General features: G+C 41.0%; 32 protein-coding genes (2 of these 32 running past the window's edge). 19 read left to right on the forward strand and 13 right to left on the reverse strand.

Features of this window, described 5'->3' with window-relative positions:
- A protein-coding gene (locus tag ACO1XM_RS16940) for an SDR family oxidoreductase (RefSeq protein WP_486231156.1) crosses the window boundary here: on the forward strand, window positions 1-319 show its 3' end. Its footprint begins 548 nt before the window's first position; the window shows 319 of its 867 coding nt (coding positions 549-867); its start codon lies off the left edge, out of view; the stop codon is at window positions 317-319.
- Between the two features lie 156 nt (window positions 320-475).
- On the opposite strand, the gene ACO1XM_RS16945 is transcribed toward ACO1XM_RS16940, so the two are convergent.
- From ACO1XM_RS16945 to ACO1XM_RS16965, 5 genes are all read right to left on the reverse strand, one after another.
- Window positions 476-1,312 (reverse strand): hypothetical protein, encoded by an 837-nt coding sequence (locus ACO1XM_RS16945; protein WP_486231158.1) that lies wholly within the window; start codon window positions 1,310-1,312, stop codon window positions 476-478.
- Window positions 1,281-3,182 (reverse strand): cytochrome c peroxidase, encoded by a 1,902-nt coding sequence (locus ACO1XM_RS16950; protein WP_486231160.1) that lies wholly within the window; start codon window positions 3,180-3,182, stop codon window positions 1,281-1,283. Before ACO1XM_RS16950 ends, ACO1XM_RS16945 begins: the two co-directional genes overlap by 32 nt.
- Window positions 3,183-3,254: 72 nt before the next feature.
- A complete protein-coding gene (locus ACO1XM_RS16955; RefSeq protein WP_486231162.1) occupies window positions 3,255-4,757 on the reverse strand; it encodes a PhoX family protein in 1,503 nt (500 codons plus the stop codon).
- 295 nt (window positions 4,758-5,052) lie between these two features.
- Window positions 5,053-5,874 (reverse strand): DUF3667 domain-containing protein, encoded by an 822-nt coding sequence (locus tag ACO1XM_RS16960; RefSeq protein ID WP_486231164.1) that lies wholly within the window; start codon window positions 5,872-5,874, stop codon window positions 5,053-5,055.
- A complete protein-coding gene (locus tag ACO1XM_RS16965; RefSeq protein ID WP_486231166.1) occupies window positions 5,867-6,982 on the reverse strand; it encodes an o-succinylbenzoate synthase in 1,116 nt (371 codons plus the stop codon). The genes ACO1XM_RS16960 and ACO1XM_RS16965 overlap by 8 nt, the downstream gene beginning before the upstream one ends.
- 43 nt (window positions 6,983-7,025) lie before the next feature.
- Here ACO1XM_RS16965 and ACO1XM_RS16970 point away from each other — a divergent pair, with 43 nt between their 5' ends.
- Window positions 7,026-8,210, forward strand: a complete 1,185-nt coding sequence (locus ACO1XM_RS16970; RefSeq protein ID WP_486231168.1) for an S-adenosylmethionine:tRNA ribosyltransferase-isomerase — start codon at window positions 7,026-7,028, stop codon at window positions 8,208-8,210.
- Between the two features lie 44 nt (window positions 8,211-8,254).
- Here the strand turns inward: ACO1XM_RS16970 and ACO1XM_RS16975 are convergent, their stop codons facing one another.
- The 3 genes from ACO1XM_RS16975 to ACO1XM_RS16985 all read right to left on the reverse strand — a co-directional run bounded on the left by ACO1XM_RS16975 (window position 8,255) and on the right by ACO1XM_RS16985 (window position 11,766).
- A complete protein-coding gene (locus ACO1XM_RS16975; protein WP_486231170.1) occupies window positions 8,255-8,695 on the reverse strand; it encodes a carboxymuconolactone decarboxylase family protein in 441 nt (146 codons plus the stop codon).
- A 67-nt stretch (window positions 8,696-8,762) separates the two neighbouring features.
- Window positions 8,763-9,338, reverse strand: a complete 576-nt coding sequence (locus ACO1XM_RS16980) for a Crp/Fnr family transcriptional regulator (protein WP_486231172.1) — start codon at window positions 9,336-9,338, stop codon at window positions 8,763-8,765.
- Between the two features lie 106 nt (window positions 9,339-9,444).
- On the reverse strand, window positions 9,445-11,766 hold the full coding sequence (locus tag ACO1XM_RS16985; RefSeq protein ID WP_486231174.1) for an OmpA family protein: 2,322 nt from the start codon (window positions 11,764-11,766) through the stop codon (window positions 9,445-9,447).
- A gap of 158 nt (window positions 11,767-11,924) precedes the next feature.
- Here ACO1XM_RS16985 and ACO1XM_RS16990 point away from each other — a divergent pair, with 158 nt between their 5' ends.
- The 9 genes from ACO1XM_RS16990 (at window position 11,925) to ACO1XM_RS17030 (ending at window position 40,344) form a co-directional block, all read left to right on the forward strand.
- Entirely contained in the window at window positions 11,925-15,098 is a 3,174-nt protein-coding gene (locus ACO1XM_RS16990; protein WP_486231176.1) for a HEAT repeat domain-containing protein, read from the forward strand.
- A gap of 27 nt (window positions 15,099-15,125) precedes the next feature.
- Window positions 15,126-16,568 carry a DUF4062 domain-containing protein gene (locus tag ACO1XM_RS16995; RefSeq protein ID WP_486231177.1) on the forward strand — a complete coding sequence of 481 codons (1,443 nt, stop codon included), beginning with the start codon at window positions 15,126-15,128 and terminating at the stop codon, window positions 16,566-16,568.
- A 9-nt stretch (window positions 16,569-16,577) separates the two neighbouring features.
- Entirely contained in the window at window positions 16,578-19,733 is a 3,156-nt protein-coding gene (locus tag ACO1XM_RS17000; protein ID WP_486231179.1) for an nSTAND1 domain-containing NTPase, read from the forward strand.
- A 68-nt stretch (window positions 19,734-19,801) separates the two neighbouring features.
- Window positions 19,802-20,863, forward strand: coding sequence for an outer membrane beta-barrel protein (locus ACO1XM_RS17005; protein ID WP_486231181.1), 1,062 nt, complete (start codon window positions 19,802-19,804; stop codon window positions 20,861-20,863).
- Window positions 20,864-20,865: 2 nt separating this feature from the next.
- Complete coding sequence (locus ACO1XM_RS17010; RefSeq protein WP_486231183.1) at window positions 20,866-22,188, forward strand: hypothetical protein; 1,323 nt, start codon at window positions 20,866-20,868, stop codon at window positions 22,186-22,188.
- Between the two features lie 50 nt (window positions 22,189-22,238).
- Window positions 22,239-37,115 (forward strand): T9SS type A sorting domain-containing protein, encoded by a 14,877-nt coding sequence (locus tag ACO1XM_RS17015; protein ID WP_486231185.1) that lies wholly within the window; start codon window positions 22,239-22,241, stop codon window positions 37,113-37,115.
- 109 nt (window positions 37,116-37,224) lie between these two features.
- Window positions 37,225-38,634, forward strand: a complete 1,410-nt coding sequence (gene mnmE / locus ACO1XM_RS17020; RefSeq protein WP_486231187.1) for a tRNA uridine-5-carboxymethylaminomethyl(34) synthesis GTPase MnmE — start codon at window positions 37,225-37,227, stop codon at window positions 38,632-38,634.
- 95 nt (window positions 38,635-38,729) lie between these two features.
- A complete protein-coding gene (locus tag ACO1XM_RS17025) occupies window positions 38,730-39,065 on the forward strand; it encodes a hypothetical protein (protein ID WP_486231189.1) in 336 nt (111 codons plus the stop codon).
- Window positions 39,066-39,138: 73 nt separating this feature from the next.
- The gene (locus tag ACO1XM_RS17030; protein WP_486231191.1) at window positions 39,139-40,344 is read left to right on the forward strand and encodes a glycoside hydrolase family 1 protein; all 1,206 of its coding nucleotides are present in this window, start codon (window positions 39,139-39,141) and stop codon (window positions 40,342-40,344) included.
- A 111-nt stretch (window positions 40,345-40,455) separates the two neighbouring features.
- On the opposite strand, the gene ACO1XM_RS17035 is transcribed toward ACO1XM_RS17030, so the two are convergent.
- Both ACO1XM_RS17035 and ACO1XM_RS17040 read right to left on the reverse strand, forming a co-directional pair.
- Complete coding sequence (locus ACO1XM_RS17035) at window positions 40,456-42,180, reverse strand: ABC transporter ATP-binding protein (protein ID WP_486231193.1); 1,725 nt, start codon at window positions 42,178-42,180, stop codon at window positions 40,456-40,458.
- Between the two features lie 59 nt (window positions 42,181-42,239).
- A complete protein-coding gene (locus ACO1XM_RS17040; protein ID WP_486231195.1) occupies window positions 42,240-42,878 on the reverse strand; it encodes a rhomboid family intramembrane serine protease in 639 nt (212 codons plus the stop codon).
- A 289-nt stretch (window positions 42,879-43,167) separates the two neighbouring features.
- Here ACO1XM_RS17040 and ACO1XM_RS17045 point away from each other — a divergent pair, with 289 nt between their 5' ends.
- The 3 genes from ACO1XM_RS17045 to ACO1XM_RS17055 are packed head-to-tail and all read left to right on the forward strand — an operon-like array spanning window position 43,168 to window position 44,252.
- Complete coding sequence (locus ACO1XM_RS17045) at window positions 43,168-43,479, forward strand: hypothetical protein (protein WP_486231197.1); 312 nt, start codon at window positions 43,168-43,170, stop codon at window positions 43,477-43,479.
- A gap of 38 nt (window positions 43,480-43,517) precedes the next feature.
- Complete coding sequence (locus tag ACO1XM_RS17050) at window positions 43,518-44,015, forward strand: hypothetical protein (RefSeq protein ID WP_486231199.1); 498 nt, start codon at window positions 43,518-43,520, stop codon at window positions 44,013-44,015.
- Window positions 44,016-44,024: 9 nt separating this feature from the next.
- A complete protein-coding gene (locus tag ACO1XM_RS17055) occupies window positions 44,025-44,252 on the forward strand; it encodes a hypothetical protein (RefSeq protein WP_486231201.1) in 228 nt (75 codons plus the stop codon).
- Between the two features lie 262 nt (window positions 44,253-44,514).
- On the opposite strand, the gene ACO1XM_RS17060 is transcribed toward ACO1XM_RS17055, so the two are convergent.
- From ACO1XM_RS17060 to ACO1XM_RS17070, 3 genes are all read right to left on the reverse strand, one after another.
- Window positions 44,515-44,859, reverse strand: a complete 345-nt coding sequence (locus ACO1XM_RS17060) for a hypothetical protein (protein WP_486231203.1) — start codon at window positions 44,857-44,859, stop codon at window positions 44,515-44,517.
- Window positions 44,846-45,208: a hypothetical protein gene (locus ACO1XM_RS17065; RefSeq protein WP_486231204.1), complete on the reverse strand. Its 363-nt coding sequence runs from the start codon at window positions 45,206-45,208 to the stop codon at window positions 44,846-44,848. Before ACO1XM_RS17065 ends, ACO1XM_RS17060 begins: the two co-directional genes overlap by 14 nt.
- Window positions 45,209-45,344: 136 nt before the next feature.
- Entirely contained in the window at window positions 45,345-46,433 is a 1,089-nt protein-coding gene (locus ACO1XM_RS17070) for an AI-2E family transporter (protein WP_486231206.1), read from the reverse strand.
- A 277-nt stretch (window positions 46,434-46,710) separates the two neighbouring features.
- On the opposite strand from ACO1XM_RS17070, the gene ACO1XM_RS17075 reads away from it, so the two are divergent.
- The 5 genes from ACO1XM_RS17075 to ACO1XM_RS17095 all read left to right on the forward strand — a co-directional run.
- Window positions 46,711-48,219 (forward strand): OmpA family protein, encoded by a 1,509-nt coding sequence (locus tag ACO1XM_RS17075; protein ID WP_486231208.1) that lies wholly within the window; start codon window positions 46,711-46,713, stop codon window positions 48,217-48,219.
- A 207-nt stretch (window positions 48,220-48,426) separates the two neighbouring features.
- Complete coding sequence (locus tag ACO1XM_RS17080) at window positions 48,427-48,645, forward strand: hypothetical protein (RefSeq protein WP_486231211.1); 219 nt, start codon at window positions 48,427-48,429, stop codon at window positions 48,643-48,645.
- Window positions 48,646-48,772: 127 nt separating this feature from the next.
- Entirely contained in the window at window positions 48,773-49,426 is a 654-nt protein-coding gene (locus ACO1XM_RS17085) for a YiaD family glycine zipper/OmpA-like lipoprotein (protein ID WP_486231213.1), read from the forward strand.
- A gap of 11 nt (window positions 49,427-49,437) precedes the next feature.
- Window positions 49,438-49,860: a PRC-barrel domain-containing protein gene (locus ACO1XM_RS17090; RefSeq protein ID WP_486231215.1), complete on the forward strand. Its 423-nt coding sequence runs from the start codon at window positions 49,438-49,440 to the stop codon at window positions 49,858-49,860.
- 106 nt (window positions 49,861-49,966) lie between these two features.
- Window positions 49,967-57,671: the 5' portion of a GH36-type glycosyl hydrolase domain-containing protein gene (locus ACO1XM_RS17095; RefSeq protein WP_486231217.1), read on the forward strand. The gene runs 983 nt beyond the window's last position; 7,705 of the gene's 8,688 nt are visible here — the first part of the coding sequence; its start codon is at window positions 49,967-49,969; its stop codon lies beyond the right edge, outside the window.

Genomic DNA, 57,671 nt, shown 5'->3' on the forward strand with positions numbered 1-57,671 from the left:
CGATTATGCTGAACAGGTAGTGCGCTCATACCAGATTCTCTCTACAGAAAATAAAGAATATGTAATTCAGGGACCGGAGGCCTTCACTGCAGATGAGGCTGCAGCTGTATTTCAGAAAAACCACTTGAAAGAAAAATTAACTATATCGAAAGCACCAATAGCTTTGCTCAAATTCCTTGGCCACTTCTCACAAAAAATAAACTATGGTACTCACATTATAGAAGCACTTAATAACTATCCAGAAAAATTTGAAGCAGAACAAACCTGGCAGGAGTTGGGTAAACCCATTACTTCCCTGAAGAACTTTGCTCAACAATAGGGATTTTATTATGTTTTTTTGATCTCTGGCAATAATTAAATTCCAGGAAACTCTTTAATGAGACCAAGACGAGAAGTTATGGATTTACGTTAATCGCATAAATTAATCCATATTGAAATACATAAAACTGATAGTAGTAATTTAACACTACTTGTATCAATTCTCTGGTGCGCCATCATCAATCCAGCATACAATCAACCGAATTTGTTCTTCTGATAAAGTTGCATCAAAGGGCATTGATCTGTTAATTATACGTAACCTGATTTGATTTAAATTTTCCTTGATATTTTCAAAATCGATTAAATTGGTTCGTCCGGATTTATCATCATGGCAGCCAGATTTTGCACAAGACTTGCTAATAATTGGCCTAACATCAGCTTGCCAGTTTACGCCCGAGTTCAAGCGAGGAACTATTACATCCAGGGAAAATTGGCAGCTAACTGCATCACGCACATTTACTGTATAGCTTCCAAATTTCAGATTATCAAAAATTGAATCATTCGAGAAGGATTGGTTACTTAACTGAAATTGATATGGTGGTTTACCATTAAGTGCGCTTACCTTTATCGTTCCATTATTAACATTTGAAAGACATCCTGAGTCGGCCATGGTGATTGCATAAGCCGATAGATTACTTTCAGCAGCAGGTAAATAATGAATGGTGGTATCTGAGCAATTTCTTGCATCAAGTACAAGTATTATGTATTCCCCTGCTGAAAGGCCAATAAAAATAGTGTTTGCTTGCGGCTCTTTGTTCGCTAACGAAAATCTGTACGGTGATACACCCCCAACGCCTAAAACTTCAATGATACCCATTGAAGCGCTACAATCAATTGTATTTTGGCTCCTGACAACCTGGACAGATAAACTTCCATCACTGCAATCATTTAAATTCAAATCTATGGTGTCATACGTACAAGCTAAAAACATTAGATGTAAGACATACCAATAAATACGATATCTAATAACTGCCTCCGATTTTTCTCTCATCAAGTGTTTTATCCTTGAAGCCTGGTAAGTGATTAGGGACTGATGTTAATCCAACAGTATCCGTTAAAGCATGTAAGAAAGCAATCAATTGTTCCTTTTCTTTTACAGTCAAGTCGAGCGGCTCTGGCGGAAGTGTCTGGTTATCCAACTCAATACCAATACCTGCTCCACCCCCACGGTTATAAAAGTCAATAAGCTCCTCTAAGGTTGCGTAAACACCATTATGCATATATGGAGCTGTTAGCGCTGCATTTCTTACCGTTGGGGTTTTAAAAGCATTTCTATGCAGATCTCTTTTAAAGGTGTTAAACTTTCCAAGGTCATTATCTAGTTTAGCAAGAATGGTGTCTGGTTTAGCCGGCACGCCAATAATTTCAGATTCAGTCTCATTAAACGAAGGAGGTACAGACCCATTGAACAATGGCATAAAGTGACAGGTTGCACATTTTGCCTTACCCATAAACAGATTAAAACCTGCAATCTCACCAGCAGACAAGGCTTGCTTTTTACCCTCGAGAAATTGATCTACAGGAGAGTTGAGTCCTTTGACCGAGCGAACAAAACTGGCAAGAGCTACCTGAATATGCGATGCCGTTACCGCTTTATCATGGGTAACTTTAAAGGCTTGAACGAATAATTTTGTATATTCCTCGCTTTCACTAATTCTTTCAGATGCCGTACTGATCTGGCCATGCATCTCACTTGAATTAGAAATTACATCAACAACCTGATCCTCTAAAAAATGTACACGGGAGTCTGCAAACTGACTTTTTAGAAAACCTGCATTGATAATAGTTGGTGCGTTACGCTCAATACTACCTTCAAAATTAAAGGCAACGCTTTTTATCTTTCCATCCGTAAAAGCCATCTCTGGCTTGTGGCAAGACGCACAAGACCTCGCGTTATTACCAGAAAGAATCGGATCGAAAAAAAGTAGTTTTCCAAGTGCAATAACTGCACTGTCTTTTACAAAAGCATTGTTATGCGTTGGTGCAAACCATAATTCCTGTATGTTTTTGGCACTAGCAAAATTACTTTTCTCCATATCAAATGGCGAAAGCCATTTATTATTTTTGATTCCACAATTTTTCTGGTAGTTGTAAATATCTTCTGATAACGGATTTATATAATCTACAATAAAAGTTGAGCGATCAAATGAATTAAAATCCTTCTTTAGCTCAAGATATCCTATTGCTAAAGAAAATCTTCTCTTCAGTTTTTCCAGTTGATCTTTATCTGCTGATTTATGAGAAAAGTAGACCAAAGCCTTTTCTATACCTAAAAGTGATTCTTTGGCCTCATCAATAGATAATAAAGCCACTGGTGAATCAAATCCGGATATGCCCAGGCTTATAATTCTAAATAACTGTAAACGTAAGGCTTCAAAAACGTTCTGTTCAGTCCATGAGTTGGTTTTAAACTGTTCTTTTAACTTCTCAATAATCGATGTCAATGCCATTAACTCTTGAATCAGCTTGGCTGAAGTCTCTGCTTCAATTTTAGGAAACATTAATTCTTCAACAACCTGAAAACCTGTTGCCTCATTAATCTTATCATCATACTCTTCTGCTTCTGGCAAAGCAGCTCCATTAATAGCTTCGGCCACACCAGGGAAATGAAATTCTGCAATACCCTCTATACGCTTGTAATGTTTTCGTGCTTTAATAAAAAGTTTATGTGCTCTATCAATGTTTGTATATGGTGAGTCTGATTTTACGTGTTGTGTTAATGACACTATTGTTTTTCCTAATGAATCTGCTTCTTGCTCTATCCATTTGCCTAAAAGTATAACAGGTTCTTCTTTTGGCTGTTGACAAGATGAGATAAAAAAAACAATGAATACTGTTGAAGTGAAAAGTAGAAAACGAAACATTGAATTAAGATTAGCATTGAAAATAAAACTGCCCACCATAAACGTGGGCAGCTTTATAATTTCTAAATAAGACTATTTAGGAAGGCCTTTAATAACCACTATCTGGCTTCCTTGATTTTCAGTGGTTCTTAAAGAGCCCCCATCTACGCCTGCAAAAGCGGATGTTCTCCATGTATGTGGTTGAATACATAAAATAAAAGTATTCTCTTCGTCAATTACATCAGAGATATCGACTAAAGCACCATACTCCCAGTTACCCTTTGTTGAACTGGCCTGAAAAACTGAGCCGAAGGTCGCATCATCCCTGAAATGGTTAAGTTCAAATACTTTCTTAAGTGTTTTAGTATTTAAATCATATTGATAGATATATGCATCATGCGTTTCACCACCTTCTCCATACGTATTGGAATCCTCCTGGACATAGGCAAAATTTTGAGTGACCATTATATTGTCAGGATTCTGAAATTCATTTGCGATACCATTATCCACATCTCCGTCAAGTACTACCTCCAAGGTTCCGGCTAAGGGGTTTGACGCATTCATTACTAGCTTGTAAACTCTTCCATACTTTGTTCTGTCAGCGTTTCCATTCTGTCCGGTTACTGTGAAATATACTTCGCGTCCTGCTCCGTCTTTTCTGTAGTCTACGTCTTCAACTCGGCCAAATGCAATACTGCTAAGTGCTGCAGCTTCTGCATTTATTTGAGCACCGGTAAGATTTGTATGATCAGCGATTTGCACAAACTCTACTGGATAAGTGTTACCAACAGTCATTTGCTTTTCACGCATTTCGTTATCGCTTCTTTTAAGAACATATACAGAACCATTGTCCAGATCACCAACGGTATTAGAAAGATACATAGCAATCTGGCCACCTGCAGAACCTGAGTCATCATCTCCTATTATAATAGCTGTTTTTCCTGGATAGGCTGTTTTAGGGAGCGGCACAGCATTCTCTGCATTCCATCTGCCTAAACCTGCCAATTCGCGAGACATCGAAGCCATAGATTTATCTGCAAAGGGTGTAAGTGCATGGGTTCTTGACTCAGGATTACTTTCACCGCAAGTTAAATAGAGTGGTCCGAAGCCGTGCTCTTCAGGGGTAGCCAATGTGGAAGAACACAATCTCCACTTTCCGCCATCAGAATTCAAAATATATTCACCTGAAATTGGCTTAAAAGTCTCGTCCAATAAAATTCTTGATACAGCAAAATTATCTTCGTGGTTAACTAATAGAGCATAACCTCCATTTACTTTACGCAAGCCTGCACCGTCTGCAGAACCACCAAATGTGTATGATAAAGAATTAATTAGCTTATCTTCTGAACTGATTAGGCTATAGACCTGAAGTGACTCAAAGCCAGATAATTTCTTCAATAATGATGGAGTAACTGAGTGATCTTTTAAAGTTACTTTATTGATCAAATCCTCGCCATCCTCACCGTCTGTACCGTCAGTACCATCCACACCGTCTTTACCGTCTAAACCTGGGTCGCCTTGTGGTCCTTCGCATGCTGTAAAAAGCAGTAAACCCACCAAAAGGCAACCTGCTATTTGTGTAAATTTTAGTTTCATCTCTTTTTGGTATTAAGTTTTAACCAAAGCTAGGGCAGATCCTTTATTAAGAGTTTCTCTGCATATTAAGAGTGAATTAAAATTTCAGGTTGGAGACATTTACGGGATAACTTAAGCTTAATTCACTTAAAGAATATTAACCCAATTATAGTGGTTTATTATGTCATTATCAATAGATTATTAACAACACTTGGAATTGAAGTGTATTCCTGAAGAGCTCTACACAATCTACATTAAGTAATGTGAGTCCTAAAGTTTCATTAATCGAACAAGGAACCAAAGTCTAAAAAAGTTTCTATTTTTCTTGGTTACTTTGCTCAACTGTAGGTTTGTTATTGGCAGGTCTTATCTTTTCAAAAAGCTCTTTATCAGTAACCACCCTGTAGGTAAAAGCTCCTGCAATAACAAAAGTGAGAACTACATAAGATAAAATATGCACAATAATACCCCTCACAATAATTTTCCACTTGCTTAGGTGGCTATAGAAATTAACAAAGGCGTAAATCATAAATACTATTGAAATGAGTAACAAGTAAGAGGATTCCAACACAAATCCACTCATTTTATAGACAATTATCAAGACAATACTTACCCACATGAAGTGCCCAGTTACAAAAAACACCAATGCACCTGTTTCAACAAAATTATATTTACTTCTTTTAAAGAGTAGCCAGGTAAAAAACACTGTAAAGAGTGTGATAAAAAAAGAAACACTCCTCATATTATTAATTACCCATTGAGTAAGCTCTTTAACAACTTCCTGCATGCCTCCGCCCTGCGCCTCCACATCTGTAGGATTCGATTGCATCATAAATTTTACCAGATCAATATCTAGCATTGAAGCCAGCAATAAATAAACCGTAAGGGTAAGAAAAAAGTAACCTACAGGTCCATAATACTTAACTCGATTACCTATGATGTAATCCCGTGCTACCTGACCCGGGCGGATAGTCAAATCTTTTAACGTTCTGGGGAACATTCCGTCAAATCCATAAACACGTGCTGCAAAATCAGACCACATATTAACCATGTTAATTTTGTTAACAGGATTGCGCTGTCCACATGCCGGGCAATACGCAGTGCTTACTTCTTGATTGCAATTGATGCAATTAGCCATTGTTTTGTACAGTTATAAAATTTAAATTTTCAATATTCCATGCCTGATCTTGTATCAGGCTTATGTTTCCTTTTCTGACCAAAAGTGGTGATTCAATATTATTATCATACAACTGCCCTGTGCCTAAGCCTTGCGCAATCTGTACTGGATACTCAGCCGTAAGTTGGCAAATTGCATTCAAACCTATATTCGATTCCAATGCAGAAGTTATCCACCACCCTACTTTCTTTTCTTCAGCCAACCGAATCCATTCCCGGCAGGACTGGATACCTCCATGCAAACTTGGCTTTAAAATAATGTAAGGTACCTTGCACGCTTCAAGCAAAAGCTCTTTGTCCTCCACCGTGTTAACGCCAATCAGCTCCTCGTCCAAGGCAATAGGTATTGGGGATTGCTCACTGATTTCTCTCATCAGGTCTCTTTGACCGACTTTAATTGGCTGTTCTATTGAATGAATGCCAAACTTTGACAATTCTTTCAGTTTGTATAAGCAATCATCTGGTTTAAATGCTCCATTGGCATCCAACCTGATGGTTATGTCTTCCCGGTAATACTTCTTTCTGACATAGTGCAAAATGTCACACTCCTTTTCAAAGTTAAGACCGCCCACCTTCATCTTAATACAGTTGAAACCATCATAGACTTTAATAGCAATCTGCTGCAACATCAGATCCATGTCCGCCATCCAGATCAAACCGTTAATAGGCAGCTCCCTTCCTTTTTGAAAATCGTTATCAAATATGATTCGACTGCCTCCATTTTTCAGGTCAAGAAGGGCTGTTTCAAGGCCGAAAATGATGGAGGGGAATTGAGGAGAAATTACTTGTTCTATCAGCAATTGAATTTTATCCATTGTCAATTGACCATTGTCAATTGATAATTCCTGTAGGCTCTGCAGCGCTTCTCTTAATCGCTCCTCATACTCCGGCACATCATCCATACTCAGACCAGGTAAGGGAGCACATTCACCGACACCATAAACATCAGGACTGGACTCATCCCAAATCTTCACAAACCAGCTCTTGCGCTCGCGCATAGCGCCACGTGAGGTTCTGGCTTGAAAATTAAAGTGAAATACCTGGCTTGTATAAGCTGTTTGTAAGGCCATAAAGGTGTCAAGTTAACACGTAAGCACTTATTTTTGCAACGGTATGATTAATATTCAAGCGTATAGTTATGTTCTTCCCGAAGAACGCATTGCCAAATACCCCTTACCGGAAAGAGATCAATCGAAATTATTGATTTATAAGGATGGAGAGATTAGGCATGAGCGTTTTACATCCATAGTAAAAGAGATCCCAGCTGGGGCACTCATGGTTTTCAATAATACAAAGGTTATCCCGGCACGACTCCACTTTACCAAAGACACGGGAGCAGGCATTGAACTCTTTTTGCTTAACCCAATCATGCCATCAGCCTTGCTAATCGAAGCCATGCAAAGTAAAAAGCGTTGCCAATGGCATTGCACTATCGGTAATCTTAAACGTTGGCGTGAGGCGGTAAGCCTACAAAAGACAATCGCTTCCTATACACTCCATGCAACATTGCTTGACAGGGAAAATCAGGTAGTCGAATTCAGTTGGGATGGTGACCTGAGCTTTGCAGAGATCCTCAGTATTTCTGGAGAAACGCCACTACCCCCCTACCTGAAACGTGATGCAGAAATAGCAGACAAACAACGCTATCAGACTGTTTACTCAGTGCACGAAGGTGCGGTAGCAGCGCCCACGGCCGGCTTGCATTTTACAACAAGTACCTTACAGCAGCTTCAAGAGAAAGGTGTGAAGGAGCTTTACGTAACCCTGCATGTGAGTGCCGGAACCTTTCAACCGGTGAAAACCCAAAATGCTCTGGAACACAACATGCATCAGGAGCAGATTGTTGTTAATAAAGAAACCCTGATATCACTCATAAAGCACGAAGGCACCGTTATTCCGGTGGGAACCACTTCAATGCGTACCCTGGAAAGTTTATATTGGATAGGATTAAAACTAATCAACAAGCTCGAAAATCCCTTTTTTATTGATCAGAATTTCGCCTACCAAAACTTCGTAGATTTTCCCACTACCAGAGAAGCGATGAATGCCATTATTCATCACCTTGATGCAGAAGAAAGTGATATTTTACTGGCAAGTACTGCCATTTACATTCATCCTGGTTATTCATTTAAAGTATGCCATGGCTTAGTAACCAACTTTCACCAACCAGGTTCAACACTTATGCTATTGGTAGCTGCCTTCGTAGGTGATGATTGGAAAAGAATTTACAATGAAGCGTTAGCCAATGACTACCGCTTTTTAAGTTATGGCGACAGTTCCTTGCTCTGGAAAAAATAAGGGAGTTCGAAACCTCCCTTATCCAACATCTTCACTAGAGAAACCTATTTCGGTAATTCCATGTGTGAGCTTATTGCAATCCTGTTCCATGCATTGATAGTGACAACTGCCATGATCAGTTGAGCTACATAGTTTTCGCCAAAAAGTTGTATTGCCTTATGGTAGGTTTCTGCTGTCAGGCCCGCTTTGTGTATGTAGGTTACCTCTTCAGTAAGTGCAAGCAACGTTTTTTCCTCTTCACTAAACAAATCAGTTTCTTTCCATGCATTTAGTAAAAAAATACGCTGAGGTGTTTCACCATTCTTGAGTGCATCTTTTGTATGCATATCAATACAAAAAGCACACTGATTGATTTGTGATGCTCTGATTTTCAACAGTTCCTTATGAGATTTGGATAATTGAGTAGTGGTTAAATAGCCCTCTAAGGTATACATGGCTTTATATGCCATAGGCTCTTTTTCCTGAATATTAATGCGCTTTTCCATTTGTTGATGTTTAAATTAATGATGGAACAAAGCACGTTAACCTTGATCATAGAAAAGTTAAACTGGTTTAAGAAACACTTTTCTTCCGGATTTCACTTAGATACTCAGGCGTAAAATTCAAATACGAAGCAAGCAGGTACTGTGGAATTCTTTGTAAAAATTGAGGTTGACTCGTGCGAAAATGATGATACAATTCTTCCCTGGAAAGTCCATAGAGGAATTTAATTCTCATTTGGGCTGCGGCATAAGCTTTCTGATAAATGCATCTGAAATATTTCTCCATAAGGGGATGCGCCTGTAAAAGCTTGTCTTGCGACTCCCTGCTAATAACCAGCAATTCTGAGTTTTCCACAGTTTGTATATAGAATTGTGATATCAATTTTGCTTCAAAGAAAAGACTATCACTCATCCACCAATTTTCTATGGCAAACTCAGTGGTTTGCTCTACACCCTTCTCATTGATAAAAAATTTACGAAGACATCCTTTCAATACAAAGTAATTCGATTTACAAACATGTCCTTCTTCGAGTAAGTTTTCTTTCTTTCTATGCTGCGTGATTGTAAAGAAAGACGAAATATCAGAAAATTCTGCTTCGCTTACAGGAACAAATCTTTCTATATGTTGCTTTAACTGGCTCGACATCTTTTACTCTTTTTAGCCTGCTGTAATAGTCCATTTACCTGATCTAACTAGACAAAAAAAGAGGAGACCAAAGCCTCCTCTATTCACTCATATTTTAATAAGCATATTAACGACCTACCTCTACCAACCTCACCTCTACGCGTCTGCCTTCTTCTTTAGCCGCAACAGCATCTTTAGTTACACCAAGACCTTTTGCTACTACACGTCTGCGTACTATTCCTTTGTGGTTAAAATATTCTAACACAGCAATTGCACGCTTATTCGAAAGCTCTCTATTCAGTTCTTCAGAACCTTCTGCAGAAGCGAAACCAGAAATTTCTATACCTAATTCAGGATATTTCTCTAACTCTACCAACAAGGCATCCAAGGAAGCATTATACTGTGCTTTAATATCACTCTTACCCGCATCGAAGAAAATCTTAGCTGATTTATTTAATACACTCTTATCGGCCAGCTCTTTTTTCTGTGGTTGATCTTTTTGTTTCTTGGCTTCTTCTGCCACCATAAAGGTTGGCAATGATAAAATAGTCTGACCGTCCACTACTTTTTTCTCAAACTTGCTTTCATCGCTTTCATCGTAGTAATAGGTACGAGCAGCCACTTCAAGTTTACTATTGGTTTTTTCATCAAAGTTAATTTCATCAACGCTATGTTCAAGCTGAATTAAATCAACCAGGTAATCAATCCCTTCTTTATCAGAGGAGGCCATTAAATCAAGCATCATGTCGTAAACATCTACTGTACCTGATTGCACCAGTTTAGATTCATGCGTTTTTCTGATGTCCGTTTTTGCATCCTGATTGGTATCGTAGAAAGCATTCTTCACTTGTACCTCCTGTCCTACTACCACATCAAATTGCTTAATGGTTTTCAATTTTATTTGTTGATACAACTCATAGAAATATGTTTGATTAGGTACATTCACATTTAAGGTATACGGGAGAAAGCCTTCGCTTTCAATAACCATGTCGTAGTTCTTGGCTGGTGGCAGAATTACCAGATAAGCCCCTGTTTCAGGATCGGGGTGATAAACAAAGTCAAGCTTCTTATCTGTTTCGTTATCGATCAAATATATTTTTGTCGGAATAGGTTTGTTTGTTTCAGCATCCAGAATTTTACCCTTAATCATGGTTAACGGAATACTGGACGACTCCGGCATGTCTATGTAATAAATGTCTTGCGCGCCAAGTCCGCCTTTGCGATCAGATGAGAAGTAGGCCCTGCGACCATCCGCTAACAATGTAAAGTAATTGTCGTTGGCTGTAGTGTTTACAGGATAACCCATGTTTTCCGGGTTAGACCAGGCATTACCTACAAGTGTTGTTTTAAAAATATCACGCCCCCCCATGGAGTTGTGGCCTTCTGATGTGAAGTACAAAGTTTTTTGATCAGGATGAATAAAGGGAGCATCTTCATTAGCTTCTGTATTAACAGGGGCGCCTAAATTTACCGCAGCACTCCAGGTGCCGTTGGCCTGCAGTGATGTCTTATAAATATCCAATCCACCTTTACCTCCTTTTCTGTCGCTTGCAAAGTAGATGGTTTTTCCATCAGGCGTTATACTGGCCGTTGTTTCTAAAGAAGGCGAATTAAGCACAGGAGAAATCAAAGATGGTTTAGACCAATCACTGCCTGTTCTGTTGATTTGAAATAGATTGCCAGGGTCACTCGCTCCTCCAATAAAAATTAGCATTTTCTGTCCATCGGGAGATATACCAGCAGTACCTACGTTGTATTCTGAAAAAACGTTAATCACTTGTGGCAAGGACCAGGTGCCTGACTGGTTATTGGAGATTAAAATCTCTTCAATAAATTTATCTCCACTTCTTGTTTTACTAGTGTTGGGTCTTAACCCGGTGAAAGCCAAAACACTTTCATCGGCAGACACTACGGGATTATACTCCGTATAGCGAGTATTAACATTTTCCCCCATGCTATGCACTTTAAAATCGCGCGGCACAGACATAAATGTGATGGCATTCCGCGCAGTGGTAATGGCGTTGTCAGCCATGGTCTGTGCTTTTTTATCCGCAGTCGTCAGACTCTTATACTTTTCATAGCTGGCTATCGCCTTGTCGAGACTTTCATTTTTCAGATGAAGGTCGCCTAGCTCTAAATGCGTGATAACAGGAAGATTCGTAGAATTTGACAAGGCAAAATCCAAATAGGGAATTGCTTTGATCTGATCATTCAAATTGGGTGATTTCTGTAAACACAGTCCTGCTTTATAGTGCACAGTCGCATCTTTGGAACCTTCTCTGATAGCTTGTTCAAAAAGTGGCAGCGCCTGCTCATAGTTTCGTATGCTGAAGTAGCGCTCAGCATCGGCTAGAATCTTACTTTGAGCCTGAACCTCTGTAACCAAAGTGGATACAACCAAAAGGAGCAGGACTGCGGGATAGAACGTGTTGATAGTCTGTGGTTTCATAAAATCGCTTGTCGGCAAATAAAGTACCAATCTGATACGAATCATTAAAAAATGCAACCGAATGTAATAATAGCCGTAAAGTTGCAGGAATTTGTAAAAGTAAATCTATAGGATTTTTAATTGATTATACCGAATTTTAGGGATGTTGGTCGCAAACTATGCTATCTAAACTATATAAGTCCTTAGGCATTGAGCCTGAAGAATCTGGAAGAATGACCCTGTTGCTCGTTATGGGTTTTTTTATGGGGATGTTTATTGCATGCCTCACAGTAGCAGCGCAGTCATTATTTCTGGAACATTATCCTAATCAGGAAGACCTGGCCACCGCCTTTGTCGTATCCGGGCTTTTTGCTCTAACGGCAACATTTGTCTACAATTTCTTCCAAAATCGCATTCCCTTCATATTATTGGGCGGTGTTAGTCTCCTTACTATTATTTCATTAACAGCTTTGATTGAGTTTGGAGAAGGTTTTTTCAGCGATCCAGACACCATACATTATATTGGCTTCACCCTTATTTTACCCTTTACATTTATAACCTTACTCGTATTTTGGGGATCATTTGGCCGTTTATTCAGTTTACGCGAGTCTAAACGCTTGTTGGGAAGTGTGGATGCGGGCTTCCTGATTGCCTCTTTGATTGCCTTCTTCTCAATTCCCCAGATATTAAATTATGTCGACACAGCTGCGCTCTACTCCATCGGTTTAGCTTCTATTACGGGCTACTTTTTGCTTTTTGCAATTCTCTCCATTCGATTTTTATCGCATGGTGCCTCCCTGGCCGAGGAAAAGAGAAAGCACCAAAAGCTTGATTTTCTGCAAATTTTTAAGATTCGATACGTTTTTTACATGTCGATCTTTGTCATCATCACCATGGTGGCTTTGCGATTTGTCGATTTCTCTTTTCTGCAAACCACCCAGATTTATTTCGATAAGGATTATGTACCCACTTTCTTAAGTTACTTTGAAGCGGTTGTCGTAATCTTCAGCTTCCTTTTCCAAACATTCGCTGCTGATAAAATTGTTTCCATGTATGGCATGCGAGTGGCCTCCATCATCAACCCTATCCTTACTGGTTTATTTACGGTAGGTGCTTTACTGTTGGGGCTTTCTTTTGGCTATACTGCTGCTGCCGGTCAATCGTTCGTTATATTTTTCATCATGATTGCCATGAGCAAACTGGTCATGCAGGCTACACGCGAAGCCCTGGATGAACCCGTAATGAAGCTGTATATGCTACCGGTGGATAGCGAACATCGACTTGATGTGCAGACCAAACTGGAAGGGACTGTCCTGGCACTAGGGAACTTACTCGCAGGTACACTCATCCTGCTTATCTTAAAAGTACAGCTTACGCAACTGATTTACTTTACGATTTTCGCTATTCCTATGTTTGCCATCTGGTACTTCATAGCCAATCGCTTAAATGCTACCTACAGACAAACCCTGCAAGGCGCATTAAGTAAGGGGAAAGAACGTGCCTCCGCAGAGAAAAAGAACGAAAAAGCATTTACTGTCAATAACGTACTTGAACTTGAAGTGAATAGCTCGGGTGAAGAGAAAGTTATCTATGGGCTTAAGCTTATGGAGAAGCTCGAGCCGGCCGTGTTTGAGTCTTCCTTAATCAAGCTTGTTGACAACGAAAATCGAAAAGTAAGGGAGTTTGCCAAAAGCAAAATACAAGAGCTCGGCATCGATCAGGACTTCGCACAGTCTTCAGAGACAAAAACACTGGCAATGCAAGCCATAGGCGAGTCAGAAGACAGCGACCTGCTTTCCATTTCTCCCGACAAATTAATGAAGTTGGGGAAATCCAATAAATCACCCGATAGAATTTTAGCAGCCAAGCTTTTGCGCAAGCTTATTTCCCAGCGCACAATCTTTGTCTTACTTGAACTAATGCGGGATGTAGATCCCCGTGTTCGCTATGAAGCATTGTTGACAGCGCGCAAGGTAAAGCGCCCCGAAACCTGGCCTGTACTGATTGAACTACTGAATTCTCCCGCCTACGGACATCATGCTGCGGCTGCGTTACGTGAAGCTGGCGAAGCTGTGCTACCTTCATTAGATGCTGCCTTTCATAAAAGCAGCCAGAGCGATCTGGTGATGCTAAGGGTAGTGCAGATTATGGGACGCATTGGAGGCCCTGCTGCACTTGAATTACTCTGGAAAAAAGCAGACTATCCTGATAAACGCATTGTTAAGCAAATCTTATACACCCTGCGTTATATCAATTACAAGGCTACAGGCCGAGAAGCACAGGAAGTAATGGTGCTGCTTGATGAAGAAATTGGCAAAGCCATGTGGAATTTGGCCGCAGTAACTGAACTACCCAAAAACGAATATTTCCAATACCTGAGACTGGCACTCAAAGAAGAAATCGCGGAGAACTTTGACCAGATCACCTTACTCTTATCACTACTGTACGATCCACAAAGCGTACAGCTTGTTCGCGAAAATATTGACTCCGGAGACCCTGATGGAATCACCTTTGCGCTGGAGTTGATGGATATTTTCGTGGATAACGATTTAAAACCAAAGTTATTCCCCCTTTTTGACGATAAGCCGGTTGCTGTAAAACTGGAGGAATTGCAAGTGTATTTCCCCAGGGAAACCTATACGCCTATCCAGGTAATCAATTATATACTCAACCGCGATTTTAATCAGAACAATCGCTGGACTAAGATGTGTGCAATACATGCCGCGGCATACTTACCTGAATTCCGGGTAAGCCGAGGGTTAATTGCGCAGTTATTCAACAGAGATAAACTTTTACAGGAAACAGCGGCTTGGGTTACTTATAACAAGGACAAGAAAGCCTATCAAACAGTAGTAGATAGGCTGCCTTTAAAGGACAAAAAATTCCTGGATGGTTCAATCGAAAACAACCAACTATTGGATGGACTCGATGATGGCTTTTTCCTGGGTATAGAAATGGTTTTCTTCCTCAAGGAATTGAAAGCCTTCCAGCATATCCATGGAGTCATGTTGAGTGATCTTGTAGATAAGATCACACCACTTGAATTGAGAGCAGGTGAAACCGTGAGTTTTACTTCAAGCACACTTGATACGCCCCTACTGATGGTGGCGCATGGCGAAGTGCGCCTTCAACATGACGACCGTTTAGTCACTGTAATGAAAAAGGGAGATGTATACGGAGACTTATTTCAGGATGCACCTGCACCAGAAGCCAATACCATGATTGCCAGTGAAAGAAGTATCGTGTTTAGAATAAGTCTTACAGATTTTTATTTTGTAATTGCTAATCATCATGAATTAGTACAACAATTAATTAAAAACGTAACACAAGCAACCACTATAGCGAACCCATAAGAAACTAAAAACCATAACTGCCCCCTCATGCAAATCGATGTTGATGTATTAATAGTTTTTGCCGATAGCGACAACGAGACCCAGAAAAAGAAAACCACTGGCTGGGTGTCTGATTTTAAGCGCTTTCTGGAGCTAATGCTTATGCAGGTGTTGGGCGAGAAACCTAACATCCTCCTAAAGTCAGAATACGATACTATTACTGCCCCTAATATGACCAACGTAGGTGTATTGGCAACAGTACTTTCTAAAGACTTTATTCAATCCGGAAGATGTCTGGATAATGTTGAAACGTTCTACAAGGCCATTCAGAACTCTGAAAGAAAAGCCAACAGGGTATTTAAAGTTTTTAAAACACCGCTGAATAATCAGGAACAACCCCCAAGGTTAAGAGAACTGATCGGTTATGAAATGTATCAGATTGATACAGAAACAGGTGAGACGAAAGAGTATACTGACTACTTTAGTCTGGAAGCTGAACGTCAATACTGGATGAAGATGGTCGATTTAGCCTACGACATCTTTGATTCACTTATGCAACTCAGAGCACTTAACAAGAGCTCTGAAATAAGAAACATTTACAAGCGCAAAAATATTTACCTGGCCGAAACTGGGCACGATCTTTCTGTGCAGCGTAACATTATCAAACGTGAACTTATACGCCACGGCTACATAGTAATGCCTCAACAAACATTACCCGGCACCTCTAGTGAGTTGGAAAAAGTAGTCAGAAAAGATTTGGAAGAGTGCAGCTTGTCCATTCACCTGATTGGTAGCGCCTATGGTGAAATACCAGAAGGCTCAGAGAGATCCATTATTGATATCCAAAACCGCTTAGCCGCTGAAAGAAGTTTACAAGCAAAACAGAATAACAGTGAGTTTTCTCGCCTTATCTGGATATCACCAGTAATTGCCAATGCCAGCGACCGTCAGAAATCATTTATCGAAAGTATTAAGCGTGATGTAGAAGCACAGGAAGGTGCAGAAATTCTTCAAACACCGCTTGAGGATTTTAAAAATATCATGCGTGAAGAACTTGTAGAATCACTTGAGCGCAAAGGTTCTGGCGCGGAACTGGGCAAATCTGTTTACCTGGTACATGACCGGGTAGATCAGCAGGAAGTAAAGGCCTTGGCTGAAGTTATTGAGAAATCAGGGTATAAAGTTCTGCTACCCGAGTTTGAAGGAGAATTACTTGATCTCAGAAAAAAGCATATTGATAACCTGAGAAGTTTTGATGCAGCCATCATCTTTAAGGGTAAAGTAAATGAGCAATGGGTAAGAATGAAGGTGCTTGACTTGCTCAAGGCACCAGGCTTTGGAAGAAAGAAACCCATTATGGGCAAAGCAATTTACACAGGCATTGGTACATCTATTAATGCAGAAGTTTATCGCAGCCAGAATATCAGAGTATTTCAGGGAGAAGCACAACACTCCCTTGAAAATGTTAAGTCCTTCTTAAAAGAATTTTAATCGAGCAACATGAGTATGGAAGTTGTAGATAAAGTAGCCGCCAACCCCTTCCCCGGGCTGCGACCTTTTCAAATCGATGAAAGCCACCTTTTCTTCGGTCGTGAAGGCCAAAGTGACGAGGTGCTTCTCAAACTCTCCAAGAGTAGATTCGTTGGTGTTATCGGTCCCAGTGGTAGCGGTAAGTCATCCTTCATCTATTGCGGGGTACTTCCCATTTTGTATGGTGGTTTCCTAACCGATGCAAGTCCTAACTGGGAGGTGGTAGTAACACGCCCAGGAGGTGGCCCCATCGATAACATGGCTGAAGCCCTGATCAAGAATAATCCAGAATACATTTCTGCAGACCCCGAGGAAAAAAGAATCAAGCGTACCATTTTCTCAACTTTATTAAGAAGCTCTTCGCTTGGTTTGGTGGAAGCAGTGGAGCAATCCAGACGCTCAGCAGACGTAAACTATTTAATCTTAGTCGATCAGTTTGAAGAATTATTCCGCTTTAAAGATGGAACAGACCCTAATTCAGTAAATGAATCTTTAGCTTTTATCAATTTATTGATGGAGGCTGTTAATTATCCTGATGCCCCCATCTATGTGGCCATCACCATGCGTTCAGATTTTATTGGTGAGTGCGCTCAATTTCCTGAACTCACCAGAAAAATAAACGATAGTCACTACCTGATCCCTCAAATGACGCGCGATCAAAAGCGCAGGGCTATTGAAGGACCCGTAGCGGTAGGTGGTGCAACCATTGCCCCACGCCTGTCGCAACAACTTTTAAATGATTTAGGTGACAACCCCGATCAGCTACCTATTCTCCAGCACGCCTTGATGCGTACCTGGTCTTATTGGGCCAAGTACAGAGACTACGATGCAGAGGCACTTGATCTGAAGCACTACGAAGCCATCGGTACCATGTCCGAGGCCTTGAGTATGCACGCCAATGAAGCTTACGATGAATTGGATGAAGAACAAAAGCGTGTTTGTGAAATCCTTTTCAAAGCAATTACTGAGAAACGTGGAGAAAATTTTGGTATCAGAAGACCCACCCGCTTAAATGAAATAGCGGCCATTGCCGATTGTTCCGAAGAGGATGTAGTGGCGGTGATTGAAAAATTCCGTGAACCAGGTCGTTCATTACTAACACCAGGATATGGCTTACCCATTGCATCAAAATCAATGGTGGATATTTCTCACGAATCTCTGATGCGTATCTGGGTTCGATTGAAAAACTGGGTGGACGATGAAGCAGATGCTGTACAAATGTATACACGCCTTGCCGAAGCTGCTGCCATGTACCAGGTCGGAAAAGCGGGTCTTTGGAGGCCACCTGATTTACAATTAGCACTTAACTGGCAGGCCAAACACAAACCCACTTTAGTTTGGGGTCAGCGCTACAACCCTGCCTTTGAGCGTACGATGATCTTTCTCGAATATTCTAAAAAAGAATTCGAGACAGAACAGCGCATTAAAGAATTAGAGCAGAAAAGAAAACTACAGCGTGCCCGTATTGTGGCTTTGGTTTTGGCCGGTGGTATGATTATCGCGCTTGTGGGAATTGTATTTGCTTTTATTCAGAAAACTGAAGCGGATAAGGCAAGAGCAAATGCAGAGCGGCAGGAAATTCTTGCCAAGGAAAATGCAAACAAGGCTACGCTTGCGGCTAAAGAAGCGCAAGAACAACGTGACAAAGCGGAAGAAGAAAAGGTAAGAGCGGATAAAGCTGCAAAAGAAGCACTTGAGCAAGAACGTGTTGCAAAACGAGAAAAAGAAGAAGCAGATAAGCAAAGAAACCTTGCCATACAAAGAGAAGCGGAAGCAGAAGCAGCCAAACAGGAAGCCAATGCGAGTGCCGAATTTGCCATCAAGCAAAAAGGAATTGCAGAAGAAGCCAGTACATTGGCCACACAACGCCAATATATCGCTACTGCTAAGTCTATTGCCGTAAAATCAAAAGAGCAACCTGATAAAGAACTACAATCTTTATTGGCTCAGCAAGCTTTTATTTTTAATAACACCTATAAGGGTTATGAATACGACAATGATATTTACACAGGTCTGTTCCGTGCGTTAAAAAAGCAAGAAGATCCGCTTACTAAAAACCTATTAGGCCACGATGCAGGTGCTTGCCGTATTCTGATCAGCGATGCTAAAACCCGAAAGATCTACTCTGGTGGTAGTGATGGACGCATTCTTGCCTGGACTTATCGCAACAATCAATGGTCGAGCGAAGTATTGGTAGATAAACGCAGTAACTACTTAGTGTATAGTCTGGATATAAGTCCTGACGGAGATTACATGATCGCGGGCGGCTTGGCTAATGGCTTGTCTACTCAAAATTATGTAGAGCTTTATAATCTGCGTAACATGGCTACACCTCCTAAAAAGATTAGTGGTTTTACTTTTGACATTGACAACCTGAATTTCACCAATGATGGCAAAGGTTTTTTCGCACGAGACAATGCAGGAAATAGCATTAAGTATTCGGACTTGAGTACGGTTAAGGAAGTAATCAAGAGTACAGAAAAGATTAATGGCATTGTACTGAGTAAAGACGGTAAGAAATTAGCAGGAGCAGGTAACAATGGTACTTTGTTCATTTGGGATATTAGCAACAACTTCTCCCCTACTGCTTTATTTAAAACGGCTAACGAAACCAGGGGCGGTAAAACAGTAGCTATTCCGTTAACTGGGGCAGGCTTTACCCGAGATGGTAAGAAGCTAGTGTTTGGAGATGCTAAAGGGCTTGTAAGGATAATAACCCTGGACAACTCAATTCCTATGCGTGTTTTATCCGGACATACTTCTGCCATTGAACAAATTACTTTTAATCATACGGGTACCTTTATGGCTACTGCCAGTTATGATAAGACAGTTCGTCTATGGAATCTAAGTCAGCTCAATCAACAGCCTATTGTATTGGATGACCATGCAGACTGGGTGAGAACAGCCGTGTTTACACTGGATGATGAACAGTTACTGGCTGGTATGAACAGCAACTCTGAAAAATCAAGTGAGACCATTCATGCATGGCCAACCAACATGAAAACCATGTCGAACTTACTCTGTAATTATTTAACCAGAAACTTAACACAAGAAGAGTGGGAAATTAATGTTGACAAAGCGCTTACGCGTGAAGTTACCTGTAGTAACCTGCCTGAAGCTAAATAGACTGACTATTTGAATATTAGATTATGTCCCCAAGAATAAAAACGGTTCTGCCGTTATCATTGCTTGTAATGGTCGCATCCATAGGATTAGCACAAACAACGACTGATCCGCGTTGCGTTCAAACCCTGCGAACGGCACGTGCTACCTATGAACAAGGGCGTTTGCATGAAATGCAAAGTTTACTGGATGATTGCTTGAATAATTTTTCTAAAAACGAAAAGATTGAAGCTTACAAATTACTTGTATTGACATACATCTATCTTGAAGAACCTCAGAAGGCTGATGAGGCAATGCTTGATCTGTTGAGAACTGATAATTTCTTTAAACCCAGTGATGCTGATCCTGCTGAATTCAGGAATTTATATGCAAAGTTCCGCACCAAACCTGTTTTATCCATTGGTATAAGAGGTGGTTTGCTTTCCACCCGTGTTCATGTGCAGGAACACTACCACATTTTTGCCAACAGTCAGGGTAAGGGTACATATAAGAGCAATGCGCGTTTTGTAGGTGGGCTTGCTTTGGAAAAAAATATTCTCAAAGATAAAATTGTACTTGCCCCTGAATTTTTATTAAGCGGGCATTCCTTTACTTACTCCAATACGGAAGCATTCAGTGATGACAATACATCCGATAACACCATTGATGCCACAGGACTGGAGGCGATCATACAGCAAAGCACATTTCAGTTTAACCTGATTGGCAATTATATGTTTAAAAAGACCTTGCTACGCGGCTTACTACAACCCTATGCAGGAGCAGGATTCTCTACCTCGTACATGGCTGCCAATAGCTCAAAATTTTTGGGAGAGCTTCAGTTAGAGCCCCGTGGAGATGATGTGAGTGGTGCTGAGCTGGATAATACCGACAACTACAAATCGCTCAATTTTGCAGGCGTCTTGCTTATTGGAGGTAAAATTAAGATTGCAACGGTCTATCTAACAGCAGATTTACGCTACTACCATGGTCTTAATAATATTGTCAATAAAGATAACCGTTACAAAATGGAGGGTGATAATGTAGAAATATTAACCCGATACGGTTACGTTAATAATGATTTCAAGATCAATCAGGCGTCAATCTCCATTGGTTTGATCTACCCCTATTTCAAACCTAAGAAATTGATAAAATAATAATGAATCGCTTAATTCTCATCCTGCTGCTGTTTGTAGTTGCTTGCCAATCAGAAGAAAATGCTGATCTGGCGAATGAAGGCACCTTTTTACGTTATTTTGGAAGCCAATATAGTCACCTGCCACAGCAGGTTATTGAAACAAGTGATGGCTACCTCATCCTCAACAATATTCAAATAGGAACAGACAATCAGTCTGTATTTTTTTATAAAATAAAACTTATCAAAACTGACTTTTACGGAAATTTACTTTGGGAACAAGTGTACCCTAAGTTTCCTGCTGATAGCGAATTAGATCAGCCTGGTGCCAACGTTTATAGTCTTAGAGGCTTTATGATGATGCAACAAGGCGAGAACTACGCTATTGTAGGTGAAGAACTCAGCAATCAAAGTCTATCAAATCCAGGAAGCGCTTCAATAGCAAATCTGGCTTTGCTATTGGTTAACAAAGATGGCGTGCCGTTAAAAAATGGTGTTGCCATCGCTGAAAATGATGCACAAATGTTTACGCCTCACAAATCTGTAAGTGGTGCTGAACTAGCAGCTGAAACTGGTAATGCTGAATTGGAGAATGTATCCATTACAGGAAAAGGCATCGCTTTAAATGGTAATGGTAATTTTATTGTATTGGCATCTGTCGATAACTACGCCACCAACAAAATGATGGTAACTGAAATATCATCCACCGATTTAACAAGAACCTGGCAGCGTTTTTACGGAGACGGCATTGGTGTTGTAGCACGTAAAATTTTTGTAAACACGCAACAGAAACTGGTGTGGGGTGGCTCCACGGAGAGTGAGATGCGTTTATTCACCTATAATCAAAACGACCAGCAGGCAATCTCAGTAAAGCCCGATCAACCAAATGCATCGAATGAAATTGCCAGCGATGCATGTGAAGTTAAAGGAGGCTTTTCTGGCTACGCGTTGATAGGAACCAGTGCTACCGGCACTGATAACGATATGTATGTTGTTAAATTCAGCCCAGCAGAAACGGCTCCGCTTTTTTCAAAAAACCTGGACTTTGCCAATGGCAATGATGAAGGTAAAGCTATAGAGGGCACTAATGATGGAGGTTTGGTATTATTAGGCAATGGCGCTTCTGTAAATACCACTGGTAATGGCGGAACCGATTTATTTATTGTAAGACTAAATACCGCAGGCGAAGAAGTGTGGGTGAGAAATTATGGCGGCTCACAAGATGAAGAAGGCGCTTGTGTAATTCAAACCAAAGATGGCGGCTACCTTGTGCTTGGCTCAACTGAATTTGGTATCGACTTTAGAAAAGTAATGCTCCTTAAGCTAGATGCCAAAGGAGATTTATAATAACCACTAGTAATCAAACATTCTTAATCTGCTTTAACACCCCTGTTAATATGAGATCATTTTTACGCTATTTATTACTTACTGCTTCGGTTGTGATATTATTGGTCAATGATGGCTATGCACAGAACCCAACTGAAAATGCAACAGGTTTTACCGTAAGCGCCTTTACTTCAAATTCGCTTACCCTTACCTGGAGTAACGTTGCCGATGCACAACGAACCAATTACTTAATTCTAGCCAATACAACTGGTACGTTTGCTGATCCTGGAGCCATTCCTGCAGATGATTCGAACCTTGGAGATGGTGTTGGTGCCATTAGTGTAGGCGCTTCTGCCACTACATATGAATGGAACACTGGATTAAGTGCTTCCACTGTGTATTACTTTAAGATCTTTGCTTATAAAGCTGCCGGACCAAACTTCTTGCTTACCGGAGCACCAACTACCAATAGAACAACGCTCGCTACGGAACCTGCCAACCAACCAACTGCCCCAGTGTTTTCAGGTGTTAATATCACAACTTTATCACTTAACTTTACAGAAGCTACCGGCACACCCGATGGCTACATTATTATCAGAAACAACGGAGCCTCTCCTACTGCTGTTCCTGTGGATGGAGTTACTTATGCAGTAGATGCTGTTTTGGGAGATGGTACCGTAGAATTTGTTGGAGCCTTTGGTACCTTACCATTAGCTGACGCCACGCTTACCGCAGCCACTGTTTATCATTACGATGTATTTGCCTATAACGGAAGTGGTGCCTCTATCAATTACCTTACTACCGCTCCACTGGAAGCAAGTAGAACAACATGGGCAAATGCTCCTGGTAATCAACCTACTGCTATCGTTTTCAGTAATGTTACCGACAATTCTTTGGATGTTAGTTTTACAGCAGCTGCGAGTGCACCTGATGGATACTTTGCTGTGCGCAGAAATGGTGGAGCACCAACAACAAATCCTGCTGACGGTGTTGAGTATACTGAAGGTGAGGTCTTAGGCGATGGCGTGGTGGTGTACATTGGAAATGCTGTGAATTTTTCTGATGGTAGCTTAAGTGCTGCCACTACCTATTATTATAAAATCTATTCATTCAATGGATCTACAGGAAGTTACAACTATCTGACAGGGAGTGCGCCATTAGAAGGTAATAGATCTACTCTAGCAACTGAACCAGCCAATCAACCAACAGCTATTAATTTTACCAGTCCCGCTTCAACAAGTTTCACAGTTAATTACACAGCAGCTACGGGTAGCCCTGCAGGTTACATAGCATTAAGAAGATCAGGAAGCTCTCCTACAGATGCACCAGTTGACGGAACAGCCTATACAGCTGGCAATACCATAGGGACAAGTACTGTTGCATTTGTTGGTGCCGGTGTCACTTTTAATGAAACCGGTTTAACAGAGGACACGCAATATTTTTATGATATCTTCTCTTTCAACGGTAGTGGAGCCACGATCAACTACAACACTGTTTCTCCATTAGAAGGAAGTCGTTTTACTATAGAGGCCACAGAACCAGGGGCCTCAACCACAGCAATGGTATTCAGTGCTGTTACTAACAACTCCATTACTGTTAACTACACCAATGGTCCAGGTGAATCTAGAATTGTAGTTGTCAGACAAGGCACTGCCGTTAACTTTAGTCCTACCGATGGAACATCTTATACTACCAATGCTGATTATTCAGCCGGAACAGAAGTTGGTCCTGGTGGTGACGGCAATAAGGTAGTAGGTGCAGGCAGTGGCCCCATTGTGATTACTGGATTAAGTGGAGATGCTGTTTATCATGTGGCTGTCTTTGAAGTAAACGGTACGCTGGGTACGGGTGCTGAGAACTATCGCACTACAGCTTTAACAGGAAGCAGAAGCACCGAGCCAACTACGCAAGCTTCCACTATAGGATTCGCGAGTGTGGCCACTACCACCATGACGGTATCATGGACTAATGGAAATGGTGACAGACGCATCGTATTGGCAAAACAAGGCTCTGCCGTTGATGCTGATCCTACTGATTTTACCAGCTATACTGCTAATGCTGCTTTTGGATCAGGCACACAAATTGGTACTGGTAACAGAGTAATCTATGATGGAACTGGCACATCGGTTCCAGTAACGGCACTAACAGCAGGGACTGTTTATCATTTTGCAGTTTACGAGTATAATGGGGCAGGTACTACAACAGCTGCTTATTTAACTCCTGCAGTGACCGCAAGCCGCTCTACCTTAGTATCACAACCCGCAAACTCACCAACTACTATAGGGTTTACCACGGTAACGCCAACATCTTTTACAGTGAATTTTACTGCTAACTCAGGTGCACCAGCATCTACTGGTTTTATTGCTGTGCGTAGAGTGGGTGCCCATGCCACAACAGCTCCAGTAGACGGAACAACTTACACTGCTGGTGATGTATTAGGAAATGGGGAAATTGCATATGTAGGTGCTGCAGCAACCTTTAACCAAAGCAGCTTAAATTCTGCGACCAATTATTATTATAGAATTTACTCTTTTGCAGGGACAGGCGATGCGATCAATTATAAAGAATCAAGTCCATTAGAGGGTAATCAACTTACACCGTGCGCTCCTCCTGCCACACAGGCAACAGGTCTTAGCTTTTCTCTGGTATCAGAAACTCAAATGCAGGTTAACTGGACCCGGGGTAGCGGAGATCAGATCGTTGTATTTGCCAGAAATGGAGCCTTCTCTGGTGAGAATCCAGGTAACGGAACTTCATATACTGGAAATGCTGATTTTGGATCAGGCACTCCAGCCATTACTGTTTCAGGCAACGATTATTTTCCGGTTTATGTTGGGACAGGAACTAACGTAACTGTTACTGGGCTCTCATCAAACACAAGCTACAGTTTTAAGGCTTATGAATTTAATAACGCCAATATCTGCTATAACACCACCGTAACAGGTGGCGTAAACGCTGTTAGTCAATTAACAACTGCTACAGCTGTAGCGGGTGTGTTAACTACAGTTTCCGCTGCTGCTACACTATCATCCATATCAAACACAAGCGGAGTCAAAATGACCGTAATACGGTTTAATGTGGATGATGATGGTTTAGATAGCTCTCCGACACGCCTGTCTTCACTGATTTTTAGACCAGGAGCAGGAAATGATATTGATGATTTCAGAGACGTTATTCAAGGTGCAGATTTGGCTGATGAGTATGGAAATATTCAGACTGTGAACATCACAATTGATGCCAACACACTAACTATAACGGGTATTGCCAACTCAGGAGGTGGAACAAATTCATCCAATACGCTTGGAAGAATAGACGATAACGATGACAAGGATTTTTTGCTAAACATATGGTTAAAAACAAGCATTGGCAGTTTTGGCAGTACAACACCTACCAATGTAGACGGACGGAATTTGACAATGTCATTGGCAGAAGCTGATATTACTTATAATACATCGCCATCAAGCAGTGAAATTCTTAACGGAACTACAATTGAATCTGGAGCAAGCAATGGCGCAATTGCAGTTGTTGCCACAGCCATTCGGGTAACCCAACAACCATCCGGTGCAGCAATAGCGACACAAGCCTTGGCGACACAACCGATATTTGAAGCCACCGATGTTCACAATAACCGTGACCTAAACTTCAACAATGCCTTAACTGTAAGCACAACAAATCCTGATAATCTTGGCTCGAATAGTCCGCCTACCAATTTTATTTCAGGTATTGCAGACTTCACCCCTTCTGGCTTTAACTTTCCTAATGCCGGAACGTCTTCCATGCGTGTTACGGCCAATGCTATTAACTCTGCTTATACCAACAGTATTACGGTAACATCGAACACCAGCGTTATAGAAATATTCAACGGTGTAGCTGCTGGACCAACATTGAACAGCAGCAGCGATGATATTGCCATTCTGGGATTTTCATTAACGACTACAGGCAGTAGTCTTGACTTTACTACACTCGACCTCACTACCAATGTTGACCCAGACGGCAAGTTCAATAACATTCGACTTGTACATTCTACAACCAACGATTATTCAACCGGAACACTTACAACACTGGCTACGGGAACTACACCTGGTAACGCAATTAATTTTACAGGATTTACAGCACCTATTAATGGAACCTCGTCTTACTATTTTATTGTAGCAGATGTTGAGGACAATGTCTCTAATCTAACTCCTGCCATTACATTAACCTTAACACCTAATACTTCAAACCTGGGCATATCTGGCTCTTCTGGTGTAAGTGGTGCTGCATTTACAAGTGTAACTTATAATTTTGATGATGTTACTGCACCAACTATTTCAAGCATCACGGCCAGTGCTGATCCTTTCTACGATGGAACGCCATTGTTGAGACAAACTATTACGATTGTATTTAGTGAAGCCATGAACCAATGTGGCGCTTGCACACCTTCTTTTGGAATTACCTCTCCTAATTGGTCAGTCTTTTCAAATGGTTGGTCAAACGCCACCACTTATCAGATAGTCTATGAACATGATGGCATTGCACAAACCCTCAATCCGGAAACATTCACAGTTAATGCCGGAAACGCGAGAGACCTGAACAATAACCTACTAGCTGTTGGTGGCAATGAAACCTTCTTGCTGGATACCCGCAATCCTATAGCAACGGTTACCGTTTCTTCAAGTTCAGTGCATGTTGGACCACCAACTGCGCTTACACAGACCGTTACGGTCACTTATGATGAGGCGATGAACCCGGCTACGTCACCAACCATTACCTTCTCCCCCACTAATAACTTTACTTCAGCACCTGGTGCCTGGTCTGTTGGCAATACTGTATGGACACAAACTTTCACTCACAATGGAACAGTGGAGACTCAGAATACAGCCACCGCAGTAGTAAGTAATAGCAGTGGTGCCACTGATGTTGTTGGCAATACAGATATTGGCGATGCTTCTCCTTCTTTTGTAATCGATACCCGACCACCAACTATTAATAGTATTACTTCATCTACACCTAATAATTCATACACTACAGGAGCTAATATCGCTATCAGAGTAATCTTTAATGAAACAATAAATCTTACTGGATCGCCAACGCTTACCTTAAATACAGGCGCAACAGCCACAATCATTGGTTCAGGTGCTAGTTTTATAGACTTTGTTTACACCGTTGGCGCTGGTGAAAATACAGCAGATCTTGATGTGACTAGTTTTAATTTAGGAGCAGCAACGATTGAAGATTTAAACAACAATACAGCAAACCTTACCTTGCCTGTTAATCCTAATCGCCTTACGGATTTAAAGAATCTCAGAATTGATACGCAAGCACCAACAATCACCTCAGTGTCAACCCTGGCGGCTGATGCCAACTACAATGCAGGTGATATTATCGATATTCAGGTTGTTTTTTCTGAAAACGTTTTTGTGATCGGTACACCCCAATTAGCACTTAATTCAGGCGGTGTGGCCAATTATTTATCAGGAACAACTACATCCACGCTTACCTTTCGTTACATAGTGACTGCAGGACAAAATACAAGCGATCTTGACTATGCTGATGTTAACTCCCTTACCCTGCCAGGTACATCGCTCATTCGTGATGTTGTGAACATTAATGCTGTACTCACGTTACCAACTCCAGGTGCTGTTAATTCAATCAGTGATGATAAGGCAATTATTATTGATACAGTGCTTCCATCCGTTACAGCTATTGATATTAGTTCAGCTACCAACGGTTGGAGTACAACCAATGGTACTTCTGGACCTAACGTTTCCTTTTTGGTAACCTTTAATGAAGCTGTCTCCGGTGTGGACGCAACTGATTTTGTGGTTACTTCAAATGGAATCATTAACTACACAGCTCCTATTGTAATTACGGGAAGTGGCAACACAAGAACAGTCACCATTAATGCCATAAGCGGGCCTGGTCTTGTAAAAATTGACGTTGTCAATAACGGAACGATCATCGATGCGGCAGCAAATGCTTTATCTGCTGCATTTAATAGTGCATTTAGTGGGAATGATTATTATTCTATTGTACTCCCAGAACCTTCAAATGCTGTCTCAGGTTTCAGTTTACAGTCTGCTACAACAACTAGTTTAACAGTACAATGGACAAATGCAGTTGCACCTGCAGTACAGGCCAATTATTTCTTTGTTCAATTAAAGAGAAACACAGTGGTAGGTTTCCCTGCTGTAGTTGATGGTGCAGTAACAACTCCAGACGGTGTTTTTTCTAATGACTCAAGAATGGCATTATATGTTCCTTATAATGCGGCAGCTACTCAAAATGTTACTTTTACTGGACTCGCATCAGGTGCGGATTATGATTTGGTTATCTATCCGCTAAATTATAATGGTGGCTCTCCAGTAACCGATGACAATACAGACTATAGAACTACAAGTCCTCTAACTCTTAACACTTCAACAACAACCGCTGCATCTGCTCAACTTGACTATGTTGCTGCTGCTGCGAGCATTAATTCCTTGATTGATACACAAGGCGAGGCCATCGATAACTTTACTTTTACAATAACCGATGAAACTGCTGAGCTAGATAATGCCCCTTTTAAATTTTCAGCACTTACGGTGTTTCAAGGAACAGGAAATGACATTACAGATTGGACACAAGCCATTGAAGGGGCGGTATTAACTGATGGTACAAATTCAATAGTAGCCACTTCTATAACTAATAATCAGATAATTTTTACCGGTATTGCATCATCGGGAGTGGCGGATCTTGGTTTTATAAATGATGCACTTTCCAAAGAATACAAACTAAGGATTTGGTTAAAGAGTTCTCTTGGCGGAACACTACCTGCCAGCATAGATGGGTTAAACTTTGCTTTTGAAATTAATAACGCAAGCTTCACCTATAACAACACAAGTAATAACCAGGTAAGCTCTACCCTGCAGGCAGCCGAGTCGGTTCAATCTGGTAGTACAGATAATCAGGTAAATGTTATCGCTTCACAACTTGTATTCCGTACGCCAGGAACACCCGGAGTGCTTACACAGCCCCAGGCTCAGATTGGTGTTGCTTCTAAATTTCCTTTAGCAATTGCGCCTAAAGTACATGCACTTGATGCAAATAACAACCTGGACATAAGCTATGCTGAGAGTGTTACAGTCAATAACACCAATGCACTTGATCAGGTAACAGGTCACATAGCATTCCCGCTCGGTGGTATACTTACACTTAACGATTATTCGCTGAGTGAAACAGGCACAACACAGATAAGGGTAATTGGTACTGGCGTAACACCTGTATCTACAGCCACCAGTACAAATGTTACTGCCGTAGTTACCAACCTCACCCAAATCACTGCTGGGGCTGCATCAGAGCCTGCTACAATTTCATCCTTGAGCAATACGATTATAAGTGCTGTTGACAACTTTGACTTCACCATTACTGATGATGCCGGGGCCAATGGTATAACACTGGAGGATAATGATGGATTACCCACCAGAATCAGTCAAATTAAAATAACTCAAGGAGCAGGAAATAATGCCGTACTTGCTAACTGGAATCATGCAATTGCCTCAGTGAGACTGAGTGATGGTGTAAACGTTCATGCTGGTGTGTTAAATGTGGCTGGTACTGAGATCACCTTCTCCGGAATTAGTAACACACTCTCATCTGATCTGGGTTTTATTGCTGATGGCCTTTCTAAAACCTATCGTTTAAGAATTGTATTAAAGGGTCCGGTTGGAAATCCTATAGATGCTTCTATTGTTGATCAGATCGATAACGAAGACTTTGAATTCAGCATAAGTCATACTGATCTCACATTAGTCGCTAGCCCGCAGAGCAGTGCCTTACAACCAAGTAATACTTCTTCAGGGAACGGAAACAATACTGTAGCTGTATTGGCGACCCGGTTAGATTTTACTACACAACCAAACGCCACTCAAAATTATGATGCGCCAATAAATCCCTCACCTATTGTTAAAGCAAGGGATGCAAATGGCAACCTTGACAGCGACTATGCAGGTACACCAGCAGTAAGTAGCCAGACACCGGCTACCTACCCTTTAGCCAATACAACACTGACTAACAATAATGGTATAATTACTTTTGATGGTGCGCTCAATGTAACCAGTGCGGGCAATGGTCCTGCCGGAGGCACAACCAATCTCTTTGTGAGTTCTGCTGGATTAACTACAGCGCAGAGTATTACATTTACCGTCAACTACTCTAATGCTTCGGATATTATAAAAGATCCAGGGTTCTCATATTCTTCTAATATTCAATATATCAATCACCAGACTGCTGATATTACCGCTGGCAGCGGTGTTGAAGTAGAACAATTCCTTGTAAGAGATGGTGGTTTAATAAATGATACTGATGGCACTCCAACTGTATTGACGAGTATAACCTTGGGTATAAACAATTGGGAGAACTTAAGAAACATTGCGCTATATGACGGAGGTACTGAGCTAGTGGAGATTGATGTTGCAGGCAACATCAATGCAGTAACCGGAGAAATTACACTCTCAGGTTTTGAATTCACTGCCAATGACGACACTGACAATGATTTAACCGTGAAGGCCAGTTTCTTAAACACAGTGGATGATAATGAAGTTATCAGTTTCACCGTAGCCAATGTAACGGCACGCAATGTCACCTCCTCGCAATTTGCTAATAACAGCCCTGCTGGTATTGTAAGTACAGCAAGTGGTGATGAAAATAAACTTGAGGTTATTGCTACCAAAATTGATTTCCTCGTCAACCCGAACGCAACTAACATTAGTACCTTTACCAATGTCGATAATCCTTACATGGTATTAGGTGCTCGCGATGCTAACAATAACGTAGATACGGATTACACAGGTGCACTTGGCACTGTTACCAACTCACTCGCACTCGCAATGAACAATGAGCCCACAGGAAACTTTGTAGCTGGTTTATATGATTTTGCGACCTTAGCACCCTCCTTCCAGTTTGAGGAAGATGGTGAGGACCTTACCCTTACTGTACCTGTAACTACAAACAATCAGCTAGGCGCGTTGCCAACTGCGGCCGTGAGTGCACAATTTGATGTAGCAGCTTCTTTCGAATCTTTTATTACAGCAGAAAATGGTTACGAGTTACCTGAAAACATTCCCTACATACTTCATCAAGCAACGAATATTGATGCAAGTAATAGCTTTAACTTATTAGAGTTAGTAATTTCGGATGGTGATGCAGATGGAACACCTAGTGATGTGGATGGTGCTGCGACAGTTCTTAATGGTATCACCTTTAGTTTTGAAAATCATGAGGCGATACGAAGAATTGCCATCTATGATGAAAATGATGTAGAGATACAAGAAAAGGATGCTTCAGACTTTGTAATTGTAGGTAGTGCAGGTCAGATTACCTTCGGTCCTGCTCTGGGCATAACCGCTCCAGATAATGGTAGAAGGTTATTTAGATTGAGAGCAACCTTCTTCAATACACCTGCTGTCATTATTGATAATATCCCTGTTCAACTTAGTATCATCAGTGCTACCCTTGGAGGTGGCTCAAGATTCTACGAACCTGTTGCAGGCTATGTTGCTGGTAATCCTCCAGGTACACTTACTGCTCCAGCTAACAGGAACTTACTTGAGGTGACTGCAACCCGCCTTGACTTTACTACACAGCCAGCGGCCATTGAAGGTATCGATCAACCCATTTCAATTACGCCAGTGGTTGAGGCACGAGACAACAATGGTATAGTAGACCTTGACTTTAATTTTAATGCTACTATTGCCAGTGATGCTTACCTGACTTCGACCGTGGCCAGAAACTTTGTGAGTGGAATCCTAAGCTTTAGCGGTTTACAGTATACCAAATCAGCCGCTGGAACATATACTGTAACTTCAAACGGTTTATCAAGCAATACTGCAGGGTCAACCGCCAGTTCAGTTGTGGATGTAATTCACGTTACTGCAGCAGAAAATACAAATGGTGTAGTTGTTTCACCTAACATTAAAGGAGGTTCAACCAACGTAGTTATTTTCGGTGTTGATATAAATACGCTAAGAAAAACTGCATCCGAACCCAGACTGAATGGATTCTCGATCATCTTTGATTTCCCATACAAAAGTTCAGCTACAACAATCTTAAAAAACTTCCGGGTATTTGAATCTACCACAGGAACATTTTCAGGTTCTACTAACGTAACTGCTTTTGGCGGAATTGTTACAGAGGGCCGATCACCAGTCATTGATCCACTATTATCTATTACTGCTCAGGACATGGTAACCATTACTTTCCCTGGGCCCAGAAATCTGAATAATAGTAATTCTTCTCTCACTTACTATATCATGGTTGATGTAGACGCCACAGCGAATATCAGCACACCTAAACTAACCCCCAGACTACTCGATGGAGGCTTTGGCACAAGCACTAACAGTTTGCTCAATGTGACTGCCGGTAGTTCAAAAGCGGATGTAACTGGTAAGCAATATTCATTTGCCTCTACCCGCCCCCCTGCCTTGGTTAGCTCTTACCCAGAGAATGGACAATTAAATGTCGATCCTGCTCAAAGTACAATTACGCTGACTTTTGATGTTCCGGTTTGGACCTACGATGCAACTGCCAAACTATATGATCGTCAAAACAATAAATTAATTGCTACACTCACTGCTGCAAATGGTAGATATGCCCTTGGTGAGCCTGTTGCAGGATCTGTTACTAACCCAACACCCTTAACTTTTAACATACCACCTGGAACCGTATTAAAAGCAGACAGCGTTTATTACCTCACAATAGAGCGTGGTACTTTTGACCCTATTTCCAATACAGGTACCGGTATTGCTGATGACGGGACGAACCTCTTTGGTGGAATTTCTTACAATGGAACTTTGTATTTCAAAATTGCGAGTGAGACACCGCCAACGATGATAAACTCTGATGATACAAAGTATTATTTTACACCTTCAGGAGGTGCTATTAACGCTTCTTTCAATCAGTTTGGTAAGGCTTACTTTATGATCGTTAATGCTGGCAATCCAGCTCCTACCAACGCTCAGATTAAAAATCCGCTTGCCGGATATTTAGGAATACCAGTTGCAAGAGGTGTTATTGATATAAAGCAAGTTGAATCGTTACAGTATGGAACATTTGTTGCCAATCTGACGAGTGGTACTACTTACGATGTATGGATGTATGCTGAAAATGATGCTTTACCTGCACCTGTACCTACTTCAGCTCCTTTTGGACCGCGAACAGCCAACTATGCAGTAGGAACCGGAAGTGCTGGTAATCCAACATTTAAATTTACAGCTCCACCTGCGCCTGCATCTTTATATTTAAATCAACCATTGTATCAGATTTGTGCAAACAGCGAAGCCCTGTTAGCCGATCCGATTATTATTGCGGAGAGTAGTTCAGGTGAGTTTAATCTTGGTGCTCAGAATTTCAATATTATTCTTCCAACCGGCTTCCAGTTTAATGTGGATGTACAGCCCGATATTATTCTGACAGGTACAGATTTCGATCCGGCTCAACTTCAATTTAATTTCCTCAACAATACACTGCTGAACATATCTTTCTTTATAGATAATGTTGTAGACCTAGACGCGATTATCATTTCTAATCTTTCCGTTATTGCCAATAACGCTGATGTGAATGGTAACATCAGACGTTTTGCAGGTAATGCCATACCAACACTGGCGGACGGAACAGTACTGGGTACCATTGTTTCAAGTGCTGCTACCCCGCTGAGTTTCACTAACAGTTATTCAGAGGCAAATGATTTCTCTGCACCGCCCATCGCAATTACAGATGTTGTAACGGCTATACCTAATAATTTTAATTCTTCAGGAGGTTCCATCGTTCGTTTAATCCCTGAAGTACCTGCGAATGATTATGGCCCTTCTTTCTTTACCGGTTCTGGTGTAACCAACGATCAACTAAGCCTTACACAAATCAATAATGCATTCAATATCACGATGATTCATACTGATATGAATGGTTGTGTTTCAACAGTGGCTGAACAATACACTATTTACGACCATACTCAGGCCATACCAGGATTGGGAACGCAACAATGTATAGTGAATGCTCAATTCCCTGGTTTATCAGTAAGTATCCTTCCTCTTTCCGGAACGATACAGGGTAATGCATTGGCTGGTTATGACTTACTTGAACTATACACAGATATACCCACAACAGCCTCAGCATCACAAACCATTTATGGTCCAGCCTGGAGAGGTCTTGTTAACACAATACCTGTCATGCAGATTCCTGTCAATCCTGCTCAACAGTTCAGAGATTATAGAATGGATTATACTAAACTCTTAAATGCTAATACTGAGGCACCTGCAATTACAGAGAATCCATATGAGAAATTCAGGGAATTGACACCTCAAGGTAATACATACTATAAAGGAGGATCGCTGGGTAGGATTGAGTTTACAGGTAAGTACAGAAGTAAGGCCGATGCCAGCGTTATCGTTCCTATTCGTCAGGAGGTTGAAGTTTTTGTTCCATCCATACCTGTAATCGAGATTGGATCCGGTAACATAACGGCTAATGATGGCAGTATTCCGGTATTTTGTGAAGCTGGGGGTGCAATTATCTTAAATGGCTATCCTGCTGCCTCCACTGGCGCTTCTGTCGGTACATTTACCTTAGCCTCTGAAGATGGACAACCCATAGTTAATTATCCAGGAGGTGCTTTTGTGGATAATGGTAATGGAACAGCCACGCTTAATCCGATGTTAATTTCTGGAGCTGTAAATATCGGCATCACCAATGCCTATAAAAATATAGTTGTCAGCTATACATATAAGGAAAATAACTCACCTTGCTCAGCCACTGGTGAACTTATCATAAGAGTTGTACCTAACCCTGTCAGTCAGTTTTCTTATGAAAGCGAAGAAACAGCAAACACACCAGTAGTTACCGCTTATTGCGAGGGTATTCCATTAAACTTTAGTGCTGATGCAAGTACCATTGCCAATGGAAGCATCAGCGAATATCATTGGAGTTTTGGTGACATCAATGCAACCGGTAATAACCCAAATGAAGCTACAGGTATTGATACAGTACATACATTTACACAGTCGCTCAAGTATAATGTTTCGCTGGTTACTACATCTACTTTTGGTTGCAGTAATACTGCCAGCAGGCCTGTAACAGTCGGTAGCATACCGGTAGCCGATTTCTCTTTCCAAGGCGTTTCGGAGATTGATATCACCAACCTGTCAGATATTGGAAATAAATTACTCGAGTCAACACCAGGTGTCTTCCCTAATACACTTACCACTACATCAAGTGTCTTCAGTGATTACAGCTCACTTTCTGGTGTATTCGACATAACACTTACGGTAACATCTGCCGGAGGCTGTGTGGATGAAATTTCCAAAACGGTGGTCGTTGTACCTGAAAAAGCAACAGACGCCAACAGTGCATTCGAAGATAATTTTGAAAATGCAGCCAACCAAAATGACTGGATTCCTTTTGGCACCAATGTTTCCTGGCAACGTGGTGCAGCGGCTAAAACAACTATCCAAAATGGAACAGAAAATGGCGTCAATGTATGGATTACTAGATTAAGCGGTGCCTATAATGCAAATGAAGAATCTGCTCTCTATAGTCCTAGCCTAAACCTTACCGGATTAGAAAGGCCAATTATTACTTTCGATTTATTCACAGACCTGGATGATATTGATGGTGTGGTACTTGAGTACTCTACCGATAATTTAAATATTGCCGATCCCGCCAAAGTGTGGAACCGACTGGGCAGTTTTGCTGACCAGGAAAGCACAGGGGTTGAGTGGTATAATAAAGTAGGTATTGCAGCCAGACCTGGTGACCAGACTGATGGTGACTATGGTTGGACAGAAACTGCAACAGGTTGGAGAACAGCCAAACATAAGCTGAATGATCTGGACGGACCACTGAATGACAACACCCAGATTGTCTTCCGTTTTGCACTTGCATCTACAGCCACAATTAAAACAAAAGATGGTTTTGCCATTGACAACGTACGTATTGGTAATGGAACCAGAACTGTACTTGTTGAAGGCTTTACCAACAGTGGTTCATCGGATGTCCGCATTGCTGCTGAAAATCAAGCGATCAGAAGCTTTGTATCTGAGTCAGAAGGTGTTGAAATTATTAAGGTTAATTACCATGCTGCCTTCCCGGGGGCAGATCCATTCAATGCCATAAACCCCGATGATCCAGGCGCTCGTGCTCTTTATTATGGTATCGCTACTGTGCCTAATGCCAGACTTGATGGTGCCAAACCTGAGGGACAAGACCTGATGTTTAGCGATTGGGGACAACGTGAATTCGACAAACGCATTCTTGATCTGGCAGATGCTAATCTGAGTGTAGATTTGGATAGAACAGGACTAGAAGCCGATAGCATAATTGTTGAGTTTAGCCCATTGATTGACCTGAGCAACAGGGCAACCATCTTACATGTGATGATCGTTGAGCAAGAAGTCTTAACAAGTCTGAACTCAGCTATTGGTACCGTTCCATCAGGTGAAACGCAATTCAACTATGTGCTGAGAAGAATGTTACCGAATGCTGCCGGAACTAAGTTTACTTCGTTGATAAAAGATTCGAATCATCGCATTGCCTTGCCTTGGGCTGATGGTTCTGCTTTTGCGCCAGAAGATGATATCTCTATCGTAGTGTTCTTACAGGATGAGATCACGAAAGCCATTTACCAGTCATACATTGTGCGCGATCTTAATAATCCTAAGGTGGTGACTGCTGTTGAGGAACCTTCATTTAACAACTTTGAGGTGTATCCTAACCCGGCAGACAGGGAATTGGTCATAACCTTGCCGGCCATAGCCACCAAGCAAACACCTCTGGTTATGTTTGACCAGATGGGTAAAGTTGTGCGTGAAATCGTCTTCGAGAAAGGAGAGCAAAGCAAGGAAATTGATACTGAGACACTTTCTGCAGGCGTCTACCTCATCAAAGTTGAGTCTTCTCAAGGCATGCTGATAAAGAAGGTAATCATCGCTCACCGCTAACATTTTAAACCAAACCTACCCTTAAATCCCTGGTTCATTCGAACCGGGGATTTTTGTTTTATACCCCTTCTGGTCGGTCATATTCATCAATTACTCGGTGCTTCTGTAAATGGCTAAAACCAAAGCCGGCCTGAAGTCCTTATCTTTGCCCTCCATGCATACTCATGATACCATCGTAGCACTTGCCTCAGGTCAGGGATTGGCTGCCATTGCGCTGATACGTCTGTCTGGCAGTGATTCAATAGCCATTACCAACAAGGTTTTCAAAGGCAAAAATCTACAGGATCAGGCCTCACACACCCTTCACTTTGGAACCATTCGCGATGGGAATAAAGTAATTGACGAAGTGCTGGTGGCTGTATTTAAAGCACCCCATTCCTTCACGACAGAAAATGCCGTTGAAATATCCTGCCACGGCTCGCCTGTGATTGTCAGGGAGATTATTAAAGTGTTATTAAAAAACGGAGCCAGACTTGCTGAGCCGGGCGAATTTACAAAGCGTGCCTTTTTAAATGGAAAGATGGATCTTGTACAGGCGGAGGCTGTAGGTGATCTCATTCATGCTGAAACAGATACGGCCCGTCAGGTGGCCTTGCAACAAATGCGGGGAGGCTATTCCAAAGACCTGGCTGCTTTGCGGGAGGAACTGATTCACTTCGCTTCGTTGGTGGAACTTGAGCTGGATTTTGGTGAAGAAGATGTTGAGTTTGCCAAACGAGATGATTTAAGAAACCTGGTTGTTAAAATACAACACTACATCACACCACTCATCGCTTCGTTTGATCAGGGTAATGTTATCAAAAATGGAATTCCTACGGTAATAGCAGGAAAACCCAACTCGGGTAAATCGACTTTATTAAATGCACTGCTGAATGAAGAGCGGGCCATCGTTTCTGATATACCGGGTACCACCCGTGACTTTATAGAAGATGAGATTGTATTGGGAGGTATTGCCTTTCGCTTTGTAGACACGGCAGGGCTCCGCGAGACTACTGATGTTGTCGAATCCATGGGCATAGAACGTACACTGGAGCGCATGCAAAAGGCTTCTCTGATACTCTACCTGTACGACCTTGCCAATACCACTGTTGAAGAAATTGAAGCACAGGAAGCCCTGCTCACAGGCCTCTCCGGTGCCATTATTATCCGTGTCGGCAACAAAGTCGATAAAGCAAAAGCAGAAATATTGAGCTATGTTAGCTCAAAACAATTTGTGCTGATCTCGGCTGCGCAGCAGCAAAGTCTTGAGCCATTGAAGGATAAAATTCTTGAAAAAGTAAGCAGGCAGGAAGTAAAACAGGGCGATGCGATTATCACCAGTCTGCGCCATTATCAGCAGTTAACACAGACACATGAGGCACTTGAGCGCGTGTTGGAAGGGCTCATGACTGAGCTGAGTGGTGACCTAATTGCAATGGATATCAGACAAGCATTACACTATTTAGGTGAGCTTACAGGCGCCATTACCACCGATGATTTGCTCGATAATATCTTCAGCAAGTTCTGTATTGGTAAATAGATTTTAAAATTTATTGCAATGTGCTTACTATTGGCGAAATATTTTTTTAAATTTTGAGCACAATTCATTTTGAATTAAACTACACCTTAAAAGCTATGGCAAAAAAAGCGAAGAAGGCAGCTAAAAAATCAGCCAAAAAAGTGGTGAAAAAAGCTGCTAAAAAATCAGTAAAGAAGGCAGCCAAGAAAGCGGCTCCTAAGAAGAAGTCGGCTAAAAAGGCGGCTAAAAAAGTTGTTAAAAAAGCAGCACCTAAGAAGGCTGTAAAGAAGGCAGCGCCTAAGAAAGCAGCTCCAAAAAGGAAGTCTGCGCCTAAGAAAAAGGCAGTAGCAGCGCCTGCTCCGGCACCTGCACCAGCACCAGCTCCGGCACCACAAGTATCCTTGTTTGGTAATGGCGGAAGCGAAGGTTCATCATCAGGTTCAGGCATGTAAAAAGTCTGTTCCCATGTAAAAAAGCGATAGGCAAAAGTCTATCGCTTTTTGCTTTTATAGATATTTAATAATAATGCTACAATTCCCTCCAGATTTTTTGTTCGGCACGAGTACCTCGGCTTATCAGATTGAGACCGCATTTGATCACGACTGGCTTGGTGTGAAGTCTATGGACGGCCATGTATTTAATGCTACAACCGACCACGAGCAAAGGTTTGAAGACGATGCCCGTCTCATTGCCGACCTCGCGCCTGCTTACCGCATGAGCTTAATGTGGAGCAAACTACAGCGTGCTCCGAAGGCTGCTTTTGATGACGAAACAGTAAAGGAATATAACATACTATTAAAGGCCCTCAAACAAAGAAATGTAAACATCATGATGGTGTTGCATCACTTTACCAATCCCACCTGGTTCAGTCAGGTAGGTGGCTGGGAAAGAGCGGAAAATATTGAATTGTGGTTGGATTTTGTTCAAAAACTAGTTGCTGAGTTTGGCCAGTATGTTTCTTACTGGAACACTTTTAACGAGCCTAATGTATATGCCAGTTTTGGTTGGGGCATAGGCCAATTCCCCCCCTTTAAAAAGAATCTTTTAACTGCTATGAAAGTGGTTAAAAATATGGGTAAGGCGCATGACCTTGCTTACACAATTTTGAAAGAAAAATATCCGGAAAAACCTGTCGGTATTTCACATAATTGTGCTGTTTTCGCAGCGGATAATCCAATCGGTTGGTTGCCAGCAAAACTCTTAGACCATTGGTTTATGCACTTTGTGCCTAAACATTTTGAGCGGGTGGACTTTTTTGGCATGAGCTATTATGCCCGAATCAATCATGATCCATTACCTGTTACCATGGTAACTACACCTGATAAACTCATTAACAGCGGTAAAGACCATGATGATATGTGGGAGTATTATCCTGAAGGTTTACGCGAAACCATATTGAGGTATTGGAAGCAGTATAAAAAACCGATCATTATCACAGAGAATGGTGTCTGTACCAAAGATGATAACCTGAGGGTACGGGCCATCCACGATTACTTAAAAATTGTACACAACCTGTTGCAAGAAGGTGTTGATATTAAGGGATACTACTATTGGAGCACCTGGGATAATTTTGAATGGGCGCTTGGCCCTACTTATCAATTCGGCCTTTATGGTTGCGACCCTCTAACCAAGGAAAGAATAGCAAGACCCAGTGCTGTAGTATATGCTTCCATTGCACATACAAAGCAGCTTGCGACAGAAGATGTTATTGTTAGTAAAATTGACAATTGACAATTGACAATTGACGAATTACGAATTATATCAAATTATCTAATCAATCAACTCATCGCCTCATCAGCATATCAACGAATCACCACATCAACGAATCAGCACATCAGAAAATCAAATCCTCGCCTGATAAGTATACAACTGGAAGTAACGTCCCTTACGTTCAATCAATTCTTCGTGCTTGCCACGTTCAGCTATTTCTCCATTTTCTATTACTAAAATCTGATCGGCCTGGCGAATGGTACTTAACCTGTGTGCGATTACAAAAGTAGTTCTGCCCTTCATCAGACTACGCAAACTTTCCTGGATTAGCGATTCACTTTCAGTATCCAGGTTAGAGGTAGCTTCATCTAAAATAAGTATGCGCGGATCTGCGAGTATAGCGCGGGCAATGGCAATGCGCTGACGCTGCCCTCCAGACAATTTTACTCCCCGCTCTCCTATTACTGTATCCAAACCCTTTTCAAAGCGATCGGTAAACTCATTTACGTGCGCAGCCTTTACAGCAGCCAGCAATTGCGCCTCTGTAGCATCAGGGCGTGGAAAAAGTATGTTCTCTCGAATGCTTCCTTCAAACAGAAAATCATCTTGTAACACCACACCTAACTGGCTTCTGTAACTCTCCAGAATAACCTTGCTTAAATCCGTTCCATCAACCAGCACGGTGCCTCCTTGCGGGATTAAAAAAGATGCCGCTAAACCCGCAATGGTTGTTTTACCTGAACCACTGGTACCGACTAAGGCGGTTACCGAACCAGATGGGGCCGTGAAATTGATATTCCTGACTACTTCTTTTCCTTCTTCGTAGGCAAAGGAGACATTTTTAAATTCTATGTCGCCCCTCATCCCTGCTATGCGCAGCGAACGAGTGCCATCATCTTCAGGGGTTATGTTCATTAACTCTTCTGTACGATCCAAACCGGCAAAAGCTTCTGTTAACTGACTACCGATATTGCTCATCTGAACAATGGGCGCAATCATAAAAACCATGAACATGGTGAACTGAAGAAAATCACCAGGTGAAAGATCGAAGTAACCACTTAAACCCATAATACCCACACTGGCCAAGCCCACTAAAAAGGTACCTGAGCTGGTCACAAAACTGGTAGACGTCAGACTTTTTTTCACATTCTGAAAAAGCTTATCTACACCTTGCTGAAATATTTTGGTCTCCTGTGCCTCTGCATTAAAGCCCTTAATTACCCTCACCCCGTTCAGTGTTTCTGTCAGGCGGCCAGTTACTTCTGCAGTAATGACACCCCGTTCGCGAAAAATGGGTCTTATATAGGAAAAGGCCTTCAGGGTAATTATCCCAAAAACCGACATGGGTAAAATGATAAAAAGTGTCATCCAGGGATTAATACTAATCAAGAAACCAACTGAAATTATAGCTGTGAGTACACCGCCAATTAACTGCACTAAACCTGTACCTACCAAGTTGCGAACTCCTTCTACATCATTCATGACCCTTGAAACAAGGGCACCTGATTTTTGATTGTCAAAAAAGCTGGTTGGCAAACGTAACAAATGCTTCTGCACCTGCGAGCGGAGCACAGAAATCAAATGCTGGGCCTCAACACTCAAGAGCTTGGTGAGTAAAAAAGAGGTAACTGCCTGAATCAGAATAGCTCCCGTTACCAGTGATAATAAAGATGGCAAAGTGGAGAGATCTTTCTGTACCAGAATATCATCAATAAAAGGTTTCGTGGCCCACGGTGGCACTAGACCAGCCGCACGGCTTATAATAATGAGTAAAAGACCTATGAAAAGTAACTTTCTTCTTGGCCAGATAATGGTTTTAAAAACTTGTTTAAGCGATACCTTATTCTTTTTTGCCATAATGAGTTGAGATGCTAGTCAAAAGACGTATGCCTTCTTCTTTTAGCTTAGTCAATGATTTAAAATAATTGCCACTCCCATTCCTTCAGTTGCTCAACAAAGTGCACGAGCGAAGCGGGATACATCACTATACAGAAAATAAGTCCGAAAAGTGCCCCATAAAGGTGTGCTTCGTGATTAATATTATCGTTGGCAGCCTTGCCTTTATAGTAAGACCATATTAAGTAAGCAATACCCAGAATAAAGCCAGGTAAACAGATGAAAAAGTAAAAACAGATATTCTGTAAGGGCTGAAAAATGATGGAGGCAAAAATAATGGCTGCCACCCCACCAGAGGCGCCCAATGAATTGTAACCGGGATGATGTCTGTGTTTAAAGAAAGTTGGTATGTCTGATACTACAATAGCCATTAAATAAAATGTTACAAAATACCAGGTGCTATACTCGCCAAAAATATAGGCGAAGTAGGCTTCCACTACCGATCCGAAAAAGTACAATGAAAGCATGTTCCATAGCAAGTGATAAAAATCGCCATGCAAAAAGCCAGAGCTAAGAAAGCGATAGTATTGGTGTTGTGTTGAAACTAAATACGGATTTAAGACAAACCTGCGTACAAGTAAAGGCCTGCTAAAAGCTACCCAACTGATAAGCACGGTAATGCCTATGATAATTGATGTGACATTAAATGATGATTCCATAAAAATCCCAAAGAAAATAGAATACAAGCAGAATTTCATCAGTGCGGCAGAAAATCCTTAAGACATCCTTCATTTTAGGGAATATAGACCTTGTTCTGCTGCATTATTTTTTTCTGAATAAAACACGCACCAGAGAATGAATATTGCTACACAATTGTGGAAAAAAAGCCTCAATCTGTACTTCTTCTGTCATGAACCATGTCAATTCTATTGAAAAATGTACTTTTTAAATAATGGAATCATGGCATGCATATTTCTCTGCAAGAGGCATAACTAATCTAAACTAGCTATGAAAAATTTCATCAAATCAACTGCCCTCATAACATTATTAGCACTTACAGCGCCTATTTTATCTGTTGCAGCTACACCCCGCCCTGCAAGAACAGTCTCAGAAAAGATTGATCCGGCAGTTAGTGAACAACTTGTTAATCGCCTGGCTGAAATCAAAGCTATGGATGCAAGTGCTCTTTCAAGAAAGGAAAAAAGAGAATTGAGAAAAGAGGTTAAATCCATTGAAAAGAAGCTGGCGGATAATGGTGGCGTCTATTTATCAGTTGGTGCTATTATACTGATTGTAGTACTACTCATCATTTTACTTTAAGCCAATCCTTACCTCATTTCAGTATAAAAACAAGTCCCATGAAAAAGCTACGCTTAACCTTATTACTCATATTTATTGCAGGCGCTTTTACAACGCAAGCTCAAAACATGGGCAATAGCTATACCACAGGTCTGGGTATCAAAATGTGGGGCGATGGTGCTGGCGTAACATTAAAACATTTTGTCTCGCCAAATCACGCCTTTGAAGGAATTGGTTATTTCTGGCGTGGGGGTACACGAATTACAGGCTTGTACGAAATCCACTTCGACATTGCTAATGCTGCAGGCTTAAAGTGGTACATCGGTCCGGGTGCACACATTGGTTTTTATAACAACCGTTTTAATGATCAGTCTTATTATAACGATTGGTCATCTGGTTCTTATGTTGGCCTGGATGGAGTTCTTGGTCTCGATTATAAATTCAATGGCGCTCCAATCAATCTATCGATAGATTGGCAACCTTCCTTTGAATTTGGGGATAACCGCGGATTTATTGGCATTTGGGGCGGCCTGGGTGTGAGATACACGTTTAACTAATTCAATATTATGAAACCAAGAACAGAAGTTATTGATCACCAGGTGGTGAACAGTATCGCGCAGCTGGCCAGTGCTTTAAAGCCAGGAGATATATTCAGAAGAGTGAATAGCAAAACAAGATATAGTTTTGATGAACTAAAACTTGATGAAGAAAAAATTCGATGCCGCAATATGGAGACAGGTGCTCCGGAATTTCTCTATTACAATTCTCCTGTATTAAAGTTGGTCATTATTTAATCCGCTAATCTGTTTGAATTCCACTAGTTTCAAAAATAGTAGAGGCTTTACAAAAGAGACTATCCATCAGACTGCTGAATGTGGAAACAAACAGCGGTCAGGCTGATTTAGGTAAAGATGCGGATTAGCAATTTTTTAAAATACCAACCTGTGTTTGCATTACAATAAATTTTTAAAGAGCTGATTCTATTATTAACAAAAGAGCGTTGCTTACAACAACGCTCTTTTGTTTTGTCCGGCATCAGAAATTTTCAGATAGCTTTTACTGGCCATTTTCAGGCAATCTAGCCTTTCGTCTACCGCCAATTAGTTTGGCTGAAACACCTTTCAATAACATGGGTAATAGTAGTCTGGTCAGCCAGTTCGACTTCAACAAAGTTTGTCCGAAAACAACATCAATTCCCAATGCAGTGACGCTTTTCATCATCGAGTTTCCTTTTTCACTCTTTTTAAAAATGTTTAACACAGGTAATAAATACATAAAAGGCTCCAACTTATCACGCACTTCAATCAAGCCACCTTTCAACACTGTTTTCTCACTTTCAATTCTTTCTTCGAGTAATTTGCGTTCTGCAAGTAACTCTTCATAATTATTAATCCTGCTCATAAGCTTTTTTGATAATCAAGTTTCGGATTTGTGGTATTAAAATACTTTTAGAAGCAACCAATACTATTGTAAAAATTAAAGTGAAGGTGCCACCTACAATGAAAAACCCTGCTTTTGTATTTTGCATATACTCACCTAACCACCAGGCGCAACCTAGTCCGGCAAAAAGTAAAATGAAAAAACCCAATATGAGTGCCAAAAGTCCAATAATACTGAATGAAACAACCTGCGAAGTATGTTCCACCAAGCGGATTGTTACTAAGTCTTTGTAAGCTTCTGCCAATCCTGCAGCACTTTTCATCCATTTATCCGTTACATATTCTTTCTCTTCCATGCTATCGTGTGTCATTTAAAATAATTGATAATCACATTCTCTTTACCTCGTCAGACCGCTTCTTATTTCATTCTTAGCCATTTCAACAGTTACTTATATTGAATTTGTTTACCTGCATTCGATAGCAGTCTACTGTCTTATGGAAATAACATCATAGCACTGGCCATTTAGGTTTCTTCTTAGGCTTTACGGGATTATCGCCCAGTAGCTTACCCCAGGGTTGCAAGTCACTTACTTTATCGCAGATTACTTTTATAACCGCCAGGCCCGGTATTGCCAAAAACATCCCTGGTATACCACACAAAGCACCACCCACTAAAACACCAATGATGGTGACTAATGCATTAATGCGAACTTTGTTTCCTACTATTAAGGGCATCCCAAAATTATTATCTAAAAACTGTACCAGCGCCAATACAATACCTACGCCAATTGCATTATTAATATCTGCAGAACTCACAAGGGTAATTAACATACAAAGAATGTTGGCCACCAGCATACCAACATAAGGAATCAGATTTAATAGTGCCGCCAATAGTGCAAGGAAGACTGCATATTGAATACCCAATATAAGAAAACCGATAACGTTGAGAGCAAACACCAGAGTAGTCTCTATCAGCAAGCCAGTCATGTATTTCTGCGCGATGCTGGTTGATTCTGTCAATATCTCTTTAACATTTTGTTCAGAATCTGTTTTAAATACATCAATTAAAAACACTTTAATTTTACCTCTGTAAAAAAGAATAAGGAAAGTATAAATCGGTACGAGAAAAGCGTAAGATAAAAGCTGCGTAATAGAAGATACGGTTGAACCCATAAAACCTGGAGCTACCTCTTTCAGATCGTCAACCTGTTCCTTAAAATATTGATTTTGTTTTGTGATTGTAATTGAGGTGCCTTTTTTAAACCAAACCTGAAGGTCATGTACGATTTGATCAAACCTTCCCTTAAGGGCAGGCATGTCCTCTATAAACTTAAATATCTGACTGGACAACAGGTAAAGAATAGCTGCACCCACCAGGATTGTAGCAATGAGTGGTAACATGATCGTTAATACTTTGTAGAACTTTTTACGTTCCAGGTATTGCGTTACAGGTAATAATAAGTTGGCCAGGAGAATAGAAAATAAAATTGGCAAGATGATGTTCTTCGCATAAATAAGCGCTACACATAGTAGTGCTAAGGATATGAGTACTGAACTTAATTTTTTATGAAAAGGGTTTTGTAAATCTGTCAACATAGCTTAGTAATGTTACACATCATCATTATCATGCCAGTCTGATTCGTGCTTAAATGATGATTCTTTACTTTAACGGAAAGAGAATTGAGTAAATATGTCCACATAAGTGAGGGAACAACAGCACAGCAAGCATGTTTGCGAAACTAAATGAACAGAAGTTAATTTCAATCCAATAGCCTTATCGTGTTCCAGAGGATGATTTATTCAGAAAGCGATAGAACTATTTTCGATGGTACAGTAATTGCAAAAATCAGTTTGTTTCTAAACAAACGATAATATGAAAAAGAATTATTTTACACTATTAATAGCCCTTGCACTCTGCCTGTTCCAATACGGTACAGCGATGGCGCAAGGTGGTTCTATTGGGTTTCATGCAACCATTGCAGAGTATGACGGTGACTTAAATGGTAATGTTCATCAATTTTATAAGTTTGAAAACCCTAAACTGGGTGGTGCATTATCACTGCAGCAGTATCTTAATTCATCGTTCAGTCTGGTTGAAAAACTATCTTATAATACCTTAGGATACAGAAATGACAACCGTACACAGGGCGTTGATGCAAACATGTTTGCCCTAAACTTAAAACTGCGCTACAAGTTCAATAACGGCTATCTCTTTAAAGAAGATGCTGCCATTGCTCCTTTTATAACAGGGGGTATTGGAGCTACACTGCTCAATTCAAAACAAGACACTGAAACAAGTAATTCTGTTATTACGGACAATGTGTATGCTGCAAATATTGCCGCAGGTGCAGGTATCGTATTCAGGTTAAATGATCGTGTCGGAATAGAAGTAGCCAACACCATTAACTCACCTATGTACGACAAATGGGATGGTGTAGATGCAGGCAAGGACGATTTATACCTGCAGTACAGTGCTGGTCTCATCTTTAAACTGCAAAAACCCAGTGATAAGGACAATGATGGTGTAGCCGATAAAAGAGACAAGTGCCCTGATACACCTTCAAATGCTTCCATTGATTCAAACGGTTGTCCGGTGGATACTGATAAGGATGGTATAGCAGATTATCTGGATATTTGTCCTAACCTTGCTGGCTTACCTACATTGAGTGGCTGTCCTGATGGTGACGGTGATGGCACTGCAGATAAAGATGATAAATGCCCGGATGTTTCAGGCTTAAGTCGCTTTAGCGGTTGCCCTGATTCTGATGGTGATGGTATTGAGGACGCCCAGGATATTTGTCCAAACATAAAAGGATTAGATATATTTAAAGGCTGCCCTGATACTGATGGTGATGGAGTTGAAGACAGTATCGATAAATGTGCAGACACACCCACTGGTGCCCCTGTCGATGCTACCGGTTGTATTGCCGATACAGATGGTGATGGCATTAATGATGTTGATGATGATTGTCCGAAAATTGCCGGCATAAAACTTAATAAAGGTTGCCCGGAATTAAAACCTGAGGTGAAGCAACTTTTTCAAAAAGCGTTGCAGGGTATTCAGTTTGAAAGCGGAAGAGCGGTAATTAAAAAAATATCTTACCCGATAATGGATGCCATCAGTAAAGTAATGTTGGAGAACCCTAACTACAAACTGATTATTGGTGGACATACAGACAATGTAGGATCTGAGGATAACAACATGACGCTATCTAAAATGCGCGCTGATGCTGTTTCTAACTATCTGATCACAAAACAAATTGATCCATTAAGATTGTCTTCGTTTGGTTTTGGTGAATCAACACCAGTTGACTCAAACGACACTCCAGCAGGTCGTACACGCAATAGACGTGTAGAATTTAAAGTCGAATACTTAAAGTAATGTGCAGTTGGTACAACGAACTTCTATAAGATAAAGCATAAGGCCCTGATTTTTCAGGGTCTTATTTTTTTATAACTAGATCTAATGGGCACTCAAATGGTCAAACTGTGTAGTAATATCTACAGTTATCGCCTTTAAAGTAATGCAGGCATAACTAAAGATATGGCTGGTTATTTGCAAAGCACTCTTTAAATTAAATACCAACGTATGAAAACTTTTGGAATAGCATTACTCGTCATCGGTCTGATCATGACAGTCTTTACCAGTATCAATTTAGTCACAGAAAAAAAAGTAGTTGATCTCGGAGAAATTGAAATCTCCAAAAAAGAAAAAACACCCATCTATTGGTCTCCTGTAACAGGTGGTGTACTGGCTGTGGCTGGAATTCTCGTGCTGCTTTTAAACAATAAAAAGGTAAGAGCCTGATACAATAAACAGTAATGTACAATACCTGGGCGTCTGGATTTATCCTTAGGCCACAACAATTCAGCTTGCTTAAGCCTGATTATTCAAGGAATGCATTGTTTAAAAAAAATAAAACTTAATCATAAAAATGAAACAGATTATAATAAAAAGTGGGGGTCTTATCCTGATTGCTCTTGCAGTACTCACCGGTTGTAAAGCATCCAAGTCTACTAAAGGTGCTGGTATAGGTGCTGCTGGTGGTGCTGTTATCGGAGGTCTTATCGGGAGACAATCTGACAACACCGCTGTTGGGGCTATTATAGGTGCTGGTGTAGGTGGTGCCACAGGCGCTCTTATTGGACAGCGTATGGACAAACAGGCTGCAGAATTAAAGAAAGATCTAGATGGCGCAACCGTTGAACGCATTGGTGAAGGTATTAAGATCACCTTCGATTCAGGACTCATGTTCGACTTTGATTCTTACACACTTACGAGCGGAACAAAAGAGAATTTGAATGATCTCGCAAGAACGCTCAATAAATATGACGACACCAATGTATTGATAGAAGGACACACAGACAAAACCGGTTCTGATGAATACAATATGAAACTATCCGAACAAAGGGGAAAGGCAGTTGAAGCATATTTAGCTGGTCAAAAAGTAGCTACCGGTCGTATTACTACTAAAGGTTATGGAGAAACCCAATCCATTTCTGAGAATGATCAAACCAACCGCAGGGTTGAGGTGGCTATTTATGCCAATAAGAAAATGAAACGAGCTGCTGAAAGAGGAGAACTATAAATAAACATACGATGGAAAAATTAGAGAATGATAACCTGACTGGCATCAATGATACCGGCAAGAAGGCCAATACGCCCTTAACTTACTTAACGGCTTCATCCATTATGAAAAACAAAGTCTTTAACAACGAAGATGAAAGTCTAGGCAGTGTAAAAGATCTTATGCTGGATGTTACCACAGGCAGCATTGAATATGTAGTTGTAGAATTTGGTGGCTTTTTAGGAATCGGAGAAAAGTTTTTTGCCATACCGCTTGCGTCATTGATACTCGACACAGACAGAGAAGCTTTTATACTTAATCAAAAGCGCGAAGTGCTTGAAAATGCACCAGGCTTCGATAAAGATCATTGGCCTAAAACCAATTCACATGAATGGCATGCATCCCAAACGTATTGGGGTGGTTTTATGGGAGCTAATACCGGCTCCAAGTATTAATCAAAATTTCATTTCACATCAAAATAGTGATCCAGATGGAGCCTTGATTTACGAAGACAATTAAATCGTTGTACTTCATTGCCTTCAGATGGGTCATTACAAACTTATGGGCCCTCTGAAACGAACCATTCCACTTATTGACGATCTCCTATCCCCTATCATAGCTCCACTTAAAAAGGATAGCCTTACACATCACGAGATTGAAAAAAATCCTCCCCTAAGATCTGATCTGTTCAGTCACGAACAGATGGAACTTCATGCCATTAAATTATCACTGACACATCACCTTAGTGTAAAGACCTCCAAGGAGTTTCTCTTGCATGACTTGTCTGCCAATGAGGATATTTTATTTGAGGTGAATGAGCTACTCAAAAAAAATATAGCCTTAAAAAAATCTGTCAGTCCAGCTGGCGAGTGGTTGCTTGATAACTTCTTTATCATTGAAGAGCAAATACTGCTTGGCAAACGCTATTTACCCAAAGGTTATAGCAAAGGTCTGCCTAAATTAAAAAGTGGTATCCCAAGAGTGTATGACCTCGCTATTGAGATCATTTCTCATAGCGATGGACATATTGACATTCTCACGTTATCGCGTTTCATCAATGCTTATCAAAGAGAAAGTTCATTAACCCTGGGTGAGTTGTGGGCTATTCCGATTATGTTACGGCTTGCCCTTATTGAAAACCTGAGTCGGCTTGCAGCCATTACCGCAGTTGATTTAAAAGACTCTGCCCTTGCAAATAAATGGGCCAACGAAATTATTCAATGTGCAGAACATGAACCTAAAAATCTTGTACTGGTCATTGCTGAAATGGCGAAGTCAAATCCGCCTATTGTCAGTGCATTCGTAGCAGAGTTCTCGCGTAAGCTACAATGGCGGGGTGCTGAGCTTAGTTTGCCCTTACATTGGATAGAACAAAACCTTGCAGATGCCGGGCAAGGGAGCATCGGTGACATGGTACTGATCCAAAATCAGCGCCAGGCCGCTAATCAGGTGTCAGTAAGCAATTCTATCAACAGCTTGCGGTTTTTAGCTAAAATGGATTGGCGTGAATTTGTTGAAGATCATAGCACCGTGGAAAACATATTGCGTGGTGACTATAATATGGTGTATGCTACCATGGATTTTGCGACTCGTGACTATTACAGGCACAGCATTGAGCGCATAGCAAAAGCCAGTCACTCAACTGAATCGGATGTGGCACAATTGGCCATTGATCTGGCACAAAAAAGTTTCGATTACAACAGCAAAGATGAAAGAGCAGCCCATGTTGGTTATTATTTAATTGGCAAAGGCCTAAAACAAACTGAGAAAGCACTTAACATTCAATTTTCAATACCGGAAAAGCTGAAAAGATTTTTATTAAGAAAGTCACCGGTGATCTACTTTGTCTCTGCATGCTTGATAGCCCTTACGGGTACAGCTGTCATGACCTGGAGGGCTTATGCATTCTCAACAAACACCCTGTGGCTCGTGTGCATTGCTTTGCTTAGCCTTGTCGTAATGAGTCAACTCGCATTGGACTTGATAAACTGGTGGGCCAGTTTGTTAATTAAACCAGCTCCCTTACCTAAAATTGATTTCTCCAAAGGTATACCCGAAAGTAACAAGACTATTGTAGTGATACCTTCAATCTTAAACACACATGAAGGAATTAATACACTACTGGAAGATTTGGAGATACGCTTTCTTGGTAATAAAGATCTCAACCTGCTGTTTGCCTTACTTACAGATTTTAAAGATGCAGACCATGAAAACACACCCAGCGACAAGCATTTACTTGATTTGGCTGTTACTGGTATTCATGAGCTGAATAGAAAGTACGGTCTTGTTGACAATGAACCGTTTTTTCTTTTTCACAGACCAAGGGTACTCAATACTAACGACCAGGTATGGATGGGCCTGGAACGCAAAAGAGGTAAGCTCAATGATCTGAATCATTTGCTTCGCGGTAAGGGCAATAAATCATTCAGTATGGTTATTGGCGATGAAGCCGTCTACACAGCAGCAAAATATGTTATCACACTGGATGCCGATACACAGCTACCGCGTGATGCCGCCAGAAAACTTGTGGGATTAATGGCTCATCCGCTTAACAAGCCTGTGTATGATACTAGAAGGTTAAGAATCACAGATGGTTATACCATTATACAACCCAGAATTGGTATGAGCTTGCATGGCACCAGTCGTTCAGCCTACAGTAAGCTTCATGAAAATGATATTGGACTTGATCCCTACACAAAAATAACGTCTGACATCTATCAGGACATTTTTAAGGAAGGATCGTTTATAGGCAAAGGAATTTACGAAATAGATGCATTCGAAAAAGTACTGGATAAACGCTTTCCCAATAATAGAATACTCAGTCACGATCTGCTGGAAGGGTCTTATGCGCGTTGTGGATTTGCCAGCGATGTTCAGTTATATGAGGAACATCCTTCCGGTTATGCAGAAGATAACAGGCGTAAAAAAAGATGGATCAGAGGAGATTGGCAAATTGCCATGTGGTTCTTACCCTTTGTTCCAACTCTATCAAAAGGATTGACAAAAAATCCATTGTCCCTGGTTTCACGTTGGAAAATATTTGATAATCTCAGACGCAGTTTCGTACCAATTGCACTTCTTAGCTTGCTCATAGCCGGATGGTTAGTTATCCCTGCACCCCTACTATGGACATCAATTATTCTGGCCACACTATTTCTCCCTCCCTTATTAAACCTGGCCCTGTCCTATTTTAAAGTTTCGAAAGAGACTGATTTTTCCCAGCACATTTATAACAATATCGATCAAACTATTAAAAGTCTATTGCAATACTTGTTTAAGCTTATCTGTCTGCCCTATGAAGCAGCTGTAAATGTACATGCAATCGCCTTAACCTTTTGGCGTGTTCATATCACTGGAAAAAACTTACTTGAGTGGGGTGCGAAAACTAAAGTCAGCACAGAGAAAAAACACTTGCTCTCCATGTATCCCAAGATGTGGATTACGACACTCCTGCCTTTAGGTATAATGGTCATAATGATTTATCAGAAAAATGATGCACTCATTTTAGCCTTACCTTTTCTGCTTGGATGGATTGCAGCACCTGCCATTGTGCTGGCGATGAGTGAAATATCAATAGCCAAAAAATCTAAAATAACTACTGATCAAAAAACCTATTTACGTGTACTCGCCAGAAAAACCTGGTTCTATTTTGAACGCTTTGTAACAAAAGCCGATAACTGGCTGCCCCCCGACAATTTTCAGGAATATCCAACACCTGTTGTTGCACACAGAACATCCCCCACCAACATTGGTTTATATTTATTAAGCAATCTGACTGCGAACGACTTTGGTTATACCAGTACTTCCGGTTTAATTGCCAAAACTCAATTGACCTTCGGTAGTCTTGAGAAAATGGATCGCTACCAGGGGCATTTTTATAATTGGTATAATATTGAAGACCTGGGCGTACTACACCCCCGATACATATCTACAGTAGATAGTGGGAATTTAGCAGGTCATTTATTAACACTCCGCCAGGGTTTCATTCAATTGCAAAAAGCTTCAGTCTGGGATAATAAATATTTGTTGGGGCTTGAAGATACCTTACGCTGGCTGATTGATTCCATTACTGATAACCGAAAAAGCCTAACCCACCCCCTACACGAATTACTTGGAAAAATCCATATTCACAATCAGGATTTTGAATCCTCTTTCAATCATTTTCTAAAAGCAATCGAGCAATTCCAGTATATCATTAGAAACGGTGAATTGATTATTGAGCCCGCGGTGATTATGACCATCGAGGCTTACCTGGAATCCATGATCCTGGAATTCGCTGTGTTTCTGCCATTGATCGACAATAAAACAAAGCCAGAGAAATTCAAGTTGTGGAGCCCGATTAATGCACAATCAAGCCTGGAGGATTTATCCATGCTGGGTGAAAAGTATATTGCCGAAATTGAAAATGCTAACCAATCAGCTGATACTCCTGAGGAGACAGTGTGGCTTAATCAGATAAAAGAAAGTATTGTCTATTTAAGCAAAAAATCTAAAGAAACGCTAAGCACAGTACAAACATTAATCAGCCAGTGCGATGCTTTTAGCAACATGCAGTATGATTTTCTGTATGATAAATCGCAACATCTTTTATCCATTGGTTTCAATACGGAAGAATTGCAATGTGATAAAGGCTTTTACGATCTGCTTGCCTCAGAAGCCAGACTTGGTTTATTTGTAGCCATTGCTCAAGGTAAACTACCGCAGGAAAGTTGGTTTGTATTAGGAAGAAGATTAACCATAGCTGGCAGAACACCTGTTTTACTTTCCTGGAGTGGTTCTATGTTTGAATATATCATGCCGAACCTGGTTATGCCTACCTACGACAATACCCTGCTCGACAAAATGGGTATTGGCCTTATGAAGAAGCAAATTGAATATGGCGATTTACACGATATTCCATGGGGTGTTTCTGAGTCTTGCTATAATTTAGTTGACAGTCATCTCATCTATCAGTATAAAGCGTTCGGGGTTCCTGGCCTCGGTTTTAAAAGAGGCCTTAACCAGGAACTTGTTATTGCACCCTATGCGTCAGTACTCGGCTTATTGATTGATCCAAAGGCCTCTTACGAAAACCTGCAGCGGTTAAAAAGCAATGGCTTCGAAGGTAGTTATGGTTTTTATGAAGCGATTGATTATACCGAATCACGTCTGGTGAGCGGTCAGGACTTTGCACTTATCAGAGCGTTTATGGCGCATCATCAGGGAATGAGCATATTAGGACTCGCGCACTTATTACTTGATCAACCCATGCAAAAAAGATTTGAAGCAGATCCTCAATTTCAAACTGCGTTGATCTTGCTGGAAGAAAAAGTTCCTAAAGCCAACGGCTTTTATCAGGGTTCCGATGATGAACTGATTTCAACTGCAAATCCTGTGAGTGAAATTACCGTGATTAAAACACCACACACACCGATACCTGAAGTAAAACTACTTTCTAATGGCAAATATGCTGTAATGCTTAGCAATTCGGGTGGTGGTTATAGTCATTGGAATGATCTCGCCATTAACCGATGGCGCGAGGACAGCATCTGCGATAACTGGGGTATGTTTTGCTATATTCAAGACCTTGATACCAAAGAATTCTGGTCCAGTACTTATCAGCCCACTGTTAAAGAACCCAAGAACTATGAATGCATTTTTTCCCTGGGGCGTGCAGAGTTTAAACGAAGGGACAATGACATCGAGTGTCACAGCACCATCATTGTATCACCTGAGGATGATGTGGAAGTAAGACGTTTTGTCTTAACCAACCACGCTTCATCAGAACGGAGATTATCTTTAACCAGTTATACAGAAGTTGTCTTAAACACAGCTGCGGCTGATAATGCACATCCGGCTTTTAGTAATCTCTTTATGCAAACAAGCATTCTGGAAAACCAGCATGCCATTGTTTGTAGTAGAAGACCGCGATCAAAAGAAGAGCAAACACCGTGGATGTTTCATTTAGTAAAAGTAAATAATGAAAAAGATACTGCTGTTTCCTATGAGACAGATCGAAATCAATTTATAGGAAGAGGCAATAGTTTGGCAAGACCGCAGGCCATGTTAAATGGATTACCTTTGGCGGGAACACAGGGCTCAGTGCTGGATCCAATTGTTTCTATTCAACATATCATCAGTCTTGAATCCGGAGAATCCATCAGCATTGATATTGTCAATGGCATCGCCAGATCAAAAGAAGACAATCAATACCTGATCAATAAATACCAGGATAAACACTTGCGCAACAGAGCCTTTGAGCTTTCGTTTACGCATAGCCAGGTAGTTTTACGACAAATCGGGGCAACCCAACAGGAGGCGCAACTCTTTGGAGAATTGGCGAGTTCCATATTATTTATAAATCCTGCTTTGCGGGCACATACCAGTCTGCTCACTAAAAACAAAAAAGGTCAGGCTGCTTTATGGAGCTATTCTATATCTGGCGATTTACCCATCGTATTACTCAAGATATCAAATGCTGAAGATATTAAACTGGTAAAGCAAATCATTAAAGCCCAGGCCTATTGGCATATTAAAGGTTTGGCGGTAGATGTGGTTATACTCAATGAGGACAGCAGTATTTACCGAAATGCGCTACAAGAACAAATTCAGGGACTGACCTATAGTGGTAGTGGACTCAGCAATGCTATCAAAAAGGGAAACATATATATAAGACCTATCGACCAGGTAGTAACGGAAGACAGGATTTTACTGGAAGCCATTGCACGTGTTATTCTCAGTGATACAAGAGGCACCTTGGAAGCACAGGTTAAGAAAAGAAGCATCGACAAACAAACCACCTCTAAATTAATAGCCAATAAGCAATCTACTGCCCTTGATCAGAAAATTAAAATGCCACCAGGCCTTCAATTCTTCAATGGCATTGGTGGTTTCTCTGCAGATGGAAAAGAATATGCTATTCTTTCTGAAAGAAAAAATATTACACCACTTCCCTGGATTAATGTACTTGCAAACCCTTATTTTGGCACAATCATTTCAGAAAGAGGTTCTGCATATACCTGGTTTCAAAATGCACATGAATATCGACTGACACCATGGAGTAATGATCCTGTTCAGGATGGTAGTGGAGAAGCATTCTATTTACGTGATGAAGAAAGCGGTGAATACTGGTCTGTTATTCGAAGCAATAACGAAAGCAAATCGCCATACCTGGCCACACATGCCTTCGGATTAACAACCATTGAACATATTGAAAATGGAATTTTAACAAGTGTATGCTTCCACGTAGACCATGAAGCACCCATAAAATTTATCAGTATTAAAATTACAAACCAGTCAGGTAAAAACAGAAGGCTTAGTGCCACTGGTTACATAGAATGGGTGTTAGCGGAGAATCGTTCTAAATCAATAATGCATGTCAGTGCCGAGTTGCAAATGCCTGAAGGAGCTATTCTTGCCAGAAATCAATTTAATACTGACTTTCAGGAATATGTATCATTCTTTACTACAGATGAAAAAAAATATACTTTCACGACAGACAGAAAAGAATTTATCGGACGCAATGGTTCTCTGGATAAACCCGAAGCACTCAGGCGCACACAACTCTCGGGCAAATCTGGTGCGGGAAATGAAAGTTGTGCAGCAATACAAATTCCCATTGAAATAGAGCCCGATCAGGAGCGCACCATTACGTTTAAACTTGGCGCTGGTAGAAACAAACAAGAAGCAGTCAAAACAATAAAGCAGTTTGAAAGTCCATTTGCTGCTGCTGAATCGTTAACGGATGTGAGAGCGTATTGGAGTAAGACTTTGCAAAGTGTTTCCATCATAAGCCCCGATATCGCTTTAAATATACTAACCAACGGTTGGCTACTCTATCAGGTCATCTCCTCTCGTTTATGGGGTCGCACTGGTTTTTATCAGTCTGGAGGTGCCTTTGGCTTCCGCGATCAGTTGCAGGATGTAATGGCAGTGGTTCATACCCAACCGCAATTAACAAGAGCACATTTACTGCTGAGTGCTTCACGTCAGTTTACAGAAGGCGATGTTCAGCATTGGTGGCATCCACCAAAAGGACAAGGTGTAAGAACACTTTGCTCAGATGATTATTTATGGTTGCCTTACGTGACTAATTATTACATTAAAAGCAGTGGAGATAAAGACATCTTAGAGGAACTTATACCTTTTGTAGAAGGGCGACTCTTAAATCAGGGGGAAGAATCGTACTACGATAGGCCGGCCATTACGGATGAAAAAGCTTCATTGTATGAACATTGTAAAAAAGCAATTATGCATGGTTTACGTTTTGGAGAACATGGTTTGCCTT

The sequence above is a fragment of the Chryseotalea sp. genome (assembly GCF_057350905.1).

Coding starts and splice junctions, on each gene's coding strand:
- ACO1XM_RS16990 (WP_486231176.1), top strand. CDS start 11,925: ATGCTATCTAAACTATATAAGTCCTTAGGCATTGAGCCTGAAGAATCT.
- ACO1XM_RS17010 (WP_486231183.1), top strand. CDS start 20,866: ATGAATCGCTTAATTCTCATCCTGCTGCTGTTTGTAGTTGCTTGCCAA.
- ACO1XM_RS16950 (WP_486231160.1), bottom strand. CDS start 3,182: ATGTTTCGTTTTCTACTTTTCACTTCAACAGTATTCATTGTTTTTTTT.
- ACO1XM_RS17025 (WP_486231189.1), top strand. CDS start 38,730: ATGGCAAAAAAAGCGAAGAAGGCAGCTAAAAAATCAGCCAAAAAAGTG.
- ACO1XM_RS16975 (WP_486231170.1), bottom strand. CDS start 8,695: ATGGAAAAGCGCATTAATATTCAGGAAAAAGAGCCTATGGCATATAAA.
- ACO1XM_RS17065 (WP_486231204.1), bottom strand. CDS start 45,208: ATGACACACGATAGCATGGAAGAGAAAGAATATGTAACGGATAAATGG.
- ACO1XM_RS17090 (WP_486231215.1), top strand. CDS start 49,438: ATGGAAAAATTAGAGAATGATAACCTGACTGGCATCAATGATACCGGC.
- ACO1XM_RS17050 (WP_486231199.1), top strand. CDS start 43,518: ATGAAAAAGCTACGCTTAACCTTATTACTCATATTTATTGCAGGCGCT.
- ACO1XM_RS17040 (WP_486231195.1), bottom strand. CDS start 42,878: ATGGAATCATCATTTAATGTCACATCAATTATCATAGGCATTACCGTG.
- ACO1XM_RS17070 (WP_486231206.1), bottom strand. CDS start 46,433: ATGTTGACAGATTTACAAAACCCTTTTCATAAAAAATTAAGTTCAGTA.
- ACO1XM_RS17000 (WP_486231179.1), top strand. CDS start 16,578: ATGAGTATGGAAGTTGTAGATAAAGTAGCCGCCAACCCCTTCCCCGGG.
- mnmE (WP_486231187.1), top strand. CDS start 37,225: ATGGCTAAAACCAAAGCCGGCCTGAAGTCCTTATCTTTGCCCTCCATG.
- ACO1XM_RS17030 (WP_486231191.1), top strand. CDS start 39,139: ATGCTACAATTCCCTCCAGATTTTTTGTTCGGCACGAGTACCTCGGCT.
- ACO1XM_RS16995 (WP_486231177.1), top strand. CDS start 15,126: ATGCAAATCGATGTTGATGTATTAATAGTTTTTGCCGATAGCGACAAC.
- ACO1XM_RS17080 (WP_486231211.1), top strand. CDS start 48,427: ATGAAAACTTTTGGAATAGCATTACTCGTCATCGGTCTGATCATGACA.
- ACO1XM_RS16980 (WP_486231172.1), bottom strand. CDS start 9,338: ATGTCGAGCCAGTTAAAGCAACATATAGAAAGATTTGTTCCTGTAAGC.
- ACO1XM_RS17055 (WP_486231201.1), top strand. CDS start 44,025: ATGAAACCAAGAACAGAAGTTATTGATCACCAGGTGGTGAACAGTATC.
- ACO1XM_RS16985 (WP_486231174.1), bottom strand. CDS start 11,766: ATGAAACCACAGACTATCAACACGTTCTATCCCGCAGTCCTGCTCCTT.
- ACO1XM_RS16965 (WP_486231166.1), bottom strand. CDS start 6,982: ATGGCCTTACAAACAGCTTATACAAGCCAGGTATTTCACTTTAATTTT.
- ACO1XM_RS17035 (WP_486231193.1), bottom strand. CDS start 42,180: ATGGCAAAAAAGAATAAGGTATCGCTTAAACAAGTTTTTAAAACCATT.
- ACO1XM_RS17075 (WP_486231208.1), top strand. CDS start 46,711: ATGAAAAAGAATTATTTTACACTATTAATAGCCCTTGCACTCTGCCTG.
- ACO1XM_RS17015 (WP_486231185.1), top strand. CDS start 22,239: ATGAGATCATTTTTACGCTATTTATTACTTACTGCTTCGGTTGTGATA.
- ACO1XM_RS16960 (WP_486231164.1), bottom strand. CDS start 5,874: ATGGCTAATTGCATCAATTGCAATCAAGAAGTAAGCACTGCGTATTGC.
- ACO1XM_RS17005 (WP_486231181.1), top strand. CDS start 19,802: ATGGTCGCATCCATAGGATTAGCACAAACAACGACTGATCCGCGTTGC.
- ACO1XM_RS17085 (WP_486231213.1), top strand. CDS start 48,773: ATGAAACAGATTATAATAAAAAGTGGGGGTCTTATCCTGATTGCTCTT.
- ACO1XM_RS17045 (WP_486231197.1), top strand. CDS start 43,168: ATGAAAAATTTCATCAAATCAACTGCCCTCATAACATTATTAGCACTT.
- ACO1XM_RS17060 (WP_486231203.1), bottom strand. CDS start 44,859: ATGAGCAGGATTAATAATTATGAAGAGTTACTTGCAGAACGCAAATTA.
- ACO1XM_RS16955 (WP_486231162.1), bottom strand. CDS start 4,757: ATGAAACTAAAATTTACACAAATAGCAGGTTGCCTTTTGGTGGGTTTA.
- ACO1XM_RS16970 (WP_486231168.1), top strand. CDS start 7,026: ATGATTAATATTCAAGCGTATAGTTATGTTCTTCCCGAAGAACGCATT.